This is a genomic window from Nocardiopsis alborubida (genome assembly GCF_012396365.1).
GTDB classification, from domain to species: domain Bacteria; phylum Actinomycetota; class Actinomycetes; order Streptosporangiales; family Streptosporangiaceae; genus Nocardiopsis; species Nocardiopsis alborubida.
The window spans coordinates 1-55923 of sequence record NZ_JAAXPG010000042.1 but is presented as its reverse complement, the minus strand read 5'-3'; the positions used below and the strand labels follow the sequence as shown (position 1 = coordinate 55923).

The 55923-nt window shown below is 72.9% G+C and carries 53 protein-coding genes and 2 tRNA genes (1 of these 55 only partly in view); 22 read left to right on the top strand and 33 right to left on the bottom strand.

What is annotated here, in order from left to right; genetic code table 11:
* The 3 genes from HGB44_RS29365 to HGB44_RS29355 all read right to left on the bottom strand — a co-directional run.
* Positions 1 to 1228 carry the 5' portion of an NAD(P)H-dependent oxidoreductase subunit E gene (locus tag HGB44_RS29365; RefSeq protein WP_061082900.1) on the bottom strand. 743 nt of this gene lie to the left of the window's left edge, so 1228 of the gene's 1971 nt are visible here — the first part of the coding sequence; the start codon lies at positions 1226 to 1228; its stop codon lies off the left edge, out of view.
* A 225-nt stretch (positions 1229 to 1453) separates the two neighbouring features.
* Positions 1454 to 3397 (bottom strand): molybdopterin oxidoreductase family protein, encoded by a 1944-nt coding sequence (locus HGB44_RS29360; RefSeq protein WP_061082901.1) that lies wholly within the window; start codon positions 3395 to 3397, stop codon positions 1454 to 1456.
* Between the two features lie 279 nt (positions 3398 to 3676).
* Entirely contained in the window at positions 3677 to 4693 is a 1017-nt protein-coding gene (locus tag HGB44_RS29355) for a 2-dehydropantoate 2-reductase (protein ID WP_061082902.1), read from the bottom strand.
* 144 nt (positions 4694 to 4837) lie between these two features.
* Here HGB44_RS29355 and HGB44_RS29350 point away from each other — a divergent pair, with 144 nt between their 5' ends.
* The gene (locus tag HGB44_RS29350) at positions 4838 to 5986 is read left to right on the top strand and encodes a molybdopterin-binding protein (protein ID WP_061082903.1); all 1149 of its coding nucleotides are present in this window, start codon (positions 4838 to 4840) and stop codon (positions 5984 to 5986) included.
* A gap of 67 nt (positions 5987 to 6053) precedes the next feature.
* Positions 6054 to 6737: a GntR family transcriptional regulator gene (locus HGB44_RS29345; protein WP_210752326.1), complete on the top strand. Its 684-nt coding sequence runs from the start codon at positions 6054 to 6056 to the stop codon at positions 6735 to 6737.
* Positions 6738 to 6771: 34 nt separating this feature from the next.
* Here HGB44_RS29345 and HGB44_RS29340 read toward each other — a convergent pair whose 3' ends face one another.
* The 11 genes from HGB44_RS29340 to HGB44_RS29290 all read right to left on the bottom strand — a co-directional run bounded on the left by HGB44_RS29340 (position 6772) and on the right by HGB44_RS29290 (position 17456).
* A complete protein-coding gene (locus HGB44_RS29340; protein WP_061082905.1) occupies positions 6772 to 7266 on the bottom strand; it encodes a DUF2087 domain-containing protein in 495 nt (164 codons plus the stop codon).
* A gap of 212 nt (positions 7267 to 7478) precedes the next feature.
* Positions 7479 to 8297 (bottom strand): HAD-IIB family hydrolase, encoded by an 819-nt coding sequence (locus HGB44_RS29335; protein WP_061082906.1) that lies wholly within the window; start codon positions 8295 to 8297, stop codon positions 7479 to 7481.
* A gap of 43 nt (positions 8298 to 8340) precedes the next feature.
* Complete coding sequence (locus HGB44_RS29330) at positions 8341 to 9273, bottom strand: STM4011 family radical SAM protein (protein ID WP_061082907.1); 933 nt, start codon at positions 9271 to 9273, stop codon at positions 8341 to 8343.
* The gene (locus HGB44_RS29325; RefSeq protein WP_061082908.1) at positions 9270 to 10616 is read right to left on the bottom strand and encodes an STM4012 family radical SAM protein; all 1347 of its coding nucleotides are present in this window, start codon (positions 10614 to 10616) and stop codon (positions 9270 to 9272) included. The genes HGB44_RS29330 and HGB44_RS29325 overlap by 4 nt, the downstream gene beginning before the upstream one ends.
* A complete protein-coding gene (locus HGB44_RS29320; RefSeq protein ID WP_082768582.1) occupies positions 10613 to 11473 on the bottom strand; it encodes an STM4013/SEN3800 family hydrolase in 861 nt (286 codons plus the stop codon). The genes HGB44_RS29325 and HGB44_RS29320 overlap by 4 nt, the downstream gene beginning before the upstream one ends.
* On the bottom strand, positions 11470 to 12585 hold the full coding sequence (locus HGB44_RS29315; protein WP_061082909.1) for an STM4014 family protein: 1116 nt from the start codon (positions 12583 to 12585) through the stop codon (positions 11470 to 11472). Before HGB44_RS29315 ends, HGB44_RS29320 begins: the two co-directional genes overlap by 4 nt.
* Positions 12582 to 13667, bottom strand: a complete 1086-nt coding sequence (locus HGB44_RS29310; protein ID WP_061082910.1) for an STM4015 family protein — start codon at positions 13665 to 13667, stop codon at positions 12582 to 12584. Before HGB44_RS29310 ends, HGB44_RS29315 begins: the two co-directional genes overlap by 4 nt.
* A gap of 72 nt (positions 13668 to 13739) precedes the next feature.
* Complete coding sequence (locus HGB44_RS29305) at positions 13740 to 14765, bottom strand: STM4015 family protein (RefSeq protein WP_061082911.1); 1026 nt, start codon at positions 14763 to 14765, stop codon at positions 13740 to 13742.
* Between the two features lie 76 nt (positions 14766 to 14841).
* A complete protein-coding gene (locus HGB44_RS29300; protein ID WP_061082912.1) occupies positions 14842 to 15891 on the bottom strand; it encodes an STM4015 family protein in 1050 nt (349 codons plus the stop codon).
* A 108-nt stretch (positions 15892 to 15999) separates the two neighbouring features.
* The gene (locus HGB44_RS29295; RefSeq protein WP_061082913.1) at positions 16000 to 17004 is read right to left on the bottom strand and encodes an STM4015 family protein; all 1005 of its coding nucleotides are present in this window, start codon (positions 17002 to 17004) and stop codon (positions 16000 to 16002) included.
* On the bottom strand, positions 17001 to 17456 hold the full coding sequence (locus HGB44_RS29290; RefSeq protein WP_061082914.1) for a MerR family transcriptional regulator: 456 nt from the start codon (positions 17454 to 17456) through the stop codon (positions 17001 to 17003). The genes HGB44_RS29295 and HGB44_RS29290 overlap by 4 nt, the downstream gene beginning before the upstream one ends.
* 59 nt (positions 17457 to 17515) lie before the next feature.
* Between HGB44_RS29290 and HGB44_RS29285 the strand changes: the two genes are divergently transcribed.
* The 4 genes from HGB44_RS29285 (at position 17516) to HGB44_RS29270 (ending at position 21281) form a co-directional block, all read left to right on the top strand.
* Positions 17516 to 18106, top strand: a complete 591-nt coding sequence (locus tag HGB44_RS29285) for a class I SAM-dependent methyltransferase (RefSeq protein ID WP_061082915.1) — start codon at positions 17516 to 17518, stop codon at positions 18104 to 18106.
* A 142-nt stretch (positions 18107 to 18248) separates the two neighbouring features.
* Positions 18249 to 19046 (top strand): class I SAM-dependent methyltransferase, encoded by a 798-nt coding sequence (locus HGB44_RS29280; RefSeq protein WP_017563928.1) that lies wholly within the window; start codon positions 18249 to 18251, stop codon positions 19044 to 19046.
* Between the two features lie 142 nt (positions 19047 to 19188).
* Positions 19189 to 20430: a phospholipase D-like domain-containing protein gene (locus HGB44_RS29275; protein ID WP_061082916.1), complete on the top strand. Its 1242-nt coding sequence runs from the start codon at positions 19189 to 19191 to the stop codon at positions 20428 to 20430.
* A gap of 92 nt (positions 20431 to 20522) precedes the next feature.
* Complete coding sequence (locus HGB44_RS29270) at positions 20523 to 21281, top strand: class I SAM-dependent methyltransferase (RefSeq protein WP_061082917.1); 759 nt, start codon at positions 20523 to 20525, stop codon at positions 21279 to 21281.
* Positions 21282 to 21317: 36 nt separating this feature from the next.
* Here HGB44_RS29270 and HGB44_RS29265 read toward each other — a convergent pair whose 3' ends face one another.
* From HGB44_RS29265 to HGB44_RS29255, 3 genes are all read right to left on the bottom strand, one after another.
* Entirely contained in the window at positions 21318 to 21536 is a 219-nt protein-coding gene (locus HGB44_RS29265; protein WP_061082918.1) for a hypothetical protein, read from the bottom strand.
* Between the two features lie 128 nt (positions 21537 to 21664).
* Positions 21665 to 22585, bottom strand: a complete 921-nt coding sequence (locus HGB44_RS29260) for a Clp protease N-terminal domain-containing protein (protein WP_061082919.1) — start codon at positions 22583 to 22585, stop codon at positions 21665 to 21667.
* Between the two features lie 130 nt (positions 22586 to 22715).
* Positions 22716 to 23957 (bottom strand): FAD-dependent oxidoreductase, encoded by a 1242-nt coding sequence (locus HGB44_RS29255; RefSeq protein WP_061082920.1) that lies wholly within the window; start codon positions 23955 to 23957, stop codon positions 22716 to 22718.
* A gap of 136 nt (positions 23958 to 24093) precedes the next feature.
* On the opposite strand from HGB44_RS29255, the gene HGB44_RS29250 reads away from it, so the two are divergent.
* A complete protein-coding gene (locus HGB44_RS29250) occupies positions 24094 to 24696 on the top strand; it encodes a TetR/AcrR family transcriptional regulator (RefSeq protein ID WP_061082921.1) in 603 nt (200 codons plus the stop codon).
* 158 nt (positions 24697 to 24854) lie between these two features.
* Here the strand turns inward: HGB44_RS29250 and HGB44_RS29245 are convergent.
* Positions 24855 to 24927 (bottom strand) — tRNA-Arg (locus HGB44_RS29245).
* A 420-nt stretch (positions 24928 to 25347) separates the two neighbouring features.
* On the opposite strand from HGB44_RS29245, the gene HGB44_RS29240 reads away from it, so the two are divergent.
* Positions 25348 to 26454, top strand: a complete 1107-nt coding sequence (locus HGB44_RS29240; RefSeq protein ID WP_061082922.1) for a M15 family metallopeptidase — start codon at positions 25348 to 25350, stop codon at positions 26452 to 26454.
* 62 nt (positions 26455 to 26516) lie between these two features.
* Here HGB44_RS29240 and HGB44_RS29235 read toward each other — a convergent pair whose 3' ends face one another.
* From HGB44_RS29235 to HGB44_RS29220, 4 genes are all read right to left on the bottom strand, one after another.
* Positions 26517 to 26924, bottom strand: a complete 408-nt coding sequence (locus tag HGB44_RS29235) for an MscL family protein (RefSeq protein WP_061082923.1) — start codon at positions 26922 to 26924, stop codon at positions 26517 to 26519.
* A gap of 106 nt (positions 26925 to 27030) precedes the next feature.
* The gene (locus tag HGB44_RS29230) at positions 27031 to 27687 is read right to left on the bottom strand and encodes an SAF domain-containing protein (protein ID WP_061082924.1); all 657 of its coding nucleotides are present in this window, start codon (positions 27685 to 27687) and stop codon (positions 27031 to 27033) included.
* Between the two features lie 258 nt (positions 27688 to 27945).
* The gene (locus HGB44_RS29225; protein ID WP_061082925.1) at positions 27946 to 28323 is read right to left on the bottom strand and encodes an FmdB family zinc ribbon protein; all 378 of its coding nucleotides are present in this window, start codon (positions 28321 to 28323) and stop codon (positions 27946 to 27948) included.
* 205 nt (positions 28324 to 28528) lie between these two features.
* Positions 28529 to 29227, bottom strand: coding sequence for a 5-formyltetrahydrofolate cyclo-ligase (locus HGB44_RS29220; protein ID WP_233458955.1), 699 nt, complete (start codon positions 29225 to 29227; stop codon positions 28529 to 28531).
* A 158-nt stretch (positions 29228 to 29385) separates the two neighbouring features.
* Here HGB44_RS29220 and galU point away from each other — a divergent pair, with 158 nt between their 5' ends.
* The 8 genes from galU (at position 29386) to HGB44_RS29180 (ending at position 35933) form a co-directional block, all read left to right on the top strand.
* Positions 29386 to 30324, top strand: coding sequence for a UTP--glucose-1-phosphate uridylyltransferase GalU (gene galU, locus HGB44_RS29215; RefSeq protein WP_061079972.1), 939 nt, complete (start codon positions 29386 to 29388; stop codon positions 30322 to 30324).
* A gap of 138 nt (positions 30325 to 30462) precedes the next feature.
* Positions 30463 to 31695 carry a molybdotransferase-like divisome protein Glp gene (glp, locus tag HGB44_RS29210; protein ID WP_061079971.1) on the top strand — a complete coding sequence of 411 codons (1233 nt, stop codon included), beginning with the start codon at positions 30463 to 30465 and terminating at the stop codon, positions 31693 to 31695.
* A gap of 139 nt (positions 31696 to 31834) precedes the next feature.
* On the top strand, positions 31835 to 32344 hold the full coding sequence (moaC, locus tag HGB44_RS29205; RefSeq protein ID WP_061079970.1) for a cyclic pyranopterin monophosphate synthase MoaC: 510 nt from the start codon (positions 31835 to 31837) through the stop codon (positions 32342 to 32344).
* Complete coding sequence (locus HGB44_RS29200; protein WP_082768298.1) at positions 32337 to 32855, top strand: MogA/MoaB family molybdenum cofactor biosynthesis protein; 519 nt, start codon at positions 32337 to 32339, stop codon at positions 32853 to 32855. Before moaC ends, HGB44_RS29200 begins: the two co-directional genes overlap by 8 nt.
* Before the next feature lie 250 nt (positions 32856 to 33105).
* Positions 33106 to 33825: a GNAT family N-acetyltransferase gene (locus HGB44_RS29195; RefSeq protein ID WP_061079968.1), complete on the top strand. Its 720-nt coding sequence runs from the start codon at positions 33106 to 33108 to the stop codon at positions 33823 to 33825.
* 395 nt (positions 33826 to 34220) lie between these two features.
* Positions 34221 to 34868 carry a divisome protein SepX/GlpR gene (sepX, locus tag HGB44_RS29190; protein WP_061079967.1) on the top strand — a complete coding sequence of 216 codons (648 nt, stop codon included), beginning with the start codon at positions 34221 to 34223 and terminating at the stop codon, positions 34866 to 34868.
* A gap of 109 nt (positions 34869 to 34977) precedes the next feature.
* Positions 34978 to 35051, top strand: a tRNA-Ala gene (locus HGB44_RS29185).
* A gap of 264 nt (positions 35052 to 35315) precedes the next feature.
* Entirely contained in the window at positions 35316 to 35933 is a 618-nt protein-coding gene (locus HGB44_RS29180) for a TetR/AcrR family transcriptional regulator (RefSeq protein ID WP_061079966.1), read from the top strand.
* A gap of 237 nt (positions 35934 to 36170) precedes the next feature.
* On the opposite strand, the gene HGB44_RS29175 is transcribed toward HGB44_RS29180, so the two are convergent.
* Positions 36171 to 36896, bottom strand: coding sequence for a response regulator (locus HGB44_RS29175; RefSeq protein WP_061079965.1), 726 nt, complete (start codon positions 36894 to 36896; stop codon positions 36171 to 36173).
* Between the two features lie 1152 nt (positions 36897 to 38048).
* On the opposite strand from HGB44_RS29175, the gene HGB44_RS29170 reads away from it, so the two are divergent.
* A complete protein-coding gene (locus tag HGB44_RS29170; protein ID WP_082768297.1) occupies positions 38049 to 38651 on the top strand; it encodes a hypothetical protein in 603 nt (200 codons plus the stop codon).
* Positions 38652 to 38702: 51 nt separating this feature from the next.
* Here the strand turns inward: HGB44_RS29170 and HGB44_RS29165 are convergent, their stop codons facing one another.
* The 4 genes from HGB44_RS29165 to HGB44_RS29150 all read right to left on the bottom strand — a co-directional run bounded on the left by HGB44_RS29165 (position 38703) and on the right by HGB44_RS29150 (position 41699).
* The gene (locus tag HGB44_RS29165; RefSeq protein WP_013155081.1) at positions 38703 to 39011 is read right to left on the bottom strand and encodes a sec-independent translocase; all 309 of its coding nucleotides are present in this window, start codon (positions 39009 to 39011) and stop codon (positions 38703 to 38705) included.
* 346 nt (positions 39012 to 39357) lie between these two features.
* Positions 39358 to 39561 (bottom strand): cold-shock protein, encoded by a 204-nt coding sequence (locus HGB44_RS29160; protein ID WP_061079964.1) that lies wholly within the window; start codon positions 39559 to 39561, stop codon positions 39358 to 39360.
* Between the two features lie 310 nt (positions 39562 to 39871).
* Positions 39872 to 41506, bottom strand: a complete 1635-nt coding sequence (locus HGB44_RS29155) for a dolichyl-phosphate-mannose--protein mannosyltransferase (protein ID WP_061079963.1) — start codon at positions 41504 to 41506, stop codon at positions 39872 to 39874.
* Between the two features lie 28 nt (positions 41507 to 41534).
* On the bottom strand, positions 41535 to 41699 hold the full coding sequence (locus HGB44_RS29150) for a hypothetical protein (RefSeq protein ID WP_210752324.1): 165 nt from the start codon (positions 41697 to 41699) through the stop codon (positions 41535 to 41537).
* 475 nt (positions 41700 to 42174) lie between these two features.
* On the opposite strand from HGB44_RS29150, the gene rsmI reads away from it, so the two are divergent.
* Together rsmI and HGB44_RS29140 are read left to right on the top strand one after the other, a co-directional pair.
* On the top strand, positions 42175 to 43053 hold the full coding sequence (rsmI, locus tag HGB44_RS29145) for a 16S rRNA (cytidine(1402)-2'-O)-methyltransferase (protein ID WP_061079960.1): 879 nt from the start codon (positions 42175 to 42177) through the stop codon (positions 43051 to 43053).
* An 88-nt stretch (positions 43054 to 43141) separates the two neighbouring features.
* Positions 43142 to 43804 (top strand): AIM24 family protein, encoded by a 663-nt coding sequence (locus tag HGB44_RS29140; protein ID WP_061079959.1) that lies wholly within the window; start codon positions 43142 to 43144, stop codon positions 43802 to 43804.
* Positions 43805 to 43949: 145 nt separating this feature from the next.
* Here HGB44_RS29140 and secD read toward each other — a convergent pair whose 3' ends face one another.
* Both secD and HGB44_RS29130 read right to left on the bottom strand, forming a co-directional pair.
* A complete protein-coding gene (gene secD / locus HGB44_RS29135) occupies positions 43950 to 46616 on the bottom strand; it encodes a protein translocase subunit SecD (protein WP_061079958.1) in 2667 nt (888 codons plus the stop codon).
* A 76-nt stretch (positions 46617 to 46692) separates the two neighbouring features.
* Positions 46693 to 47139 (bottom strand): hypothetical protein, encoded by a 447-nt coding sequence (locus tag HGB44_RS29130; protein WP_061079978.1) that lies wholly within the window; start codon positions 47137 to 47139, stop codon positions 46693 to 46695.
* Positions 47140 to 47412: 273 nt separating this feature from the next.
* On the opposite strand from HGB44_RS29130, the gene metG reads away from it, so the two are divergent.
* On the top strand, positions 47413 to 49230 hold the full coding sequence (metG, locus tag HGB44_RS29125) for a methionine--tRNA ligase (protein WP_061079957.1): 1818 nt from the start codon (positions 47413 to 47415) through the stop codon (positions 49228 to 49230).
* A gap of 79 nt (positions 49231 to 49309) precedes the next feature.
* The gene (locus HGB44_RS29120; RefSeq protein ID WP_061079956.1) at positions 49310 to 50233 is read left to right on the top strand and encodes a TatD family hydrolase; all 924 of its coding nucleotides are present in this window, start codon (positions 49310 to 49312) and stop codon (positions 50231 to 50233) included.
* A 252-nt stretch (positions 50234 to 50485) separates the two neighbouring features.
* Here HGB44_RS29120 and rsgA read toward each other — a convergent pair whose 3' ends face one another.
* The 4 genes from rsgA to HGB44_RS29100 all read right to left on the bottom strand — a co-directional run bounded on the left by rsgA (position 50486) and on the right by HGB44_RS29100 (position 54512).
* Positions 50486 to 51598, bottom strand: coding sequence for a ribosome small subunit-dependent GTPase A (gene rsgA, locus HGB44_RS29115; protein WP_061079955.1), 1113 nt, complete (start codon positions 51596 to 51598; stop codon positions 50486 to 50488).
* Positions 51599 to 51827: 229 nt separating this feature from the next.
* A complete protein-coding gene (locus tag HGB44_RS29110; RefSeq protein WP_061079954.1) occupies positions 51828 to 52694 on the bottom strand; it encodes an MHYT domain-containing protein in 867 nt (288 codons plus the stop codon).
* A gap of 146 nt (positions 52695 to 52840) precedes the next feature.
* Positions 52841 to 53680, bottom strand: coding sequence for an MHYT domain-containing protein (locus HGB44_RS29105; protein ID WP_061079953.1), 840 nt, complete (start codon positions 53678 to 53680; stop codon positions 52841 to 52843).
* A 298-nt stretch (positions 53681 to 53978) separates the two neighbouring features.
* Entirely contained in the window at positions 53979 to 54512 is a 534-nt protein-coding gene (locus tag HGB44_RS29100) for a TetR/AcrR family transcriptional regulator (protein ID WP_017563961.1), read from the bottom strand.
* A gap of 521 nt (positions 54513 to 55033) precedes the next feature.
* On the opposite strand from HGB44_RS29100, the gene HGB44_RS29095 reads away from it, so the two are divergent.
* Positions 55034 to 55732, top strand: coding sequence for a carbonic anhydrase (locus HGB44_RS29095; protein ID WP_061079952.1), 699 nt, complete (start codon positions 55034 to 55036; stop codon positions 55730 to 55732).
* Positions 55733 to 55923: the final 191 nt, after the last annotated feature.

Below are 55923 nucleotides of genomic sequence, written 5' to 3'. Positions count from 1 at the left end.
CCTCGATGGAGCCGAAGATCGCGGTCTCCTCGCCGCAGATGTAGGCGCCCGCGCCGCGCCGGATCTCGATGTCGAAGGCGAACCCCGAACCCAGGATGTCGGGGCCGAGCAGGCCGCGCCCGCGGGCCAGGGCGATGGCGTTCTCCAGGTGGCGCAGCGCCCGGGGGTACTCGCCCCGGATGTAGAGGTAGCCGGTCCGCGCGCCCACGGCGTACCCGGCGATGGTCATCGCCTCGACGACGGAGAACGGGTCGCCCTCCATCAGGACCCGGTCCTTGAAGGTGCCGGGCTCGCTCTCGTCGGCGTTGCACACCAGGTAGTGCGGGCCGTCCGGCTGCTGGGCGGTGGCCTGCCACTTGCGCCCGGTGGGGAAGGCGGCCCCGCCCCGGCCGACGAGGCCGGAGTCGGAGACCTCCCGGATGACACCGGCGGGGCCCAGCCGCAGCGCCTGGCGCAGCGCGGCGTACCCGCCCGCGGCGCGGTAGTCGTCCAGGCTGAGGGGGTCGACGGTGCCGATCCGGCGCAGCAGCACGTGGTCGGGCGAGCCCGCGTCGGGCACGGCCGCCGCGGGGTCGGGCTCGGGCGCGCTCCCGGGCAGGGGGTCCGCGCCGAAGGTGGTGGCGGGACGGTGGCCGTTGGCCCCCGGCGCCCCGGTGTCGGGCAGGGCCTCCGAGGCCATCGCGTCCAGCGCCTCGGACGTGGCGGGGGCGGCGACGGCGTACCGGGCCGGGGCGCCCGCCTCCACGGCCAGGGCGGCGGGCGCGCGCTCGCACATGCCCAGGCACGGGCTCTCGTGCCAGGCCGCCTCCCCGTCGTGGCCGCCGGGCTGGCCGAGGCGCTCGGCCAGCCGGGCGCGCAACCCGTCCGAGCCCGCCGCCGCGCACGCGATGTCGGTGCACAGGTGCACGACCCGGCGGGGCCTGCGGTGCAGGGCGAACATCGCGTAGAAGGAGGCGACGGCGTAGGCCTCCGCCGGGGGGACGGTCAGTCTGCGGCAGATGTGGTCGAGCGCGGGGCGGCTGATCCAGCCCACGCGGTCGTTCACCGCGTGCAGGGCCGGGAGGAGCAGGTCGCGCCGGTCGCGTGCGGAGTGGCCGCCCCGCGCGTAGCGCAGGTCGGCGTCCTGGCGGGCGCCGCCGTCCCAGCCGGACTCGGGCGGCCCGAGCACGCTCTCGACGGCCTCGCGTTCGGCGGTGGTGGGCGTCTCGTCCAGGAATCGCAGGTCCACGCCGTGGTCACCTCATATCGAGTGTAATCCAGATCACAGGATTCTGTATACAGAGAACAGTATGATGGCGGTGTTCGGGTTGACAACCCCTGTAAGCGGTAAGATCGCGTAAGGATGCTCCCGGGCGTCCGATCCGCTCTCGCAGGGCGTTGACCTGGCACGACGGGCCGTGCCGCCGCCGCAGGGGGCTGGGGCGGCGGCACGGCCCTCCTTCTTTCCCCTTCCTCAGCTCGCGGCGGCGGCCGGGCGCGCGGGCTGCTCCACCCGTTCGATCCGCACGGCGGCGGCCTTGTACTCCGCCGTTCCCGCGATGGGGTCGGTGGCGTCGATGGTCAGCAGCTGGGTGTCCACCTGTTCGGGGAAGTGGAAGGTCATGAACACCAGGCCCGGCCGCATGGCCTCGGTGACCGAGACCGGGACCAGGACCGAGCCCCGCCGGGAGGTCACCCGGACCGTCTCCCCGTCGCCGACGCCGAGCTTGGCCGCGTCCTCGGGGGACAGGTCCAGCAGCTCGCCGCGGCGCAGCGGCGAGGAGAACCCGCTGGTCTGCACCCCCGTGTTGTAGTCGTCCAGCCGTCGGCCGGTGGTCAGGCGGAAGGGGAAGTCCTCGTCCAGCAGGTCCACCGGCGGCGAGTGGCCCACGATCCCGAACGGCGCGGGTTCGCCGCGCTCGGCGGGGTCCTCCGACCACAGCCGCGCGTGCAGGTAGCTCGGCCCCACGGTGTCCCCGGAGTAGCACGGCCACTGGATGCCGTGCAGCTCGGCCAGGCGCGCGTAGCTCATGCCCCGGTGCATGGGGGAGAGCGCGCGGACCTCGTCCCAGATCTCCTCGGCGGAGGGCCGCGCCCAGTCGTGGCCCAGCCGGGTGGCCAGGTCGCACATGATCTCGATGTCGTCGCGGGCGCCCTCCGGCGGGTCCAGCGCCCTGCGCACCAGCTGCACGCGGCGCTCGCTGTTGGTGAAGGTGCCGTCGGACTCGCACCAGGAGGCGCTGGCCGGGAGCACCACGTCGGCCAGTTCGGCGGTGCGGGTCAGGAAGATGTCCTGCACGACCAGGTGGTCCAGGCCGCGCAGGCGGCGGGTGGTCTTGTGCGTCTCGGGCTCGGACTGGACGGGGTTCTCCCCGATCACGTAGAGCGTCTTGAGCTCGTGCTCGTCCATCGCCTCGAACATCTGGGTCAGGTTCAGGCCCTTGGCGGGCTGGATCTCCCGTCCCCAGGCGGCCTCGAAGGGCGCGCGCACCCGGGGGTCCAGGATGTCCTGGAACCCGACCAGCCGGTCGGGGATGGCGCCCATGTCGCCGCCGCCCTGCACGTTGTTCTGGCCGCGCAGCGGGTTGAGTCCGGACCCGTACCGCCCCACGTGCCCGGTGAGCAGCGACAGGTTGATCAGGGAACGGACGTTGTCGGTGGCGTTGTGGTGCTCGGTGATGCCCAGCGTCCAGCACATCTGGGCGCGCTCGGCGCGGGCGTAGGCGTGCGCCAGCTCGCGGATGGCCTCGGCGGGCACGCCGGTCTCGGCCTCGGCGGCGGCCAGCGTCCACGGCTCCACCAGCGCACGGTACTCGTCCAGGCCGCTGGTGGCGCGCTGGACGAAGGTGTCGTTGGCCAGTCCCGCGTGCAGGATCTCGCGGCCGATGGCGTGCGCCAGCGGGATGTCGGTGCCCACGTTCAGGCCCAGCCAGCGGTCGGCCCACTCGGCGGTGGACGTGCGCCGGGGGTCCACGACGAACAGGCGCGCCCCGCGCCGCACGGCCTTGAGCACGTGCTGGAAGAAGATCGGGTGGGCGAAGCGCGGGTTGCCGCCCCAGATCACGATGAGGTCGGTGTCCTCGATCTCGGTGTAGGAGGAGGTGCCCCCGCCCGAGCCGAAGGCCGCGGCCAGTCCGGCGACGCTGGGCGCGTGGCAGGTGCGGTTGCACGAGTCGACGTTGTTGGTGCCGACGACGACGCGGGTGAACTTCTGCGCCATGAAGTTCATCTCGTTGGTGGCCCGGGCGCAGGAGAGCATGCCGAAGGAGTTGGGGCCGTGTTCGGCCACCCCGCGCCGGAACCCGGCGGCCGCGCGGTCCAGCGCCTCCTCCCAGGAGGCCGGGCGCAGCTCGCCGCCGTCACGGACGAGGGGCTGGGTGAGTCGGTTGTGGGGTGCGGAGAAATCGTCGGATCGCATGTGGCCTCGCATGGTGTTCGTGGCCGGATTCGTCCGGGCCGCCGGGCGGCGACATTGTTCGGATACTGCATACAGTATTGAGTTGGTGGGGACAAGGGTCAAGAGTGAGGGGTGCGGGGTCGGGCCAGCGGGCTGGTCGGAGACGTCGCTGGTGCGGCACGCGGGTTCTGGCCCGCGGTGGTCTTGCGCCTGTGGCGCGTCTGGACCGTCCGGCCTCGCCGCAGGTACAAGGTCACGACGGAGGAGGCGGGCCCCGGCGAGCCTTCGCGGTCAGTGCGTCTAGGCCGCGACGGAGGGCGCCGCGGGCGTGGGGGCGGGGGCGGGCGCGTCGAGCATCCGGGCGTTGAGCAGGCCCGCGACGGCGTCCACCGCCCGGAGGGCGGGAGCGGGGGCGCCGGTCAGGTCGGCCAGCTCCACCACGGCGGACAGGATGACGTCCAGCTCCATGGGGCGTCCGCGCTCCAGGTCGTGCAGGGTCGAGGTGCGGTGGTCGCCGGTGCGCTCGGCTCCGGCCAGGCGCCGGTCGATGGAGACGGCGGGGCGCACGCCCAGCCGTGCGGCCACGTCCAGGGTCTCGGCCATCATGGTGCGGGCCAGCTCCCTGGTCGGGCGGTTGCGGCAGATCTGCACCATGGTGGAGCGGCTCAGCGCGCTCAGCGGGTTGAAGACGATGTTGCCCATCAGCTTCACCCAGATGTCCTCGCGCAGGTCCTGCTCGACCGGACACTTGAGCCCGCCCGCCTCCATCGCGGCCTGGAGGTCGCGGCAGCGCCGGGAGGAGGAGCGGTCCGGCTCGCCGATGGAGAACCGGGTCCCCTCGATGTGCCGGATCACGCCGGGCCCGGCGATCTCGGTGGCCGCGTAGACCACGCAGCCCACGGCGCGCTCGACCGGGATCGTCCGGCTGACCGCGCCGCCGGGGTCCACGCTCTCGATCCGGTGCCCGGCCAGGGGCCCCTCGATCCCGTGGAAGTACCACCAGGGGATGCCGTTCTGGGCGGCGACGACCATGGTGGAGGGGCCCATCAGGGGGCGCAGCAGCGGGCCGCAGGCCGCGTAGTGCTGGGCCTTCAGGCCGAGGATGACGGCGTCCACGGGCCCGACCTCGGTGGGGTCGTCGGTGGCGTGGGGGTGCGCGTCGAAGTCCCCGCGCGGGCTGAGGACCCGGACCCCCCGCTCGCGCAGGGCCCGCAGGTGCTCACCGCGCGCGATGAGGTGCACGTCGGCCCCGCCCCTGTGCAGCGCGGCTCCCGCGTAGGCGCCGATCGCTCCGGCGCCGAGTACGGCGATTCGCATGAGGACTCCTTTCCATAAAATACTGTATACAGTATGCTTCAGGGCAGCGTTCTTCACCCGACGACAGGGAGAGAAGGAATGCCCGACCCGGTTGCCCCGGAAACTTCTCCGCTTCTTCACGGAAAAAGCCGCCCGCGCGCACCGATGCCCTGGACCAAGGCACGGGAGCTGGCGTGGGTGACCGGCGCCGAGGGTGGACAGCCCATGGCCGAGGAGCCGCTCGACGGCGCCCTCGGTGCCACCCTCGGCGCCGACCTCGTCTCTGCGGTCGACGTCCCGGTACTGGACAGTGCGGCCATGGACGGGTACGCGGTGGCCGGTGAGGGTCCCTGGACCGTCCTCGGCCGCTCGCTCGCCGGGCGCCGGGGACCCGTCGTCCGCCTGAACCCGGGGGAAGCGGTGGAGGTCGCCACGGGCGCCGTCGTACCGGAGGGCACCACCGCCGTCCTCCCCTGGGAGCGGGCGACGGTGTCCTCCGGGCGCGTGCGCGGCGGGGCCGAGGCCGGCAGGCACATCCGCCGCAGGGGCGAGACCACCCCCGCCGGGGCGCTGGCCGCGCGCCGCGGCAGCCCCGTCACCCCCGCCCTCCTCGGCCTGGCCGCGAGCCTGGGCCTGGACACGCTGCCCGTGGTCCGCCCCTCGGTGCGCGTCCTGGTCACCGGGGACGAGGTCGTGCGCGAGGGGGCGCCGCGCCCGGGCACCGTGCGGGACGCGATCGGCCCGTTGCTCCCCGGACTGGTCACCTGGGCCGGAGGGCGCTGCCTGCCCGCGCTGGCGGTCGCCGACCGCGGCCGGGACACGGCCCGGGCCCTGGAAGCGTCCCGGCCCTCCGAGGTCGTCGCGGTCTGCGGGTCCTCCTCGGCCGGGCCCGCAGACCACCTGCGCCCGGTGCTCGCCGGACTCGGCGCGCGGATGGTCGTCGACGGCGTGGCCTGCCGCCCGGGGCACCCGCAGGTGCTGGCCGTGCTGCCCTCGGGAACGGTGGTCGTGGGCCTGCCGGGCAACCCCGGCGCCGCGCTGGCCGCCGCGCTCACACTGCTCGTCCCGGTGCTCACCGGCCGCGCGGACCGGCGCGACCCCGCCCACCTCGGCCGCCGGGTCCGGCTCATCGGGCCGACCCCGCCGCACCCGGCGGACACCCGCCTGGTGCCGGTGCGCGTCAGCCGCGACCTGGCGGTGGAACTGCCCGCCGCCGGCTCGGCCGACCTGCGCGCCGCCGCCGTCGCGGACGCCCTCGCGGTCGTACCGCCCGGCCGCCGGGCCGGCCGCGTCGAACTCGTGGAGCTGCCGTGACGGCACACCCGCCCGCCGCCTTTTGTACACTGTCTACAAAGCCCACGCATCCGGATGGAGCCGCCCTATGTCCCCACAGGGGTTGAACGCCGTCGCGGGACGGGTCCAGCGCCCCGTGCCGCTGCGTGAAGCCGTGTACGAGGCCATTCTCGACCTGATCACCAACCGGTCGCTCTCGCCCGGCCAGCACCTGGTCGAGACCGAGCTGGCCCAGACCCTCGGCGTCTCGCGCCAGCCGGTCCGCGAGGCGATGCAGCGGCTCAGCAACGAGGGGTGGGTGGACCTGCGGCCCGGGTACGGCGCTTTCGTGCACACGCCCACCGAGAGCGAGGCCGACCAGCTCCTGGCCGTGCGCGCCCTGCTGGAGACGGAGTCGGCCCGCCTGGCCGCGCAGAACGCCTCGTCCGAGCAGATCGGGTTCCTGCGCGACCTGGTCGCCGCCGGGCGCGCCGCCACCGACCGCGCCGACACCGACGCGGTCGTCCAGGCCAACGCCGACTTCCACCGCACCGTCACCGAGGCCTCGGGCAACCGGGTGCTCGCCGAGCTGGCCGCGCAGGTCGACCGGCGGGTGCGCTGGTACTACGCCCCGGTCGCCCGCGTCCGCGGCGCCGCCTCCTGGGACGAGCACTCCGCCCTCGTCGACGTCATCGAGGACCGTGACGCGGACGCGGCGCTGAGGCTGATGAGCGAGCACACCGAGCGCACCCGGCGCACCTACCACGAGCAGGTGGACGGCGTGGAGGCCTGAGCCGCCGTGCGCCCGTCCTCTCGCCCGCGGCGGCTCAGGCCTCCACGACCCGGTACTCGCTGCCGTCGTCGTCGCGGGTCAGGTAGCCCCCGTCCACGAGATGGCGGCGCATGGCCGAGTGGTCGTCGCAGCAGGACCGCAGAGCGGTGTTCACCTGCTTCTCGGTGTAGGTCACTCCGGGGGCGAAGAACCGGTCGGTGATCCGCGCGAACACCCGCGCGCGCAGCTCGCGCTTGGCGGGCAGCGCGCTCAGCCGCCCGTCGTGGAACAGCGCGTCCACCGGATCCCGGCGCGCGGGCCGGTGCTCCTCCAGGGCGGCGGAGAACGCCTCCGGCACGCACACCACGCGGCCGTCGTCCTCGCGCACCAGTCCCGCGTCCGAGAGCCGGGTCAGGTTCCTGCGTCCCCGCCCGTCCGCGCGGACCTCCCCGGCGGGCAGCCCTCCGGCTCCCGCGCCGACCACGCGGGCGTAGAGCGCCAGGCGGTCGGGGTCGGCCAGGGAGGAGACGATCTGGGTGGGGTGCGGCAACGGTGAGCCCTTCTCCGGGTACGTGTGGGGCGACCCTAGGAGGCGGCCCCGGGCTGGGGCCAGGCGTTTTCCGGCCCGGCGCCCGGAACCCCTTCCCTCCACCGTGATCTTGTACCTATAGCGAGGTTCGAGCGCCGACATCGGCTACAAGTACAAGATCATCGCAGTTCAGAGCCCACGCCTCACGCCAGTAACATTTCCGGTTGACGTGGTCAGCGCTCTGCGAGCAGCCGCTCGACCACCCGGCCCACACCGTCCTCGTTGCTGGGCGGGGCCACCCGCAGTCCCAGCGCGGGATCGAGCAGGTCGGGGTGTCCGCTGGACATGGCGTACCCCGCGCCCGCCCAGGACAGGGCGGCCAGGTCGTTGGGCATGTCGCCGAAGGCCACCACCTCCTCGGCGGACACCCCCCACCGCTCGCAGACCATCGCGAGCGTGCTGCCCTTGTTCACGCCCGGCGCGCTCAGCTCCAGCAGGCTGTAGCTGCCCGAGTAGGTCACCTCCGCCAGCGACCCGACCGCCGCCGCGGCCGTCTCGTGCAGCTCCTCCACCGGCATGTCGCGGGCGCGCACGAGCAGCTTGGTGATCGGGGTGGCCCGCTTCAGCAGGGTCTCGGTGTCCTCCAGCACCTCGCGCACCCACTCACCGGACAGCCACGGCTCCAGGTGGTAGTCGGCGTCGTGGAAGAAGTCGGTGCCGGTCTCGATGCCGTAGCCGATCCCGGTCAGCTCCGCGTTGAGCTTCTCGACCACCGAACGGGCGGTGTCCGGGGAGATGGCGCGCACCAGCGGGTCGTCGCCGGGCACGTGGGCCAGCGAGCCGTTGCCGCAGAGCACGGCGGAGCAGGGGAGCTGCTCGGCGATGTGCTGCGTGGTCCGCGGCGGGCGCGCGGTGGAGACCACCACCCTGACGCCCGCCTCCGCGGCGGCGGCCAGCGCCCGCCGGTTGCGTTCGGAGACCAGGCCTCCCGCGTCCAGGAGTGTGCCGTCGAGGTCGGTCGCGATAACCCGGGGAAAGACCATGGTGGGCATTATGTCGGTTCCCGGTGACGTTGCGAAGCGGTTTTGACCCGTCTCACACGAGCGGGAGCGGGGAGCCGAAGGCCGAGGGGACCCGTTCCACCACCCCGCCCCGGAACACGTCGTACAGGTCCAGGGACTCCAGGTGAACGTAGCCGATGTGGCAGTCACAGCTGGTCAGCGGGCACGCGCGGGGGCCGAGCCGGGCGGCGAACGAGCCGTCGTAGAGGTTGCCCATCGGGGTGTCCACGAAGTGGCACCGGCGCACGTCGCCGTCCCCGTCCACGGACAGCACAGTGTCACCGGTACGGCAGGGCAGGCCCCGGCTGGGGTGGGGGCTGCGGCTGTAGTGGAAGTGGGGGTCCAGGGCCTGCCACCGCGCGGCCTCCGCGTCGGTGTAGGTCCGGCCCTCGGCGGCGTTCACCCACAGGTACACCTGCTCGGGCAGGTCGGCGCGCATCCGCCGGGCCGCCGCGAGGTGCTCCGGTTCGCCGACCACGCCGACGCTGAACCGCACCCCCATCCCGACCAGCTCGCGCGCCTTGGCCAGGAAGCGCTCATGGGTCACCTGCCCGGGGTGGTAGGTGGTCCACAGCGCGGCGGTGCCGGGGTCGCAGTCGGCCAGCCAGCCCAGGCGGCCGCTCAGGTTGGTCTGGATGGCCACCCGTTCCACGTGCGGCAGGTGGCTGAGCCGGGTGATCGCGGTCCGGTACCAGGACCGCACCAGTCCCTCGCCCCACGGGGTGAACAGCACCGAGACACGGGTGCCGGGGTGCTCCGCCTCCAGCGCGGCCACCCAGCCGGTGAAGCGCTCCAGCGCGGCGCGGTCGGCGCGCAGTGTCTCGGGGTTGTCGCGCCGCTTGGCGAAGGGGCAGTACGGGCAGTCGTAGTCGCAGCTGGCCAGCGGACCGCGGTAGAGCAGGGTCAGGTGCGGCGGGAGCGCGGGGCCCGGGGCCCGGGCCGGGGAGGAGGGGGTCACCGTGCTCACCGGGCCTCGTAGTCGGCCATCAGGGCCGCCACCCCGGCGGAGAAGAACATCGGCCCCACCGCGTCGGAGTGCGCGAGCCCCTCCGGGGTCAGCCGCAGCAGGTCCGGCGCGCCGTCCCGCTCCAGCCAGCCGCGCCCGTCGAGCACCGCCAGGGTCGCGGCGAAGTCCTCCTCGGGGCGGGAACCGAACCGGTCGGCGTAGGCGGCGGTGTCCATCCCCTCCGCGAGCAGCAGCGACTGGAGCAGGTGGCGGCGGCGCCGCTCGTCCCCATCCATGTCGAACCCCACCTCGGCCCGGGTGAAGTCGGCCCGGTCGCGGCCCGTGTAGTCGGCGATGATCGACCGCACCTGCCCCACGCCCACGGCGTAGTCGAAGGAGTAATGCGCGGCGGAGGTGTAGGAGCGGGCCCCGCAGCCCAGCCCCACCATGCCGTCGGTCTGGCAGGAGTGGTCCGGCCCCTGCGTCGCCGGGGCGTCCGCCCGCCGGAACATGCGCATGGACACCTGCTCGTAGCCGCGTTCGCGCAGGTGGTCGCGGCCCTGGCGGTACAGGCCCAGCCGGTGGTCGTCCCACGCGCGTGCGCGGCGGCCCAGCCCGGTGAGCGGGCGCACGTACAGCGGGTACAGGTAGATTTCCTCCGGCTCCCACTCCAGCGCCGTGTCCAGGGAGTAGGCCCAGGTGCGGGCGTCCTGGCGGTCGATGCCGTAGATGAGGTCGAGGTTGAGGTCGGCCGAGGCGTGCTCGCGGATCGCGGCCAGCGCCCGGTCCACCTCGGCGCGCTTCTGCGGACGCCCGGCCGCGTGCGCCTCGGAGTCCAGGAAGCTCTGCACGCCCATGCTGATCCGGGTGGCGCCGCGCGCGTCGAGCACCGCCAGCCGGTCGGGCGTGGCCGTGGCCGGGGAGGTCTCCACCGACACCGGGACCGCCGACAGGTCCACCCCGAACGCCCGCTCGGTGAGGTCGTAGACCCGGGTGAGCTCCTCGGCGGTCAGATAGGTGGGGGTGCCGCCGCCCAGGGCCGCCCGGGCGAAGGCGGCGCCCTCCGGCAGCGCCCCGGCCACCGCCTCCGCCTGCCGCTCCAGAGCGTCCAGGTAGGCGGTGACCTGCTCGGCCGGGGGAGTGGAGCGGGTGAACAGGTTGCAGAACCCGCAGCGCATCTCGCAGAACGGGATGTGCGCGTACAGCGACAGCGCGCCGACGTCCTCGCCGCGCCACAGGTCGGCGAGCGCGGGGCGTTCGGTGAAGGGCCGGTAGGCGCTCTTGTGCGGGTAGGCGTAGACGTAGGACTGGTAGGGGGAGTCGGCGCGCACCGGTTCGGGGCGCGGGGTCAGGGCGGTGGTCACGTGGTCGCCTCCTGGGCGTCGGCGGGAGCGGTACGCCCCCGGGGCAGGAACGCGTGGGCGTAGGGGACCGTCCACACGGTCTCGTGGCCGATCCGGTGGCCGGTGTAGCCGTCCTCCCCGTAGGCGGTGCCGTGGTCGGAGCACACGATCGCGAAGCAGGGGCGGCGGGCCGACATCGCGGCCAGCAGCGGCGGCAGGTGCCGGTCCACGTACTCCAGGGCCGCGGCGTGGCTGCGCCTGGTGTCGCCGTCCTCCCGGACGGCCCCGGGCAGGTGGAACCAGTTGGGCTGGTGCAGCGCCGACACGTTGAGCAGCAGGAACAGCGGCTGGTCCGCGGGGCGCTCCCCGGCGATCCGGGCGGCGCACGCCACCTGGTGCTCGAAGGAGCGGGGATCGGTCACGCCGAAGGACTCCTCCCAGTGGCTCTCGGCGAACATGTCCGGGATGACCGAGCCCACCGCCGACCTCCGGTTGAAGAAGCCCGTGCCCCCCACGCAGGCCGTGTGGTACCCGGCCCGGGCCAGCCCGGAGGCCAGGTCCGGCGCGTCGAAGGTCCAGGTGCCGGGCGCGGTGGACACGCTGCCGGGGAACGCGGCGGCGAACAGGCGCGGATGCGGCCCCGGTGAGGCGGGGGTGGGCAGGAACCCGGCGAGCATCGCCAGGTGGGAGGCGTAGGTGAAGCTCGCGGGCGCGTGCCTGCGCTCCCACCGCCCGCCCGGCAGCAGCCGGGCCAGGTTCGGGGTGCGGCCCGCCTCGGCCAGCTCGGCGGCCACGTCGTGGCGGAGGGTGTCCAGGGTGAGCAGCAGGATGTCGTGCGTGCCCACCACGGTGTTCATGTCGGGTGCGGTGCTGTTCATGCTCTCTCGGGTTCGGGGACGGGGAAACGGCCGGTGGCCAGGGCGTGCAGCTGCTCGGCGTAGGTGTCGCGGCCCTCGTGCAGGACGCCGGGGAGCAGGTCGCCGAAGGCGTTGACCTCACACACGGCGAACTCCCGCCACCCCGGGGAGGCCAGCAGGTCCACCCCGGCGTGCAGGGTGCGGGGGAAGCACGCGGCGGCGGCCTCGGCGGTGGCCATGGCCCGCGCCCAGGCGTGCGGGCCGACCGACTCCCGCAGGGCCGCCAGGTCGCCCCGGGCGTTGCCCAGGTGCAGGTTGGTCATGGGTGAGGACGAGGAGCGCACCACGACGTGGGCGGCCCGGCCCGCGACCACCACCACGCGCAGGTCCACGGCCCTGCCCGCGAACCCCGCCTTGGGCACCCACCGCTCCACGTGCAGGTGGTCGGGGGCCAGGGCGTCCACCACCGCCGCGACGTCCTCCTCGCTGGTGTAGGTGCGCAGCCGCAGGCTGTTGTACAGCTCCACGGACCCGTCGGCGCCCCGGACCAGGTCGGCCGAGGTGACCGCGCGGATCCGCCCGCCGGAGGCGGTGGCCAGCGCCATCACGCCGGAGGCCGAGGAGCCGTGGGCGGGCTTGACGAACACCCGCGGCCAGCGGTGGGCGTCCATCGCCGCGCGCAGCGACGCGTAGCCGGTGACCGGCCCGGGCAGGGCGGGCGGCACCGGCACCCCGGCCGCCGCCAGACGGGCGTGGCAGCGCCGTTTGTCGCACATGTCCACCAGGTCCGCGGGCTCCTGGAGCAGGGCCGCGCCCGGCGTGGCGCGCACCGCCCCGGCGAGCCGGTCCAGGGCGGCACGGAACCCGGCGTGCTGGTCGCCGGTGCCCTCGGCCCGATACAGGTCGGGGGTGTGCTCCCAGCCCCGCAGCAGGCGCTCGGTCTCCGCGTCGCCGCCCGGCGAGTCCACCCGGACCACGGCGTCCTCCGGCAGCTCCACCGGACCGGAGGCCAGCGCGCGCCACGGCACGACCACCGGTTCGGGCAGACCGAGGGCCCCGGCCGCGGCGCCGAACAGCTCCAGGCGCCGGTGGCCGGGGACCCCCACCACGACCAGGGGGCGTCGGGGGATCATTCGGAGACCGCGGTGTAGTAGTGGATCTCGGGCTCCTCGCCGTCCTCGTCCTCATGGACCTCGGGTTCCCCGCGCCCGGACAGGTCGACCTCCACGCCGGGCAGGGCGGCGCGGATCCGTTCGCACACGTCCTCGGAGACGTAGTGGTGGTGCAGGTCGAGCCGCTTCAGGTGCGCGAAGGCGGGAGCGGCCTCGACCAGGGCCTGTCCGCCCTCGTCGGTGAGGTCGCCCAGAGACAGGTCCAGGACCTCCAGGGAGGAGACGACGGGGGCTCCGGCGATGACCGGGATCCAGGAGCCCAGGTTCCCGGCGTTGCGCAGCCCCAGCGAGCGCAGCCGGGGGAACGCCCCGCCCGACAGCACCGGTGCGAGGTCCCGCGCGGTGCTCCTGCCGCCGTACTCCTCCACGCCCAGCCACAGCTCCAGGTGCTCCAGCGCGGGCAGGCCGGAGGCGCACACGTCCCGGACCACGTCGGGGCGCAGCCCCCCGCTCTGGACGGTGAGCCTGCGCAGGGAGGGGTGCTCCTCCAGCCGCAGGTCCAGGGAGCCGCTGCCGCCGCGCACCACCAGTTCCTCCAGGTGCGGCAGCGCGGCCGCCAGCGGAGCGAGGTCGCACAGCTGGATCCAGGAGATCTCGTTCTCCTCCTGGAGGATCTCGCCGAAGAACAGCGCGCGCAGCCCGGTCAGCTTCGGGGCGAGTCCGAGCAGCGCGTCGACGACCTCGGCGGCCCGCATCTGGAAGTCCTGGTCGGGGACGTTTCCGACGACCAGGGCGCGGACCTGCTCCTGTCCTACCAGGACGGAGAACCTGTACATGTACTCCTGGAGGTTCTCGAACGCCTTCGTCCGGCCGCCGCTGCCGTAGGAGCTCGACGGCTCCGTGCGCAGCCGCCAGGCCACCGAGCCCGGGTCGGCGATGGCCTCGAGGAGCCGCCGGTGCGACCGGGGGCGCTCCTCATGGAGTTCGCTCCGGTTGCGCGCCCAGTACATGGCGGTTTCGAGATCGTCGCGGATGGTGTCCCACGAGTGGAACTCGACCACGGGCAGGCCCGCGAACTCGGTGACGTGGTGGTTGTTGGGCATCAGGGGGCTTTCCGGCTCGGGGTTTCGGGCAGGCGACGTCCAGCAGCCCGGAGTGACGAGTGTGATGTGGGGTTACTCCGAGACCGCGGTGTAGTAGTACGACTCGCCTCCGTGGTGGACGTACGGCTCCCGGTGCTCGGACAGGTCGACCTCCACACCCGGCAGGGCCTCGCGGACGCGCGCCTGCGTCTCCTCGGACAGGTAGTGGTGGTGCAGGTCCAGGCGGCGCAGCCCCGCGAACGCGGACGCGGCCTCCACCAGGGCCTGTCCGCCCTTGTCGGTGAGGACGCCCAGGGACAGGTCCAGCGTGTCCAGGGAGGCCAGGACGGGGGCCTGGGCCAGGACCGGGATCCAGCCGTCGACGTCCTCGGCGTTGCGCAGGCCCAGGTGGCGCAGCCCGGGGAAGGCCTCGCCGGAGAGCACCCGCGCCAGGTCGTCCGGGGTGGTGTCGCCCCGGTAGTTCTCCACGCCCAGCCACAGTTCGAGGTTCTCCAGCGCGGGCAGCGGCGAGGCGGCGACCTCGCGCGAGACCCGGCCGGGCAGGCCGCCGCTCTGGAGGACCAGGGTCCGCAGGCCGGTGTGCTCGGCCAGGGCCATCTCCAGCTTGCCGTCGCCCAGGTAGGGGTCGCCGGTGCCGCGCACGGTCAGTTCCTCCAGCAGGGGGAACGCCGCCACCAGGGGCGCCAGGTCGGTCTGGTGGATCCAGGAGATCTCGTACTCCTCCTGGAGGATCTCGCCGAAGAACAGGGCCCGCAGCTCGGGGAACGCGTCGGCGCCGCCGATGAGCGCGTCGCGCGGGACGGTCGAGGGCGGCTCCTCCTCGAAGTCGCCCCAACCGCCGATGATCAGGGCCCGGACCCGGCCGGTGTCCACGGCCGCGAGGAAGCGGGCGAAGTAGTCCCCGAAGTCCTCGGCCGGGTAGACCGACGAGACGCGCAGCCGCCACGCCACCGAGCCGGGGTCGGCGACCGCCGCGGCCAGCTCCTCGGGGGACTGGGCGGGCTCCTCGGAGTAGGTGCCCGCCTCCTCTGCCTCGACGGCGGGGAACTCGACCACGGGCAGGCCCGCGAACTCGGTGACGTGGCGGTTGTTCAGCATCGGGGGGCTCCTACCTCGGGGTTTCGGGCAGGAACATATCTAGCAGCCCAGGGTGACACGACGGACGGTGCGGGCCCTACTCGGTGACGGCCGTGTAGTAGCCGGCCGCGTCGTAGTCGAAGTTCTCGTCCTCCCAGTCGCTGCCGACCTCGCGGTCGGACAGGTCCACGTCCACACCGGTCCCGGCGAAGGCGGCCTGGACGTGCCCGCTCATCTCCTCGGACAGGTAGTGGCGGTGCAGATCGAGCCGCTTCAGGTGCCCGAACGCGGGAGCGGCCTCGACCAGGGCCCGAGCGCCCCTGTCGGTGAGGGTGCCCAGGGACAGGTCCAGGGTGTGCAGGCGGGAGGTGACGGGTGCCTCGGCGAGGACCGGGACCCAGTCGTCGGTGTGCTCGGCGTTGCGCAGGCCCAGCGACCCCAGCCCGGGGAACACCTCGCCGGACAGGACCGGGGCGAGGTCCTCCGGGGTGGTGTCGCCCCCGTAGTTCTCCACGCCCAGCCACAGCTCCAGGTGCTCCAGGTGCGGCAGCCCGGACGAGACGATCTCGCGGGTGAGCTTCGCGGGCAGCCCTCCGCCCTGGAGGGTGAGGCGGCGCAGCGAGTCGTGCCGGGGCACGTGCAGGCTCATGTCACCCGTGCCGCGCACCGCGAACTCGGTCAGCAGGGGGAAGGCGGCCAGGACCGGGGCCATGTCGCCCAGCTCGATCCACGAGACCTCGATCTCCTCGAAGGTCACGTCGCAGTAGAAGAGGGAGCGCAGCCCGGTCAGGTCCGGCGCCACCTCCAGGAGGGCGCGCTTGAGGGGGTCGGGACACTGCACGGAGAAGGTCTCCCGCATGTCCCCGAGCACGACGGCTGCGACCCGGTCCTGGTCCACCTGCGCGGTGAACCGCCGGTAGTCGTCCAGGGGCTCCTCGTCGTCGCTGAGGCGCCAGGCCACCGACCCGGGGTCGGCCAGGGCCGCGGTCAGTGCGGGGGGCGGGTACGAACCGGGGCCGGCGAAGTCCCGGCCCAGCCGCTCCGCTCTCTCGCGCGCCTTCTCCGCCTCCCGCGCCCACCCCTCCGGGGAGCGGTACTCCACGACGGGCAGTCCGGCGAACTCGGTCAGGTGGGCGTCGAAGGCCACGGGGTCTCCCTGAGGTTCGGAGGGTGTGCGTCCATACCTATCAGCGCGCTCCGACACACCGGGCCGCCCGTGCCCGGGCGGGCGGCGCCGGGGCGGCGGTCGCCGGGACTACTCCGAGACCGCCGGGTAGTACTCGGCCTCGCCGTCCCAGTCGTCGGGCTCCTCGCGTTCGGACAGGTCGACCTCCACCCCGGCTCCGGCGAACGCCGCGCGCACCTCCTTCTCCGCCTCCTCGGACAGGTAGTGGTGGTGCAGGTCCAGCTTCCCGAGCCCGCGGAACACGGGCGACTCCAGCAGGACCGGGACGTCCTCGTCGCGCAGGGTCCCCAGGGACAGGTCCAGGGTGTGCAGGCGGGAGGTGACGGGGGCCTCGGCGAGGACCCGCACCCAGGCGCCCGTGTGCTCGGCGTTGCGCAGGCCCAGCGTCCTCAGCCCGGGGAAGGCCTCGCCGGACAGTACCGGCGCGAGGTCCTGCACCGTGGTGTCGCCGCCGTAGGCCTCCACGCCCAGCCACAGCTCCAGGTGCTCCAGGGCGGGGAGCCGGGCGGCGACGACCTCGCGGGCGAGCCGTCCGGGCAGTCCCCCGCCCTGGAGGGTGAGACGGCGCAGCCCGTCGTGCTCCAGCGCCTTCAGGCTCAGGCGGGTGGTGCCGCGCACCGCGAACCGGGTCAGCCCGGGGAGGGCGGTCACCAGCGGGGACAGGTCCCCGTGCCTGATCCACGACGCCTCGCACTCGTCGCAGATCAGGTCCGCGTAGAAGAGGGAGCGCAGGCCGGGCAGGCGCGGTGCCGCCTCCGCGAGGGCGTCGCGGACGGCGTCGGAGGACTCCACCTCGAAGCCGTCCACCAGGTTGCCGACCACGAGGGCGCGGACCGAGGCCGGGGCGCCGGCGAACTCCAGGAAACCCTCCAGGTACTCCCGGGGGTCCCCCGGGAGGTCGTCCCCGTACCGGGTCAGCTGCCAGGCCACCGACCCGGGGTCGGCGAGGCCGTCCCGTTCCGGGGACCGGGCGCCGGGCGGGACGGTCTCCCCGTGCCGTTCCAGAAGGCGGGCCTCCTGGTAGCTCGCGACGGGCAGTCCGGCGAACTCGCTCAGGTGTTCGTGGAGGGTCAAGGGGTCTCCCGGAGGTTCGGAGGGTGTGTGCGGCCATGCATAGCAGCACACTCCGACACCGAGGTCTCCACCAGCACCGCCCTCATGCTCGGGCACTCCAGGATGTCCGGCGACTCGCAGGAGAGCGTGTGCGCCACCATGTCGCGGACCGCCCGCAGCCGGGCCACGCGCTCGTCCAACCGCGCCAGGTGCTCGGCCAGGCGGTCGCGCCGCGCCGCCCCGTCCTCGGCGCCGAACAGCTCCCGGATCTGCTCCAGGCTGAACCCGGCCTCCTGGGCGCGCAGCACCAGCCCGACCCGGAGGCGCTGCTCCGGCGTGTACCGGCGCTGGCCCCCCACACGGCGGGACGGTTCCAGGACGCCGACCGACTCCCAGTGCCGCAGCACGTGGGTGGCCAGCCCGAAGGGTTCGGCCAGTTCGCCGATGGACAGCTCCGACTCGCTTGACTTCATGTGGACATTAACTTCCACACTGGGACTCCGGTCAAGGAACCGGGTCGAGGGAGGACACCGTGGACGAGCGGACCGAGCGGGTGCGTAGCGAGTGGGACCGGATGGCGCGGGGCTACGACCGCGCCGCGGGAGTGCAGCGGGCCGTGCTCGGCCGCACCCGCGCCCGGCTGTGCGCCAGGGCGCGCGGCCGGGTTCTGGAGGTCGCCGTGGGCACCGGCCAGAACCTGCCGTACTACCGGGACGGGGTGGAGGTCACCGGCGTGGACCTGAGCCCCGGCATGCTGGCCAGGGCCCGGGAACGGGCCGCCGGACTGGACGGACGCCTCACCCTGTGCGAGGGCGACGCGCAGGACCTGCCCTTCGGCGACGGGGAGTTCGACACCGTCCTGTGCGCGCTCGCCCTGTGCACCATCCCCGACCAGTACCGCGCCCTGTCCGAGATGCACCGCGTCCTGCGGCCGGGCGGGCTCCTGCTGCTGGTCGACCACGTCGAGTACACCCGGTGGCCCCTGCGCGTGCGGGAGGCCCGCAAGGACCGGCCCCGGCGGCTGCCCCGGCACGTGGCCGTCGACGCGGGGTTCGCGGTCGACCACCACGACCGGACCGCGCTGGGGTTCGTGGAGCGCGTGGTCGCCCACCGCGTCCCCTGAGCCGCGGACGGGCGGGGTCCGCGAGATCCGGCCCTTCGCCTTGAGGGCACCGGGATGTCCGAAAACCGGGCGCACGCGGCTCTCCGGGGCCGTTGCGGCGCTGCGGCGGGACTTCCCGCGGGCGCGGTGTGACAGTGGTCCCATGGCTACGCACAGCGAACTGCGAGACTTCTGGGAACGCCGCCTCGAAGGCGACTGGACCGAGAGCGGCGTCGGCTACCGGGCCCTGGGCCGCCCCTTCAACACGTGGATGTACAAGGTGCGCGAGGAGGTGTTCCTGCGCGAGGCCGCCCGGCTGACCCCCGGCCGGTCCGGCGCCAGCGTCCTCGACGTGGGCAGCGGCACCGGATTCTACGTGCGCCTGTGGGGGCGCATGGGCGTCGGTGACGTCACCGGGTGCGACATGACCGACGCGGCCGTCCAGCGCCTGCGCGGCAGGTTCCCCGACCACCGGTTCGTCCGCCAGGACGCCGCCGACCTCGACGCCTTCGACGACGACTCCTTCGACGCGCTGTCCTGTATGGACGTGCTCTTCCACATCACCGACGACGAGCGCTACACCCGGGCCGTCGGCGAGTTCGCCCGGGTGCTGCGCCCCGGCGGCCTCCTCGTGGTCTCCGAGAACTGCCTCCGCCGTCCCGAGCAGCGCGGCGAACACCAGGTCAACCGCACCCTGGAGTGGATCACGGACACCGCGGACCGGGCCGGGTTCGACCTGGTCCGCCGGGTGCCCATGCTCATGCTCATGAACGCCCAGGTGGACGCCCCCGCGCCTTGGCGCAAGGCGTGGGGCGGGGCCCTGCGCGCGGCCACCCTCACCGCGCCGACCGGGTGGCTCGCGGGCGCGGCGCTGTACCCGCTGGAGCGGCGCCTGGTCCGGGGCCGCAGTGAGAGCCCGACCACGGAGCTGGTGGCGTTCCGACGCCGGGAACGGGGGTAGGGGGAGAATCCTGTGTCACGGGGGCACGGGGCGGACGCGCCGCCGTCCGCCGGTGCCCCGGGATACGGTTGACGTCCACTTTGTACCAGGGGCGTCCGCGGCCGGGCCCGGCACCGCGGAGGTCCCTGCCCGGGAGGCGACTGTGCGACGCTCCACCATCACCTCGGTGGCCAAGTGGGGGCTCGTCGGACTGGTGACCACCCAGGTCGCCGTGGCCGCGACCCTCATGGGGGTCAACCACTGGCGCAGGAAGGTGCGGCCGCGCCGGGCCTTCTTCCCCCGCACGGCGCCCGCCGAGCTGCCGGTGGGCGACACCGGGACCACGGCCACCGTGTACACCTACGGCGAGGACCTGTTCGAGGACATGATCGCGGCGATCCGGGGGGCCCGGCGCCGCGTCCTGTTCGAGTCCTACATCATCAAGGACGACCGGGTGGGCCAGCGGTTCAAGCGCGCGCTCATCGAGGCGGCCGACCGGGGCGTCGAGGTGTACGTCGTCTACGACGGCTTCGCGAACCTGGTGGTGCCCCGCTCCTTCTTCCGCTTCCCGCCCAACGTCCGCGTGCTGGAGTACCCGCTCCTGCGCCCCGGCGTGCTGCTGCTGAACATCCGCAAGTCCGGCCGCGACCACCGCAAGATCCTCACCGTCGACGGCGAGGTGGGCTTCGTCGGCGGGTACAACGTGGGCTCGCTCTACGCCACCGACTGGCGCGACACCCACATGCGCGTGACCGGCCCGGCGGTGTGGGAGCTGGAGAACGCCTTCAGCGACTTCTGGAACATGAACCGCAGGCCCCGCCAGCCCGAGCTGGAGAACTTCGGCGACCCCGACTGGGACGCGCACTTCCGCGTGCACCGCAACGTGCCCGAGATGCTCATCTACCCCATCCGGGCGATGTTCCTGGAGGCCATCGACCGGGCCAAGGAGCGGGTGCTGTTCACCCAGGCCTACTTCATGCCCGACCGGGAGTTCCAGAACGCCCTGGTCGACGCGGTCGAGCGCGGCGTGGACGTCAACATCCTCGTGCCGGAGGAGTCCAACCACGTCGTCGCGGACTGGATCTCCCGCAGCCAGTACTCGGTGCTGCTGCGCGGCGGCGTGCGCCTGTGGCTGTACCGCAACGCCATGGTGCACGCCAAGACGGCGACGGTGGACGGACGCTGGTCCACGATCGGCACCGCCAACGTGGACCGGCTGAGCCTGACGGGCAACTACGAGATCAACGTGGAGATCTTCGACGAGGGCGTGGCCGGGCACCTGGAGGAGGTCTTCGCCAACGACCTCACCAACGCCCGCGAGCTGACCGAGTGCGAGTGGCGGGACCGCCCCTGGTACGCCAAGTTCGGCGAGGCCGTGCTGGCCCCCTGGCGGCCCTTCCTGTGAGGGGTGGGGGGAGGGAGCCGCCTCCCCCGGGAGGCCCGCGCCGAACTGGTACGTTCGCCGGTGCAACCGTCCTCCAGCGCACCGGAGCGAGCATGGCACCCGACTTCGACGACCCGTCCCTGAAGGCCGCACTGGCCCTGCACGAGGGGCAGGAGCGGCAGGGGCCCGGGTCGCGCGCCACCACCCGCCTCCTGCTCTCCCTGGCGTCCCCCCTGCCGCGGGGCCCGCGGGTGCTGGACCTGGGCAGCGGCACCGGAGCGGCCTCGCTGGTCCTGGTGAGGGAACTGGAGGGGGCGCGGATCACCGCGGTGGACCTGTACCCGCCGTTCCTGGCCGACCTCGCGGCCGCCGCCGAGGCCGCGGGCGCCGCGGACCGCGTCACCACGCGGACGGGCTCCATGGACGACCTGGACGACCTCGCCGACGGGTCCTTCGACCTGCTGTGGAGCGAGGGCGCCGCCTACAACGTCGGGTTCGCGCACGCGCTCGCCTCGTGGCGCCGCCTGCTCTCCCCCGAGGGGGCGCTGGTGGTCACCGAGTGCGGGTGGACCACGGACGAGCCGTCGGCCGGGGCCCGGGCCTACTGGGACGCCCTGTACCCGCTGAGCACCACGGCCGAGAACGTGGCGGCGGCGACGGCCGCCGGATACACCGTCACGGCCACGTACCTGCTCCCGGCGAGCGACTGGGAGGCGTACTACGCCCCGCTGGAGGCGCGGGCCGCGCTGACCGACCCGGCCGACCCGCACGCCGCGGCGGCCGCCGCCGAGCTGCGCCGCGAGGTCGCGGTGTACCGGGAGCACGGCCACGAGTACGGCTACGTCGGCTACGTGCTCCGGCCGCGGCGCTAGGCGCCCCCACGGTCGGCACCGCCGCCGGACACCCGCTCAGGAGCGGCGGCGTGTGGGCGGCGGCCCCAGCCGGTTGGGGAAGAACGGGTCCGGGTCCGTCTTGCGGGGCCGGGGCCCGCCCCAGTGCTGGGGGCCGGGGTGCGGGGTGCGGTGGAGCGCCCCGGCGATGGCGGCGGGTGAGCCGCCCCGCTGCCGGACGGGCGCCCTGTCCGGTTCCTCCGACCGCTCGTCCCGGAAGTGCTCCGTGTGCGCCATCCGTGTGACCTCCCCCGTCAGGTACCTGCTCCCGCTCCATGATCGGACGAGCCGCCCTCCGGTGTCATGGCGACACGTGGGGGGACCGGCACCGTTGACCGGGGAAGACGCGGACGCACGGGGTCCGGTCACGGGCCGGTCGGCTCCGGAGCGGCGCCGAACAACCGCTGGCGCGCCGTGTCGGCGTCCAGCCCGGCCTCCGCCAGGATCCGTGCGCCCGTGCTCCCGGGCACGCGGAGGACCCCGGTCAGGACGTGTGCGGCGGTGACCTCGTGCTGGGCCCGTGTGAGGCGCTCCCGCTGGCTCAGCTCCATGGCGTGCCCGGCGTACGGGGTGAAGGGCAGGCCCCCGCCGTCCGCGGGCGCCTCCGCCCGTCCGCGGCCGACGAGTTCGTCGACGCGGCGCAGGACCAGGGGCAGGGTGACGCCGTGTTCGAGCATGAGCCGGACGGCGTCGTCGCGGTCCTGCCCGGTGTGGAGGAGGCCGAGCAGGAGGTGTTCGGTGCCGATCTCGGCGTGCCGGTGCGCCACGGCCTCCGAACGCGCCAGGCCGACGGCGGTGCGCACCGTGTCGCCGAGGTGGTCGAGCACGCCCTCGATGTTCCTGGAGGGGGTGTTCGTCTCCGACGCGTCGAGTGTGGTCCGGCGCAGCGCGTCGGGGTCGGTGCCCAGGGCGGCCAGGATCCGGACGGCGGTGCACTCGCGGTCGTGGATCAGCCCGAGCAGCAGGTGCTCGGTCCCGATGTAGTTGCGCTTCAGGGCGAGGGCCTCGCGCAGCGAGTTCTCCAGGGCCTTCTTCGCGCTGCCGGTGAAGGGGACGTGTCCCTCCGGCTCGGCGGCGCCCGAGGGGCGCAGCGCCAGCGAGACGCGTTCGATCGCCTCGGCGTCGAGGCCGTGTCCGGCCAGGCAGCGGCCTCCGGTGCTCTGGACCTCCAGCGCCAGGCCCATCAGGACGTGGTCGGTGTCGATGGTGTCGTGGCGCAGGCGTTTGGCCTGGGCCTGGGCCCGCACGACGATCCGGCGCGCGTTGGTGGTGAACCTCTCGAACACGGGTCCCTGCTTCCGGAGGAGGGGGCCGGGGCGGGCGCCGTCGGGGGCGGGCCGCCGCGGAACGGACGGCGCCAGTCTCCCAGACGCCGGGGGGCGCGTCCCGCCGCCAGCCGCCTGCCCCGGCCCTCCGTCACCCGTCCGCCGCGGCGTGCTGCCTGCTGGCGCGCCGGATGCCGCGCTGGACGAGTCCGCGGACGCCCGGGAGCAGGACGGCCCGGATCACCAGGTCGTTCATCCACACGTGCGCGCGGCTGGAGGGGGCGTACTGACGCGTCCCCCGGCGGGCGAGCGCCTGCCGCTTGCGGGTCTCGGGGCGCAGTCCCGCCTCCCAGCGCGCCAGGGCCCCGGTGACGTCGTCGCCGTGCCGCTCCAGGGCGTCGCCGAGCCGGTCCGCGCCGCTGAGCGCGAGGGCCGCGCCGTACCCGGCGAACAGGGAGGGGCACCAGGCCGCGTCGCCCAGCAGCACGACCCGGCCGCGGCTCCACCCGTCCATGGAGATCTGGCTGACGGAGTCGAAGTAGGCGCCGGACGGGTCGGCGTGGAGCTGGCGGAGCACGTCGGGCACGCCCCCGCCGAGGTCGCCGAACGCGGCGGTGAGCGCCTGGGCGGGGCCCCGCGCCAGTTCGGCGTCCGGGTCCGCGCAGCGGTAGGTGAAGAAGGCCGAGGACCGGCCCGGCCCGAGGTTGACGACCGCCGCCGTGCGCCCCGGACCGATGAACGTGGTGCCGGTCCCCTCCGGCACGTCCGGGGGGAGCCGGTCGAGCGGGAGCGCGCCCACGACGTGGTTCAGGTCGACGCGGAAGTCCGCCTCGGGGCCGAACACGGCCGTGCGGACGCCCGAGTGCAGCCCGTCGGCGCCGACGAGCAGGTCGGCGCGCTCGGTGGTGCCGTCGCTGAGCTCGACCCGGACGCCGCCGGAGTCCTGGGCCACGTCCAGGGCGGTGGTGCCGAAACGGAGAACCGCGGTCTCGCGAACGGACTCGTACAGCGCCGACTCCAGGCTTTCCCGGAACACGGTGAGCGCCCGGTCGCCGAGGGCGGCCCTGGCGATCTCGGGAGGGACGGCGAACTTGTGCCGGCCGTCGGCTCTCACCAGGACCGTGGAGAACAGGCCGAGGTCGCTCTCGGACAGCGCGGGGACGAGGCCGAGGCGCTCGGCGGCGTCGTAGCCCCACCCGACCAGGTTCACCATGTAGCCGCCGCTGCGGCGGGCCGGGGCGCGCTCGACCACGAGCGTCTCCCAACCGGCCCGGTGGAGCCGCAGCGCGGCGGCGAGACCGGCGATGCCCGCGCCGACGATCACCGCCCGCCTCGGCGGCGGGCCGCCGTACCCGCCACCGACACGCTGGGAAGCGTCCTCGACGTTCGTCACCGCGACCTCCGGACCACATTGGTATGAGCAGGCGTTCACTCAAGTATGAGCACGTGTTCATACCGAACGCAAGCCGGTGGCCCGGTGTGCGGCGGACGACCGCGCCGGGGCCGGTCGAGGGCCTAGAATTCCTGGCATGCCACGTGGTGTCGCCATCCCCGAACTCAGGCAGCGGCTCTTCTCCGCGGTCGAGCGGGTGATCGTCAGGGAGGGGCCCGTCGGGCTCAGCGGCCGGGCCGTCACACGCGAGGCCGGTGTCGCCACCGGGCTGCTGTACGCCCACTTCGCGGACACCGACGACTTCCTGGCCGCCTACGCCGTCGACCGGGGATTCCAGGTCTGCGCCAGGGCCGCGGCCCTGCCGGGGCGCGCCGGTACGGGCACGGTCGCGGACAACCTGGCCGAGGCCGTGCTGGCGACTCCGCCGACGGTCCTCCTGGCACTGGCCAGGCTCATGGTCTCCCGGCCGGAGCTGGCCGGACGCGTCCGCGCGGTCCTCGGCGACCGCACGGCCGGCCTGGAGGCGGTCGAGACCGCGGCCGCGGCCTACCTCGGCGCCGAGCGGGGCCTGGGGCGCCTCCACCGGACCGCCGACCCGGAGGCCCTGGCGCTGGCGGTGGTCGGCGCGGTCCACCACCTCGTGCTCACCGGCGCGGAGGAGCCTGTGGTCCGCGACAGGATCCGGCGGACGGTGGCCGCGCTGGTCGCGGGTTCCGCGGCGGAGGCCGACCGCCGGTAGCCGCCGGCGGATGGCCGGACCGCCCCCAAGGGCCCTCACGGGTGCGCGGGCCGCTGTGTGACCGAAGCCGTGTGCTCACGGCGGTGGAACGCGACCCGAACGGGCCCCGGAAAGCGTTCTGGGGCCCCTCCCGGAGGAGGAACCCCAGTTCACGGACGCGGCCCCGGCAGGATTCGAACCTGCGGCACCCGCTTTAGGAGAGCGGTGCTCTATCCCCTGAGCTACGGAGCCATGGGTCTGACGCAGGTATGTCCTACCCCGTCACCGGACCAAGCCTAACCCAGGATGGACGTGGATGGGGTGTCGGTCCGCCTCCGGAGGGGGCGGTTGGGGGACTCTGCGTGCATGGCGGAGTACGCTGACCTACGATTGGTTGTCCTGGTGCGGTGTGACGTTGTTCATGACGCACGTCGTGTTATGGCCGCATATGTACCCTCGATAGCGATGGGGGACCGGGCTCGGCGTCGACCAGCCCGGCGGTGACCAGGTGTTTCACCGAAGCCCGGAGCAGAGGGCGGCGGGGCGGGGAGGGACCCGCCCGCGACCCGCTCCGCCCGGTGGACCGATCTCGCGTGGCCGCATGTGGACATGTAGTACGTTGCCTTGCGGCCACGGGTAGGTGTTCGAGGAAAAGCAGCCGGAGGATCATTCGTGCCGTTCACTTCTGATGCGGCGCGGCGCAGGTCCCGCGTACCGGGTGGCGGCGGGGCGCTCACCGCCTTCGCCCTGTCCTACCGGGTCCGCTTCGCACAGGCGCTGACGCTCACGCTCGTCACCGCGCTCCTCGTGGCGCCGGTGCACACCGGCGCGCTGGAACCCGCCGAGGCGAGCCTGGAGGAGTTCCGGGAGAGGGCCGAGACCGCATCCCAGGAGCTGGAGGAGGCCAACCAGGACCTCGTCGACCGCCAGGACGCGCTGGAGGACGCCCAGTCGGAGCTCGTCCAGACCATCTACGACCTCCAGCAGACCGAACTCGAACTCAACGAGATGCGCGAACCGCTGGCCCAGCTGGCCAGCACGCTGTACAAGCAGCCCGACGGCGGCATGCTCGCCGTCCTGGCGGCGGGATCCCTCAGCGAGGACCTGCAGATCCAGTCCTACGCGGCGAAGATCTCCGAGGACAACCAGGCACTCATCCAGGACGCCACCGACCTGCGCGAGGAGCAGGTCGAGCTGGCGAGCCAGGCGCAGGAGCTGCAGACCACCACCCAGCTGGAGCAGGTCGAGCTGGCCGCGGACATCGAGGCCCTGCGAGAGCGGTCCGAGCAGACCACGAACGAGCTCGTGCAGGAGCTGGAGGACCGCGGCATCGACCCGGAGGCCTACATGGCCGCCGGGGACTGCGACCCGGACGCGGCCGTGAACGCCCAGGGGGCGGCCAACGGCCTGCTTCCGGCCAACTCCCTGTGCGACCTCTACGACGACAAGAAGCTGCGCGCCGACGCGGCCGTGGACTTCCTCCAGCTCAACGCCAGGTACGTGGACGAGTACGGCGAGAACATGTGCATCACCAGCGCCTACCGCGACCTGCCCAACCAGCACCGCGTCTACGGCCAGGTGGCGCCGGGCTTCGCGGCCGTCCCCGGCACGAGCAACCACGGCCTGGGACAGGCGATCGACCTCGGCTGCGGCATCCAGAACTACCGGTCCGACCGCTGGCTCTGGATGGAGGCCAACGGCGCCGACTTCGGCTGGCACCACCCGGCCTGGGCCAAGTCCAGTCCCTTCGAACCCTGGCACTGGGAGTACACCGGCTGATCCTCGCCCCGCCCTCCCGGGGGCGGCCCCGCACGGGGCCGCCCCCGACGCGTTCGGCCGCCTCAGGCGGCGGTCTCGGGCACCACCTCGCTGGTGCAGTGGGCGCAGCGGGACGCCTTCCTGCTGATCTCGGTGCAGCAGTGCGGGCACTCGCGCGTGGTGGCCTCCTCGGCCTTGACGAAGCGCTCCACCACCTTGGCGACGGGCAGTACCACGAAGAAGTACAGGATCGCCGCGGTGATCAGGAACGAGATCAGCGCGTCGACGAACGCCCCGTACAGGAACCGGCTCCCGTTGATCTCGAAGTAGAGGTCCCCGAAGGTGGGAACCCCGCCGAAGATGCCGATCAGCGGGGTGATGAACCCCTCGGTGAACGCGGTGATGAGGTTGGCGAAGACCGCGCCGATCACGACCGCGACCGCCAGCTGCACCAGGTTGCCCTGGAGCAGGAACTTCTTGAAGCCTTGCATGGATACAAGCCCTACATACTCGTGGTGTCCGTACGGGAGCCGCAGCGGGGTTCCCCTGGCGGGAGCCCGCGGCGCCCGGACAGCTTTGCCCACCGGAGGTCGCCGGTCAACCGCGGATGGTGATGGACAGCCGGGAACCGGCCGCGTGGCCCGCCAGGCTCCTGGCCTCGACGGGCGTGGCCGCGATGACGATCAGCGCGCCGCCCTCCCCGCCGCCCGAGGACCCCTCCTCCGGAAGGGACAGGACGGGGCGGTCGCTGGCCACCTCCACGGCGGGGCCCGCGCGGGCGGGCGCGAGGTCGTCGCGCCCGCCGGCGGCGAGGACGTCCACCCGGCTGCCGGGGGAGAGCAGGCCCACCGCGCCGGGGTCGGCCACCCGCACCGGGACGGCGACCAGGCCGGGACCGTAGGGCCGCGCGGGAGGGTCGGCGAGCCGGGCGTCGGTGATCACCTCCCCCCGGCGCACCGGGGCGTTGAGGCGGAGCCCGGCGGCCGCGGTGTCGGCCGCGAGCGCGCCGCCCGGCACGGAGTCGGCGGGCAGGTCCCGGGCGGTGAGGTCGCCGTCGGCGAGGGGGTCCGTCGCGCCGAGGTCGCGGGAGGCGACCAGGACACGGGAGGTGGGCACGGGCGGAGGGCGTACGGCCAGGACGGCGCTGAGGAGCGCGGCGGCGGCCAGGAGGGCGGCGACGACGCGCCGGTGCCGGTCCAGGAGCCGGGTGAGCGCGCGGCGGTGCCGGTAGGGGAGGGGCGCGGCGTTGGTCATACCCTCAACGCTAGGTCGCGGAGGGGCCGTTCGGAGGTTTTCCACAGGCCCGATCGCGCGGAACGCGTCCCGGGTCCGAGCGTTCCCGGACGGGGAGGCGGAGGGCCGTCAGCGCGCCGACGCGCCCGCCGGGTCCGAGCGCTGACGCTCCCGGGAGGGGACGCCGCGGGCGTCCGCCCGGCGACCCCGCCCCGGGGCCGGACATGCCGCGCGCCGCCGAGGGGTCGGCGGCGCGGTGACGGTCAACGGCCCGGCGGGTCAGCCCGTCGCGGCGGTGGCGCTGGCGCTGCCGGCCTTGCTCGCGGCGCTGGCGCTGGTGCTGCTGGTGTCCGAGGAGGAGCTCTTGGAGTCCGAGGAGGTGGACGAGGAGTCGGTGGAGCCCGAGTCGCCGGAGCCCGAGTTCCCGCCGTCCTTGCTCTCACCGGAGCCCGAACCGGTCAGCACGGAGCTGTTGGAGGACTTGCCGCTGTCGGTGCGGTAGAAGCCGGAGCCCTTGAAGACGATGCCCACGGCGGAGTACACCTTGCGCAGGCGGCCCTCGCACTCGGGGCAGACGGTCAGCGCGTCGTCGCTGAAGCTCTGCACGACCTCCATCTGGGCGCCGCACTCGGTGCACGCGTACTGGTACGTAGGCACTGTTCGGGTCCTCCTTGCTGGCACTCTCGCCCGTTGACTGCTAAATAGTACGCGCTCGCCGACCGGAGCCGTGACAGGGCCTCTCCCAAGGACACCGGTGCGGGGGTGCGCGCGGCCGGGCGCCGGGCGCCGCCGAAGCGCGACCGCCAGCGACAACGCCCCCGGTGTTCGGGTTAATCCCGCCTCGGTGTCCAGCCGGTCCCGCTCAGCTCCGCCCGCCCAGCCGGTCCCGCTCAGCCGGTCCGCCCAGCCGGTCCCGCTCAGCCGGTCCGCCCAGCCGGTCCCGCTCAGCCGGTCCGCCCGGCCACACGCCCGTGCCGAGGACCCGCACCCCGCCGGACGGGGTGACCACGGCGTCCACGGGCCGGTCGTGGGACTCGGCGGGCAGCGACTCCACGAACTCCTCGTCGTGGACCAGGGCGATCGCCGGGGTGTGCGGGCCCTTGCGGGCCAGCGCGCGGTCGTAGCACCCGGCGCCGCGTCCCAGGCGCGTTCCCCGGCGGTCCACGGCCAGGGCCGGGCAGACCACCGCGTCGGCCCGGGCCGGCGCGTCGGGCCCGTAGCGGTGGCCCACGGGCTCCAGCAGCCCGTGCCCGGCCGGGGCCAGGGAGTCCGGCCCGTCGAAGGCCGCCCAGTCCAGCTCGCCGCCGGGCAGGAACACGGGCAGCAGCACGTAGGCGCCGCGCTTCCACAGCGCCGCCACCAGCTTGCGGGTGTCGGGCTCGCCGCCCACGGAGTAGTAGCAGGCGACCGTTCCGCCCATGGCCAGCCACGGGACGTCCAGCAGCGCGTCGCGGACCGCCGACCCGGCCCGGGAGCGCTCCTCGGGGCCCCGTGCGCGCCGCCGCTCCAGGAAACCCCTCCGCAGCACGGCCTTGGCCTCACGCAGCTCGCTCTCACCCATGGCCCCAGTGTGGCACCGCCCCGGCCCCGGCCGGATGCCCCGTGCGGTGAACACGCGGTGGCGGTCCGCCCTCCGCAGCCCGAAACCGTCGGGACTTCTTGGCGCCCTCCCGGGTGTGGAGACGCGGAGACGGCCGACCGCTGTCCTAAAGTGCCGACATGAACGACTCCACCGACCAGAAGCGTCCCTCCGGTTCCGTGTCCGTCACGAAGGCGGTCGTACCCGCCGCGGGCCTGGGCACGCGTTTCCTGCCCGCGACCAAGGCCACGCCCAAGGAGATGCTGCCGATCGTGGACAAGCCCGCGATCCAGTACGTCGTGGAGGAGGCGGTGGCCGCCTCCCTCCAGGACGTCCTGATGATCACGGGTCGCAGCAAGCGCTCCATCGAGGACCACTTCGACCGGGCCTACGAGCTGGAGGAGGCGCTGGAGGCCAAGGGCGACGACGCACGGCTGCGCTCGGTGCGCGAGTCCAGCGACCTCGCCCAGGTGCACTACGTCCGCCAGGGCGAGCCGCGCGGCCTGGGCCACGCGGTGCTGTGCGCGGAGGCGCACGTGGGCGACAACCCCTTCGCGGTCCTGCTGGGCGACGACCTCATCGAGTCCGCCGACCTGCTGCGCCGCATGATCGAGGTGCGCGAGCGCCACGGCGGCAGCGTCGTGGCCCTCATGGAGGTGGAGCCCGAGCAGGTGTCCCTGTACGGGTGCGCGGGCATCGAGCCCACCGACGAGGACGACGTCGTCACCGTCACCGACCTGGTCGAGAAGCCCGCCCCCGAGCAGGCGCCGAGCCGCTGGGCGATCATCGGCCGCTACGTCTGCGACCCGGCGGTCTTCCCCGTCCTGCACGAGACCCCGCCCGGCCGGGGCGGTGAGATCCAGCTGACCGACGCCCTGCGTGAGCTGGCCCGGCGCAAGCCCGAGGACGGCGGCACGGTGCACGGCGTCCTCTTCCGCGGCCGCCGCTACGACACCGGCAACAAGGCCGACTACATCCGCACGGTCGTGGACTTCGCCTGCCGCCGCCCCGACCTCGCCGACGAACTGCTGCCCTGGCTGCGCGACTTCGTCGACCGTGCGCAGGCCCAGCGCCCCTGATCGGGGACGCCCGAGCGCCCCGACCGGGGCCCGGCGCACCGCACATGGGGCCCGGCGCGGCGAGAATGGGGTGTGAGCCGTCTCCTGAGGGAGGGGAGGCGGGGCCGCCAAAGGAACCGCGAACCGGGAGGAACCCCCGTGAAGAGCGTCGAACAGCACGTCGCCGATGTCCTGGCACTGATCCCCGATCCCGTGCCGACCGAGCTGGACCTGCTCCAGGCACACGGCGCCGTGCTGGCCGAGGCCGTCACCTCGCCCGTGTCGCTGCCGGGCTTCGACAACTCGTCCATGGACGGGTACGCGGTGCGCGCCGCGGACCTGGAGTCGGCCTCGCCGGACAACCCCGTGCGGCTGCCGGTCGTCGCCGACATCCCGGCGGGCGACCCCTCCCCGACCGCGGTCCTGCCGGGCAGGTCGGCCCGGATCATGACCGGCGCGCCCATGCCCTCGGGAGCCGACGCGGTGGTCCCGGTCGAGTGGACCGACGGCGGCACGGCCAGGGTGACCTTCGACCGGCCGGTGAAGGCGGGCAACGCCGTGCGCCGCGCCGGGGACGACGTCATCGCGGGCGCCACCGTGCTGCGGCCCGGCGTGCGCGTCGGTCCGGGGGAGATGGGCGTCCTGGCGGCCGTCGGGCGCCGCTCGGTGCCCGTCTACGCCCGCCCCCGTGTGATGGTGCTCTCCACCGGCGAGGAGCTGGTCGAGCCCGGGCGCCCGCTCGGCCCCGGCCAGATCTGGGAGTCCAACAGCTTCATGATCGCCGCCGCGGCGCGCGACGCCGGGTGCGAGGTGCACCGCCACGGGTTCGTGGGCGACCACCCGCAGACGGTGCGCGACACGCTGGAGGACCTGCTGGTGCGCGCCGACATCGTGGTGACCACGGGCGGGGTGAGCATGGGCGCCCACGACGTGGTCAAGGAGGTGCTCACCCGCGAGGGCACCGTGGAGTTCACCCAGGTGGCGATGCAGCCGGGCAAGCCCCAGGGCTTCGGTGTGATCGGCCCGGACCGGACCCCCATCGTCACGCTGCCCGGCAACCCCGTGAGCGCGTTCGTGTCCTTCCAGGTCTTCGTCCGGCCCGCGCTGCGCCGCCTGCGCGGACTCGACCCCCGGCCGCTGCCGAGCATGCGCGCCCTGCTCACCTCGCCGGTCACCTCCCCGCCCGGACGCCGCTCCTTCCTGCGGGCGGTGCTGGAGGAGTCCCCCTACGGACGCGACGCCGAGTCCACGGTGTCCCCGGCGCTGCACCAGGGCTCGCACCAGCTGTCCGCCCTGGCCGGGGCCAACGCGCTCGTGGTGGTGCCCGAGGAGGTGACCGAGCTGGCCGCGGGCAGCCGCGTCGAGGTGGTGCGCCTGCCCGAACCGGCCTGAGCCGCGCCCGCCCGAACCCGCGGACCTGTGGACGGGGAGCGTCCGAAAGTGCCGTACCGTCGTGGTGGCGCGCTCCGGCGCGCCCGGACGCGGCCGCCCGGCCGCGTCCCGCGTTCCGAGCGGAGGAGTTGGCGGACCCATGACCGACACCCCACGGCGTGAGGGGGCCGACCACCCCTCCGGGTTCACCCACCTGGACGGATCCGGCGCCGCGCGCATGGTCGACGTCTCGCAGAAGGCGGTGAGCGCGCGTAGCGCCACCGCGTCGGGCCGGGTGCTGCTCGGCTCCGAGGCCGTCGCCGCCCTGCGCGGGGGAGAGGTCCCCAAGGGCGACGCCCTGGCCGTGGCCCGGATCGCCGGGATCCAGGCGGCCAAGCGCACCCCCGACCTGGTGCCCCTGTGCCACCCCATCGCCGTGCACGGCGTGGACGTGGACCTCACCGTCGTGGACGAGGGCGTGGACATCCGCGCCACGGTCCGCACCGCCGACCGCACCGGCGTGGAGATGGAGGCGCTCACCTGCGTCATGGCCGCCGCCCTCGGGCTGGTGGACATGGTCAAGGCGATCGATCCCCGAGCCGAGGTCACCGGGGTGCGCGTCGAGGAGAAGACCGGCGGCAGGAAGGGCCACTGGAGGCGTGGTGACTGAGGCCGGGCCCCCCGTCATCCGCGTCGCGGTCGTCACGGCGTCCAACCGCGCGGCGGCGGGCGTCTACCCGGACCGCTCCGGACCGGTCGTCGCCGAGGGACTGCGCGGAATCGGCTGCGCGGTCGTGGGGCCGTGGGTGGTCCCCGACGGCGAACCGGTGGCACAGGCCATCGGCCGCGCCCTGGACGAGCGGCTCGACGCCGTCGTCACCACCGGGGGCACCGGGCTGACCCCGCACGACCACACGCCCGAGGCGACGCGCGCGCTGCTGTCCTACGAGATCCCCGGGATCGCCGAGGCGCTGCGTGCGGCGGGCCGGGACAAGGGCGTGCCCACGGCGATCCTGTCGCGCGGCCTGGCCGGGGTCGCCGAGCGCGCGGGGCACCGGATGCTCGTGGTCAACCTGCCCGGCTCCCGGGGCGGTGCCGCCGACGGGATGGAGGTGCTGGCGCCGGTGCTGCGGCACGCGGTGGACCAGCTGCGCGGAGGAGACCACGCCCGCTCCGAATGACACCGAAGAATGACCGGAATCACATCCCGGGCATTCCGGCCGTTGAGAATTCCTTGGGGCAGGGTCGGTTTTCGGTACGGAAGTATTGGAGTTAGGAATCATCCGATTCTTGCCCGCTGGGGCGACGACAGCCGTGCCGCGTCCCAGGGAGTGGAATACTGGGGCCCGTCACCGGCGACGGCAACCCGACGCCCCGGCGTCCGGTGTCGCACCGCTGGGCTACGGTGCCGAGGGCATCGAAGGGACGGTCGTGAATCGCAGACATGGGTGGCCCGTCACCCTCCAGGAGGGACCGGTCGTACTCCGGCCACTGCGGCTCCGCGACGCCGCGGCGATCAGGGACACGCGTTCGCGCAACGAGGAGTGGCTGCGCCCCTGGGAGCCCACCTATCCGGAGATGCCGCTGCGTACCACCGGGCTCGCCCCCTACGTCTCGATGCTCCAGTCCATCCGCCACGAGGCCAGGCAGGGCCTGTCCATGCCCTGGGCGGTCCTCTACGACGGCAGGTTCGTCGGTCAGATCACGGTGGGGGCCATCGTGTGGGGTTCGGCCAGGTCGGCGCAGGTCGGGTACTGGATCGACAGCGCCCACGCCGGGCTCGGCATCACCCCGACGGCGGTCGCGCTGGCCGTGGACCACTCCTTCTTCCGCGTCGGGCTGCACCGGATCGAGGCCAACGTCCGGCCCGAGAACCGGGCGAGCAGACGCGTGGTCGCCAAGCTGGGCTTTCGCGACGAGGGCGTGCGCATAAGACAGCTGCACATCGACGGGGCCTGGCGCGACCACATCTGCTACGCGATCACCGCGGAGGAGGTCCCCCGGGGGCTGCTGTACCGGTGGCGCCACGGATCGTCTTCCGGACCGTCCGAGGAGCCCGGTTCCGGCCCCGGTTCCGCTTTGGGGCCACAGGGCCCGAACGGCGGCCGGGATCCGCACGATCCGGCGAGTCCACCACCGGGGCCGAACTGAACGTGCCAACATCACAGAAGCATCCGGAACTTAAACCTGACTTTAGTGACATTGATTCATTACTTTGCGTTGAATTGGGACTGCGCTCCGCAGTCGTTGGCTGACCTGCACTTTCACCCCCGGGGTCAGGGCGTCCGAAACTGAGAGTCCACAATCTTGCGACACTCCGGTCAGAATGTGGCGCATTTATGGACACGGGGTCGTACCGTGCGGAACATAGACGCATTGACGATGCGGGCAACGCGTGGATATGGCGCACCGGAAACTCCCCGGACCCGGGGAGGGGCGGGGGCGGCGTTCCCCGGCGGGACGTCTCCGTCCCCGGGAGCACCACGCGGCGCGGTGTCGACGAGGTGTCGATCAACGTCCAGTGGCCGTCATCGTGAGGAGGGGTGATGAGCAGCTCTCCTCTGTACCTGGCCATCGTGGTGGTGTGGCTCATAGTCCTGGTGCCGATGCTGCTGCGGAAGGACCCCGTGGACACCTTCCACGAGGACCAGCGGGAGGACGGGGAACCCGCGGGGACCGAGGGCGGGGAGGCCGGGGATGACGCCGAGGGGCGTGCGGAGGACCCGGACGCCACCGAGACCCGGGTCCTGAGCCGCGACGACTACGCCACCGCCCCGACGGGCGCCCCCGGGCTCCGCGGGGACGCGCCGCGCCCGGGGCGGTACCGCGCCGAGTCCGGGCCGCGCGCCCGCGTCATCGCCCGACGCCGCCGTCGCACCACGACGCTGATCCTGGTGAACGCCGCCACCCTCGTGGCCGTGGCCTTCGGACTGGGGCCCTGGTGGGTGGCCGCTCCGCCGGTGCTGCTGTTCGCCGGACACCTGGTCCTGCTCAGGGAGGCCGCCAAGGCCGACGCCGAGCGCAGGGAGGCGGTCCTGCGGGCCCGCCGCCGAGAGGTCCAGCGCGCCCGCAGGGACGAGGCCGAGCGACGCCGCGAGGCCGAGCGCGAGGCCGAGGTGATCGCCCTCAAGGAGCGGCGCAGCCAGGTGTACGACCAGTACGCGGACGCCCGGCTGCGTGCCGCCGGGGACTGACCCGGGTCCGGACCGCGAGCGGGGCGGGGGGCGGGTCGGGTCTGGAGCCGGCCCGGGAAGACACGGTTCGGACCACTCCGGGTTTCCTGCTAGTCTGGATCTCGTCTTCGGGGCTATGGCGCAGTCCGGTAGCGCACCTCGTTCGCATCGAGGGGGTCTGGGGTTCAAATCCCCATAGCTCCACCGCAGACAGCAAGGCCCCGTCCCACTCGTGGGACGGGGCCTTCGCCGTGTGTCCGGGAGGTCTGCGGGCTCCGGGCCGGAGGCGGTGCTGCTGTTCCCTGCGGCGGGCGGTCGTTTCCGGACCGGAGCCCCGAGTGTCACCGGCGAAGCGGCTATCCCCTGTGGCGGGGTGCCGGTACCCGTCCAGCGTACTCCGCGTCTTCGCCGCGGGGCCGGCCAGCAAAATCTTTACAGTGGAAACTTGTCGTCGTAGGGTGCGGGGTCATGGCAGACGGATACCACCACGGAAACCTCAGGGCCGCCGTCCTGGAGAAGGCGGCGGAGGTCATCGCCAGGGAGGGGCCCCACTCCTTCAGCCTGCGCTCGTTGGCGCTCGAACTCGGGGTGAGCCACACCGCCCCCCGGCACCACTTCGGCAGCCGCGAGGGCGTGCTCAACGCCCTGGCCGCCGAGGGCTTCCGCGAGCTGGCCGCACGGCTGCGGGCCAACCGCGAGTCCGGCGGGGGCTTCCTGGAGGCGGGCGTGGAGTACGTGCGCTTCGCGACCGGCCATCCGGCGCACTTCGACGTGATGTTCACTCCCAGCCTGCTGAGCGGGGACGACGCCGAGCTGAACGCCGCGCGCACGGCGGCCTTCGACGAGCTCCGCGCCGGTGTGGAGTCCCTGGCCGAGGAGGGCCGGGAGGTCGGGGACGCGGCCGCCGCCATGGTCGCGGGCTGGTCGGTCGTGCACGGCATCGCCACGCTCTCCCTCACCGGCAACCTTGAGGGTTCGGGGTTCGGGGACCTGTTCCGCGGCGCCGACCTGCTCACTGTCACCCGCCGCAGCGCCGGACTGCTCTTCGGCCCCTCCGCCGCCCGGGGCCCCTCCGAGGGGGAGTAGGCCCGTCCCGTTCGGCTCCGACCGAGCGCGGAACGCGCCTGGCGGTGTCGTGCCTCCCCGCCGTCCGCGCGGGACCCTCCGCGCGCAGGACGCGTCCACGCGGACGCTCCTGGTGCTTGTGGGGCTCGTGGTGCTTCTGGGACTCCCGCATGGTGCGCCCGCCGCCCAACGGGCTCCAGCGCCCGCCTGGCGGCCGCCGCGGGCCGTTCCCGGCGCGGCTCCTGCGGGACGCGGGCCTCAGCGCCCGGAGACGTACTCGGCTCGGACGGCGTAGATGGCGGCCTCGGTGCGCGAGTGCACCTGGAGCTTCTCCAGGATCTTGCGGACGTGGTTCTTGACGGTGTTCTCGGTGATGAACAGCCGTTCCCCGATCTCCCGGTTGTTCAGGGAGCGGGCCAGCAGCTTGAGCACCTCGGTCTCGCGCCGGGTCAGCTCGGGGATGGACGCGCGGCTGGGCGGGGCGCTCTCCTGCTTGGCCAGCTCGGCGAACTCCCCGATGAGCTTGGTCGCCATCGCCGGGTTGATGAACGAGTCGCCCTTGACGATGGCGCGCACCGCCTCCGCGAGTTCTGTCACGGAGATGGCCTTGAGCAGGTAACCCGTCGCCCCGGCCTTGAGCGCGTCGAAGAGGTCGCTCTCGTCGTCGCTCATGGTCAGCATGACGAACCTGGTGTGCGGTGCCGCCTCACGGATGCGCGAGCAGGCGTCGATGCCGCTGGTGTGCGGCATCATCACGTCCATGATGACGACGTCCGGACGCAGTTCGGCGGCCAGGCGGACGGCTTCCTCCCCGTCACTCGCCTCGCTGACCACGTCGATGTCGGGCTCTTCGTCCAGGACGGACACCAGACCCCGGCGGAACAGCGCGTGGTCGTCCACGACCATGGCGCGGATCGGGGCGGCCGGAGCGGCGGGCTCCCCGGGGTAGGGGGCCTGGGCGGGAAAGAGGGGGTGTGCGCTCATGGGTTCCCGGCCCGTCCCGTCCCTCGCCGCGGAAGCGGGCTCTCGTGCACCGACACCCCGGATCTGTCCAGGCGGTCGCGGTACGGGCATGTCCAACCGCTGGCCGGGAGGAGAAGGGCCGACCGGGGGAAAGAGATGCGCATGGAGACCTCCTGCTGGGGTTGCCCATTGTCTCATGTGCGCTCGGTGAGCGGGGTGGTAACGAAGGAACCCACCGCCCGCTACCCGGGACACACCCGCGGGAAACGGTGCGAACGACACCGCGATGAGGACCGCGGAAGGGGGCCACCGGCATGTGTGTCCGTGAAGGGGTAAGTAAGATATTCGGTTTTGTTCATGTCCGAAACGGGCGCCCTGGGGGCTCCCTCCCCGGAGGCGAGTCCGGGGGCGGCCGGACCGAGGGCGCCATGGCGCAGAGCCAGGCATGACACAGAGTCACGATCAGACAGAACGGGTGTCATGGTGCAAAGCTGGGCATAGCTCTGCTTTCCGACATTCTGTTCGATGAGTTCTCCCTGGTAACAGCCCGTGTTGTTCCATGGGAACGCTCCCAGGTTCACCGCCGGATATCCCGATTTCTCGTTCCCCGAAAATGGGAACGCCGTAGCTCTCCGTTATATTCATGGTGTGGATTTGACCTGGTCGATGTCCTGTTTTGGCAGGCCGCCAAGCCGGGGGTGTTCTGCCAAAGGTAATGGGATCCCTTCTGAACTGCGGAAACGGGTCAGGATTCGGTTATTTGGGCGCTGTCCCGGCAGGCTTTGGTGGTGTCCGTGTCATAAAATGATGAACGTTCGCCTGCGGGTCTTGCGGACGGAGAGCGCTCTACGCCATCGTGGTTCTGGGATGGGCTGGAAGCCATACGAAAGGTAGATGCCATGACCACGCGCGTTATTACTGCCCGTGACAACGGGTGGGCCTGGCTGTAACCAGCCCGCCGAAAGGGTTCCGCCGAACCCCGGCACAGGGACCCGACCGGACCCCCGAGGACCGGTCGGGTCCTTTCTTCGTCCCCGCTGTCCCCGCGCGGCCCGCACCGCCGCCGGAAGGCCCCCGGAACGGTGATTTGACCGGGCCCGGCAACGGGTAGGGATCCGGACACCGATACCGGCCCCGAAAGGGGGCCACCGCGCGACCGTGAAGGGGCGGACCGTGTCCGACTCCCCGAAGTACCCCGGCGGATACCACCCCGAGGAGTTTCCGCCGCAGGACCCCCCGACCCCGCCGCAGGACTCCGTGCCCCTGGCGGAGGCCCCCCGGCCCCCGCAGGAACCAGCACCCGTCGGGGGGTACGAGCCCCCGCCCCCGGAGCCCCCGCCTCCCGGGCCGCGTGAGACCACGGTCGAACCGGTGGAGGAGGAGCCCGCGGTCGCGGCGGAGCGCTTCCGGCGCACCACTCCGGCCCGGCGCAAGGTCATCCCCGCCCGCAGGGGCGGCGGGCACTGGCGGCTGCTCGCGGGAACGGCGACCTACGTGATGGTGGTCGGCGGGATGGCCGACTACGTCGATCCGCAGACCCGCGCGCTCGCCCACCTGGTGTTCTGGCTGCTCATCGGGGCCGCGTTCCTGATCACACTCAACCGCGAGCGCCGTCACGACTGGGAGCCGGGCGTGCGCTGGCCCTGGCTGGCCGGGGCCTTCGGCGGAGCGCTGGCGGTGGAGGTCCTGGTCCTGGCCTTCGGATCCCCGGCGATCATCGTCGGCTCGGTGATCCTGCTGGGCCTGGCACTGTTCGTGCTCATGCTCGTGGGGTGAGGCCGCGGGACCGGAGCGGAGGGCGGGGGAGGGGCACTGCCGGGGCCGGCGTCAGGTGGCCTCGTCGTCGAAGGGAGGGCGCTTGCCGTTCAGCCGGGCCACCGGCTTGCTCTCCTGCTCCTCTTCCTCCCAGAAGTGCTTCTGCACGAAGCGCCGGGGGTTGAGGTCCTGCACGTCGAAGTCCTTGAACTCCGGGCCGAGGCCCTCCCGGATGTCGTTGGAGGCGGAGTTGGCCATCGTCCGCAGTTGGCGCAGCACCCTGCCCACCTGCTGGGCCGCCTTGGGAAGCTGGTCCGGGCCGAAGATCAGCAGCGCGAGCAGGAGGAGGACGACGAACTCTCCTCCGCTGATGTTGAACATGCGCGACCTCAGTCCTTCGGTGTACCGACCGGCTTCAAGCAGGTTAACCGGTATCGGTGGGCTTGGGTAACCCTGCCCCGGCCGTCCGGAGGGGTGGACGCGGACCAGCCCCCCGCTCGACGAGCGGAGGGCTGGACGCAGGCGTTCCCGGTGTCATCCGGGGTCGGGCCCGGCTCCGGGGCCCGGTACCGGGCCGTCGGGCGGAGCGCCCCGGTTCGGGGCCGGGAAGGTCGTTGGACGACACCCGGTCCCGGCTGCTCGGGTGTGCCGGTAAGTAAGGGAACGCGGACGCGGACGGTGCCGTCGGGCGACCGTGGATTCCGCCGACCGCGTGGAAAGGACGACTCTAGACCGCTCTGACGTCAGCGGCCTGCGGGCCCTTGGGGCCCTGGATGATGTCGAAGGTGACCTTCTGGTCCTCTTCCAGGTTCCGGAAGCCGGTGCCCGTGATCGCCGAGTAGTGGACGAACACGTCGGGCTGGCCGCCCTCGACGGCGATGAACCCGAAACCCTTCTCAGAGTTGAACCACTTCACGGTGCCCTGAGCCATGTGCTCTCCCTTGGGGACTACTGCGGGGCCGCACCCTGCTGGCCCCGGGCCGCCGGGCGCCTGACCGGCGGGTGAATCCCGCATCGACGAGCGCCCACGTGAAGTTCCGCGAGGCGCCCCGGGCATCCATGGAAACTACAACAGCAACCAGTCGCTGACATTACCAGGGAGGGTGCCGCCCTGCCGAGGCTTTCCACGCGGGAATCGCGCTCTTTCCCTGTCCTGTTTCGGCTACTCGAAACTGTTGATTTCCGTCCGCCGGGCCACTAATGGAGCGCGTCCGAACACGGATACGCCGGGGCGCCGTTCGCTAACCGCCGTTGCCGTAGATCCACACGTCGAACCACAGGCGTTCGCGCCACATCCCCTCGTCGATCGGATACGCCGACAACACCGGGTAGAAGTAGGCGAAATTGGCCACGATCAACAGCAGGACCACGCCGTAGACGATGCCGCCCACCGCACGTGTGTAGGGGGCGAAGCGCGGACTGTCCTCCCCGGCCCCCATCGCCAGGCCCAGCGCCAGCACGATCGCCAGGACCAGGAAGGGCAGCAGCGGAGCGGCGTAGAACAGGAACATGGGCCGGTCCGGGTAGGCGAACCACGGCAGCCACCCCGCGGCCGCGGCCAGCAGCACCGCCCCGGCGCGCCAGTCGCGGAAGGTCACCCACCAGCCGAGCATCACCGCCAGCGCGAGCAGGCTGGACCACCAGATGACCGGAGTGCCGATGGAGACCACCGAGGTGACGCAGTCGCCCGTGTCGCACGAGGCGACCTCGCCGTTGTAGTGGAACATCACCGGGGTGCGCATGACCAGCCATTCCCACGGCGCGGAGATGTAGGCGTGGTCGCTGGTCAGGTCGGTGTGGAAGGTCATCATCCGCCGGTGGTAGTCCGCCAGGCTCCACAGCGCCTCCACCGGCCCCCGCAGGAGGCCGGGCACCCATTCGGGCACGAAGCCGTCAGCGAAGTCGCGGTTGTAGCCGCCGCGGGTGAACAGCCACCCCGACCACGAGACCAGGTAGACGACCCCCGCGACCACCACGGTCTGCACGAACGCCGGGATGGCATCGATGCCCAGCCACCGCCAGAAGAAGCGGCGCTGGCCGACGCTGCTGCGGGCCCCGTAGTCCCACGCCACCGTGAGCAGGCCGAACGCCGCGACGAAGAACAGGGCCGACCACTTGGTGCCCACCGCCAGGCCGAAGCACAGCCCGGCCGCCAGCCGCCACCAGCGCATACCCAGCCAGCCCACCGACGCCAGGTCCACTCCCGCCTCCGCCAGGCGGGCCAGCCGCTCCCGGGTGCTGTCCCGGTCGATCACCAGGCACGCGAACCCGGCCAGGATCCACAGGGTGAGGAAGATGTCCACCATGGCGATGCGGCTCAGCGTGAAGTGCAGGCCGTCCAGCGCCATGATCAGCCCAGCCGTGCAGCCCAGCAGCACCGAGCGCGTCAGCCGGGTGGCCAGCCGCACCAGGATGAGGACCGAGAGCACCCCGGCCACGGCGGAGGCGAACCGCCAGGCCTCGGGGGTCATGGTCGTGCCGAACGGCAGGAGCGACCACAGCCAGTCACCCAGGGCGATCATCCACTTGCCCACCGGCGGGTGCACGATGAAGTCGCCCGCGCCGGTGAAGATGTCCTGGTACCCCTGGGCGAGCAGGTCGTCGGCCTCGACGGGCTCCTCGACGGTCTCGTGCTCGTAGCCGAAGTTCCAGAGCCCGTAGGCGTCCTTGGCGTAGTAGGTCTCGTCGAAGTAGATCCGGTCGGGCTGGCCGAGGTTGACGAACCTCAGCGCTCCGGCGAACAGCGCGACGGCGAAGGCGCCCAGCCAGCCCAGCCAGCGGGGCGCGGGGTTGACGGGCAGGAAGCGGGCGCGGATCCGCGCCGACCGCGGCGGGGGCGAGGGCTCTGCCTCGGAGAAGGGTGCGGTGGTGGTCATCGGATGTGTGGGGTGGATACTCCCGCCCTCAGGCGGTGGAGGGAGCCCCTGCCTCCTTCTGGGTGGTGTAGCCGTAACCGTCCGCCCGCTGGAGCAGACGCAGGTTCTTCCATGAGGTCTTGGCCGGCCCGTGCGGGATTCGCGGGGTGTGGCCGCCGCTCCCGCCGCCGGTGCCGCTGCTGCGCACCGCCACACGACCGGTGTGTGTCCCCACGTGCGCGCCCGGCGGCACGGCCGCTCGGGCCGGGCCCCCGGCCCTGACGGGAAGGGGGGTGACGTACCCGGCACCGGGTGGGACACCGGGCGTCCCCCCTCGTGCGTGTTCCACACCGGCTGCCACGAGAACGCGGTCTCCGTGCTCCGTTCCGTCCCCGTCCCCGGAGGTGACCACTGACCCGTGTCCCGGAGCAGGCCGCCGAGGAGGCACGGCCTGGTGGGTCTTCTCACCCGCGTGGAACGTAGCCAACTGGTCACCTCCCTGGTGTTGGCTGGTGCTGGTAACGCCAGGCCCTCGACCCGGGGGTCGAAGGACCCGCCTTCAGGCGGGGAACGCGTTGCCTCGGCTCGTAGGTTGGGGTCGGAGATGGTCGTCCTTTGCGGACGGACCACGAAACCAGGTTTCGGATGGCGTGATGAGCCAACCGTAGCGCGACAGGACGGGGATCACAGTGGTTGAGGGTGGAGCTGGGACGAGTGGGGGGACGGGAACCCTGACGCTCGCCGGTGTGCCCATCGGGAACGTGGAGGACGCGCCGCCCAGGCTGCTGCGCGCCCTGGAGGGCGCCCGCGTCATCGCGGCCGAGGACACCCGAAGGCTACGCCAGTTCGCCTCCCGTGCGGACGTGCGTCTGGGCGGGGACGCGGGCGCCCGCGTCGTGTCCTACTACGACGCCAACGAGAGCCGCCGCACCGACGAGCTGCTCGGCGACCTGCGCGCGGGGAGCGACGTCCTCGTCGTCACCGACGCCGGGATGCCGGGGGTCTCCGACCCCGGCTACCGGCTGGCCGCCGCCTGCGCGGGGGAGGGCATCCCGGTGACCGCCATCCCGGGGCCGTCCGCCGTCACCACGGCGCTCGTGGTCTCGGGCCTGCCCACCGACCGCTTCTGCTTCGAGGGCTTCCCGCCGCGCAAGGGCCTGTCGGGGTACCTGGCCGACCTGGCGGCCGAGCGCCGCACGATGGTGTTCTTCGAGAGCCCCCACCGCGTCGCCGCCACCCTGGAGGCGATGGCCGCGGCCTTCGGCGCCGACCGGCGCGCCGCCGTGTGCAGGGAGCTGACCAAGACCTACGAGGAGGTGCGCCGGGGCGGTCTCGGGGAGCTGGCGGCCTGGGCCGCCGAGGGCGTGCGGGGCGAGATCTCCCTCGTGGTGGAGGGCGCCCGCCGCGGCCCCGGGACGGTCGGGGACGCCGACCTGGTCGCCGCGGTCTCGGACCTGGAGGAGGAGGGCGTGCGCCGCAAGGAGGCGATCACCCGTGCGGCCAGGGAGTTCGGGGTCCCCAAACGCCGGGTCTACGACCTGGTGCACGGGATCGTGTCCGCCGACTGACCGAGAACGTCGGGTCCGCGGCGGAACCTTTCCGGTTCTGGAGCGTCTGACCAGGTGAACCAGCCAGACCGTCGATGGGGAACCGTTCATGAGAAGCCACCTCTTCCAGCAGGCCCAGGAGACCAGTCAGCCGGGTATGCACCTCCAGAACCACAAGATGCTCCGGGTGGGCCTCAACGGTGAGTTCTTCGCCAGGCAGGGCGCCATGGTCGCCTACCAGGGCCAGGTCGGCTTCTCCTACGAGGGGGCCGGCAGCGTCAGCAAGTTCTTCAAGAAGGCCTTCACCGGCGAGGGGCTGCCGCTGATGAAGGTGTCCGGGCGCGGCGACGTGTTCCTGGCCCGCGACGCCTGGGACGTGCACCTGGTGGACCTGGAGGACGACCACCTCACGGTCAACGGCGACAACGTGCTCGCCTTCGAGGCCGGGCTGAACTGGGACATCCGCCGGGTCGAGGGCGCCGGCATGGCCGCCGGGGGGCTCTTCAACACGGTCTTCAGCGGCCGCGGCAGGGTGGCCATCGCCTGCCACGGCGCCCCGGTGCTGATCAACGTCGACCAGCCGACCTTCGTGGACACCGACTCCGCGGTCGCCTGGTCCAGCTCGCTGAGCACGGGCGTGCGCCGCACGGTCAAGGCGGGCGCGCTCATCGGCCGGGGCAGCGGCGAGGCGCTCCAGCTCTCCTTCGAGGGCCAGGGGTTCGTCCTGGTGCAGGCTTCCGAGGGCGCGCCGGTCGCGGCCCAGACGGCCTGACCCGTAACGGGGGAAGGGCCCCGGGGACGCACGTCCCCGGGGCCCTTCCCCCGTCCGGTCCGCCGCACCGCCCGGGGGCGGCGCGGCGGACCGTGTGAGGTGCGGCGGATTTCCCGGCCCCGCGGCCGGGAACCCGTGCGCGGCGCTAGACGACGGCGCCGTCGTCGGCCTCGCGGGCGGCCTTGGCGGCCACCTTCTGCTTGGCCTTGCGCTCCTTGACCACGTGGGGCGGGTCGGTCCTGTCCCACTTCTGGAGCCAGATGGCCAGCGGGACGGCGACGAAGATCGTCGAGAGGACGCCCGTCGTCAGACCCACCAGCATGGCGATCGAGAAGTCCTGGAGCGAGGACCCGCCGAAGAAGGTCAGGAAGCCCAGGATGATCAGCGCGCCGATCGAGGTGTTGACGGTACGCGGCAGGGTGTTGAGCACCGCGCGGTTGGCGATCTCGGAGAACTTCGACCTGTCGTCGCGGGCCCACTCGTCGCGCACCCGGTCGAACACCACCACCGTGTCGTTGACGGAAAAGCCGATGACGCTCAGGAGCGCGGCGAGGAACACGCCGTCGATCGGCTTGCCCAACCAGATGAACAGCCCGATCACCAGGACCAGGTTGAAGGCCAGCGACAGCATGGTGGACACGCCGAACGACCAGCGGAAGCGCCAGGCCAGGTAGACCATCTGGAGCGCGAGGGCCGCGCCCAGGGCGATCAGCGCGCGGTTGCGCAGCTCGTCGCCCATGCTCGGGCCGATCAGCTCGTCGCTGACCAGTTCCACGCCGCCGGTCTGCTCGCCCAGGGCGTCGGCGATCCTGGCCGCGTCGTCGTCGGAGATGCTGCCGGTGCGCACCGAGATGTCGCCGTCACCGGACTCCTGCACCACGGCCGTGTCCGAGCCGGGGAAGTTCAGCGCGGAGATGACCGAGCGGGCCTCGTCGACGGAGACACCCTCCCCGCTGCTGACCTCGTACTCCAGCACGCGGCCGCCGGTGAACTCCACACCGAGGTTGGTGTCGCGGATCAGCGGCGCGGCGACCGCGGCCGCCACGATCAGACCCGCCACGATCAGACCCTTGGTGCGGTGGCCCATGAGGTCGGGGTTCCTGTCGACCAGCCAGGTGCGGACGCCGCCGATGCGGTTCAGGCCGCTGACGGCCGGGTGCTTGCGCACGACCGCGCGGCGCACCGCCCACTCGACGAACACGCGCGCGATGACCAGCGCGGAGAACATCGAGACGAGGGTACCGATGCTCAGGGTCACACCGAAGCCCTGCACGGTGCCCGAGGCGAAGAAGAACAGCAGGGCGGCGGCGATGAGCGTGGTGATGTTGGTGTCGAGGACGGCGCTCCACGCCTTTCGGGAGCCCACGACGAACGCCTTCTCCAGGCTCGGCGGCACCGCCCGGCGCCGCCTGCGGGTGAGCACCCCGGACTCGGCCTTGGCGGCCTCGTCCTCGGTGGCGTCCCGCAGCCCCGCGGACTTGTTGGCCTCGTAGAGCTTGGCCTGGCGTTGGTGTTCCTCGCGCGTGCGTTCGAAGATCAGCACGTTGGCGTCGATGGCCATACCGATCGCCAGCACGAAGCCCGCCAGGCCCGGCAGTGTCAGTGTGGCGTTGATGGCGACCAGGGCGCCGTAGGCGATGAGCGTGTAGAAGCCCAGGGCCAGGGCGGACAGGAAGCCGACCAGCCGGTAGACCAGCGTGATGTAGAGCGTGGTGAAGGCCAGGCCCAGGAGAGCGGCGACGGCGCTGGCCTGGATGGCCTCGGCGCCCAGGGTCGGGCCGACCGTCTGGCGCTGGACCTCGGTGACCGGCAGCGGCAGCGAGCCGCCCTCGATCAGCACGGCCAGGTCGTTGGCGGTCTCACTGGTGAAGTCGGGGCTGGTGATGGTGGTGGTGTTGCCGGGCATGCCCACGTCGCAGGCGAACTCCGGGTTCACCTCCGGGGCGGAGATGATCTGCCCGTCCAGGACGATGGCCACGCGGCGGCGCGGGTCGCCCTGGTCGTAGCAGGCGGCGTCGGCGGTCAGCGCGGTCCACTGGTCGGCGCCCTCGCCGCGGAAGTTGACGTTGACCGTCCACTGCGCGCGGTTGACGCTGTCCAGCGCGGCCTCGGCACTGGCCACCTGGTCGCCCTTGATGGCGGTCTCGCCGAGCTGGAGCTGGGTGCCGTCGGAGTCGGGGAGCGTCATCACGACGTCCTCGGGGTTCTCCGCGCTGGGCCCGGCGGGGGGCTGCTGGCCGCCCATGCCGCCCATGCCGCCCTGCTGCGCCATGAGCTCTTCGAGCTGCTCCTGCGTCATCTCCTGGCCGCCGCCCTCGGCGGCCTCGTCACCGCCCTCGGCCGCGGCGTCGGACGGGGCGCGCGCCTCGTCCGCGGTGGCCTGCGGGGCGTTGGCGGAGTCGCCCGGGGCGGGCGCCTGCACGCCCTGGCCGCCGGCCTGGCCCACGCCCAGCACCGGGTGGAAGGACAGCTGGGCGGTCTGGCCGATGATCTGCGCGGCCTCCGCCGGGTCCTGCACACCGGGCAGCTCGACGATGATCCGGTTCTCGCCCGAGCGCGACATGGTCGCCTCGGACACGCCCAGGCGGTCGATGCGCTGTCGCAGCACCTCGACGACCTGGTCGGTGTTCTCGGAGTTGGCGGGCGTGCCCTCGGGGCCGTCCTGGGTCTCCAGGACGATCTGTGTGCCGCCGCTGAGGTCGAGCCCCAGGCGCGGCGGGATGAACCACGCCGCGCCGAACGCGACGAGGATGACGAGAAGGGAGATGAGGGCGCGTATCCAACGCGCGCCCGCTCCCGTTTGACTGGACAAGGACCTGGTACCTCTTCACTGCGAATACGGGTGATCCCGACGCACGCCGGAGACAGGGGGGTGCGCGCGGGGATGGTCAGATGGCGGTGTTCGCGGTGGGAGGGGGAGCCCGTGTCGGCGGCAGCTCCCCGGGGGCGTCCAGGTCCGGGACGGGAACGGGCGCGGGGGGCGAGAGCGGCCACCAGGGCTGGTCCCACACCGCCAGGCGCAGTGCGCTGCTGGGCACGGTGTCGGGCAGGTCGCGCAGTACCGACCGGTGGTCGCAGGTGGAGGCGGGCGGCCCGACGGTGACCATCGGGTTCTCGGCCAGGTCCGCGCGTTCGCGCGGGGTCACCCGTTCCTGGTCCGCCGACGGGACCGCGGCGCCCTCGGGGGCGCTGAGCAGGCCGTGCGGCGGCAGGGGCGGCCCGGCCGGCTGCCCGCCGCCGGAGGCGACGGGGAAGGACAGGATGACGAGCAGGACCACGCTGGTCAGCAGCGCGGTCGTGTGCCGGGCAGGGCGGGGTAGGGCACCGGTAACCATGGTGACCACCGCCTTGGGGAGGGACCGGGAGGGAAGTGCTGCCCGACCATGTGTCCCGGCGGCACACGGCTCGTCCAGCAGAGCATACGGGTAGCGGCAAGCCCCGGGGAATGTCCCTTCGGCCCCTGGTGCACCGCGGGGCCGCCGTGCCCCGGACCGCGCGCGGGGAATCCGGGCTCGGCGCGGTGCGGGCGGCGCCGTGCGCGCGGTCCGGGGGCCGCGCGCGTGAAAAAGGAGGACAGCGTGGCCCGGCAGTACCTTTAGGCTTGGGTCATGTCGTCGAATCGTCACATCCTGACCGCGGTCGCCTGGCCCTATGCCAACGGACCGCGCCACATCGGTCACGTGTCCGGCTTCGGGGTCCCCTCCGACGTCTTCTCCCGCTTCCAGCGAATGTCGGGCAACCACGTGCTGATGGTCAGCGGGACCGACGAGCACGGCACTCCGGTCCAGGTCCTGGCCGACCAGGAGGGTGTGACCCCCCGCGAGCTGGCCGACCGCTACAACCGGATCATCGCCGAGGACCTGGTGGGCCTGGGCCTGTCCTACGACCTGTTCACCCGCACCACCACCGGCAACCACTACGCCGTCGCGCAGCAGTTGTTCACCGCGCTGTACGAGAACGGGTACGTGTTCGCCCACACCACCAAGGGCGCGGTCTCCCCGTCCACCGGCCGCACGCTGCCCGACCGCTACATCGAGGGCATCTGCCCCATCTGCGGTTACGACGGCGCGCGCGGCGACCAGTGCGACAACTGCGGCAACCAGCTCGACCCGATCGACCTCATCTCGCCGCGTTCGCGGATCAACGGCGAGAAGCCGGAGTTCGTGGACACCGAGCACTTCATGCTCGACCTTCCCGCCTTCGCCGAAGCCCTCACCACCTGGCTCAAGGGCAAGGAGGGGCAGTGGCGTCCCAACGTCCTCAAGTTCTCCCTGAACCTGGTGGAGGACCTCCAGCCGCGCGCGGTCACCCGCGACCTCAACTGGGGCGTGCCCGTCCCGCTGGAGGGTTGGAGCGACAACGCCAACAAGCGCCTGTACGTGTGGTTCGACGCGGTCATCGGCTACCTGTCGGCGTCGGTGGAGTGGGCCCGGCGCATCGGTGAGCCCGAGGCCTGGCGCCGCTGGTGGCAGGGCGACGGGGCCCGGTCCTACTACTTCATGGGCAAGGACAACATCGTCTTCCACTCGGTGGTCTGGCCCGCGATCCTGCTGGGCCACAACGGCGAGGGCGACCGGGACGGCGAGCCCGGCCCGCTGGGCGGGCTGAACGTGCCCACCGAGGTGGTCTCCAGCGAGTTCCTCACCATGGAGGGGCGCAAGTTCTCCTCCTCGCGGCGCGTGGTGATCTACGTGCGCGACTTCCTGGAGCGCTACTCCGCCGACGCGCTGCGCTACTACATCATGGCCGCCGGCCCGGAGACGCAGGACACCGACTTCACCTGGGCCGAGTTCGTGCGCCGCAACAACGACGAGCTGGTGGCGGCCTGGGGCAACCTGGTCAACCGCTCCATCTCGATGGCGGCCAAGAACCTGGGCGAGATCCCCGCGGCCGGTGAGCTGACCGACGAGGACCGCCGGGTGCTGGAGGACTCGCGGGCCGCGTTCGCCAGGGTGGGCGAGCGGCTGGAGCGGTCCCAGTTCAAGGCGGGCCTCCAGGAGGCCATGCGCACCGTGGCCGAGGCCAACAAGTACATCTCCGACCAGGCCCCGTGGGCGCTGAAGAAGACCGATCCCGACCGGATGGCCACCGTGCTGCACGTGGCCCTCCAGCTGGTCCAGGACGCCAACACGCTGCTCACCCCGTACCTGCCCGAGTCGGCGAACAAGGTGTACGCGATGCTCGGCGGCACCGGCACCTGGACGGGCATGCCCCGCATCGACTCCGGGCGCGACACGATCGGCGGCTCGGAGGAGGAGGTGGAGTACCCGGTCATCACCGGGGACTACGCCGACAACGAGGCGCGCTGGGAGTCGCGGCCGATCGTGCCGGGCACCCCGCTCGGGCGCCCGGAGCCGCTGTTCGCCAAGCTCGACCAGTCGGTCGTGGACGAGGAGCTGGCCCGCCTGGAGGGCGCCGCCGACTAGGCTCCGGCCACGGCGGCGAGAGGGACGACCGCGCCGGCGGGCACGGCCCGTCGGCGCTTCTTCGTGGAGGAACGTGAGCATGGGAAAGCGCAGCGGTAAAGCGGTCAGGGCGCGCAACGACCAGACGCCCCCTCCGGTACCCGAGCCCCTGCGCGTACCGGTGGCCGACAGCCACACCCACATGGACATGCAGACCCCGGAGGTCGGGGAGATCATCGCCGCCGCCGAGGGCGTCGGGGTCACCCCGCTCGTCCAGGTGGGCGTGGACCTGGCCTCCTCGCGCTGGGCGGCCGAGGTCGCCGCCGCGCATCCGGGCCGCGTGTGGGCGGCCGTGGCCCTGCACCCCAACGAGGCGCCGCGCATCGTGCACGGTGACGGCGCCCCGGGCGTGGAGGTGGACGACACCGACTGGGCGGGCAAGCTCCGCGAGCCCGGCGGGACGGCGGCGCTGGAGGCGCAGTTGGCCGCCATCGACGAGCTGGCCGCGCTGCCCCAGGTGGTGGCGGTCGGCGAGACCGGCATGGACACCTTCCGCACCGGCCCCGAGGGCGCGCGCGCCCAGGAGGAGTCCTTCCGCCGCCACATCGCCATCGCCAGGCGCCACGGCAAGGCCGTGATGATCCACGACCGCGACGCCCACGAGGACGTGCTGCGGGTCCTGGAGGAGGAGGGCGCTCCGGACAGGGTGGTCTTCCACTGCTTCTCCGGCGACGCGGCCATGGCCAAGGTGTGCGCCGAGCACGGGTACTTCATGAGCTTCGCGGGCAACGTCACCTTCGCCAGCGCGGAGTCCCTGCGCGAGGCCGCCGCGGCGGCGCCGCCGGAGCTGATGCTGGTGGAGACCGACGCGCCCTTCCTCACCCCCAAGCCCTACCGGGGCCGCCCCAACGCCCCCTACCTGATCCCGCACACGCTGCGGACGCTGGCGCGGGTCAAGGGAATGGACGAGGACGAGCTCGCCGGGATCATCGCGGGCAACGCGGGGCGCGCCTTCGGGTTCTGACCCGGGGTCTTTGTCCCCGGGTCTTCGCCGCCGGGCCGCGGGGCCCCGAACGGCGGCGGGTCCCCGCGCCCCACCGGGAACGCGGGGAGCCCGCCGGGCCGTGCGATGTGCGTCCCGATCCGCTCGTAGGCGCAGCCCTGCGACCACAGGGTCTGGATCTGGACTCGCTCGTCTCGACACAACCGTTTGCCTGGCACAACCACCCCCTCGTGACTCTGGGTCCGTTGCGACAGACACTGGGAACCACCGCCGTTAGCCGCCCCGTTTGCGCCAGGCGTTCTCCCGGCCCTGCCGGTCCGCGGTCTTCCACTGCCTGCGGCGCTCGGCGCGCAGGCGCGCGTCGCCCCGGGAGCGGTTCCACTCGGACTCGCGCCGGAGCCGGTTCCAGCGCTCCAGCCGCCTGGCGTCCAGCTCGCCCTCGTCCACGGCGGCGTTGACCGCGCAACCGGGCTCGCTGCCGTGCCGGCAGTCCCGGAAGCGGCACTGTTCGGCGAGGTCGGAGACGTCGGCGAAGGTCCGGTCCACGCCCTCCGCGTCGCCGGGCACGTCGATGCGCCGCACCCCGGGGATGTCCAGGACCAGCGCGCCGCCCGGCAGCTGGAGGAGCTGGCGGCGGGTGGTGGTGTGCCGTCCCCGCCTGTCGTGGCGGATCTCGCCGGTGTCCATCAGGTCCCGTCCGGCCACCGCGTTGACCAGGCTGGACTTGCCCGCTCCGGAGGTGCCGAGCAGGACCCAGGTGGTACCGGGCAGGAACCGCGCGGCCAGTTCCTCCACGCCGAGGCCGGTGTGCGCGCTGACGGTGTGCACGTCGGCGCCCGCGGTCACCGAGCGGACGAGTTCGACCACCTCGGGGAGGCGGTCCCCGGCCAGTTCGGCCTTGGTGACCGCCACGACCGGGGCCGCGCCGCTGGCCCAGGCCAGGCTGAGGAAGCGTTCCAGGCGGCCCACGTTGGGCCCCTGGTCGGCGGCCTCGCAGATCAGGACGCCGTCGATGTTGGCGGCGAGGACCTGGTCGTGGGAGTCGCGGGCCACGCCCTGGCGGACGAGGCTGCCGGAGCGTTCGAGGACGGCCTCGACGACCCAGGTGTCGCCGGAGCGGCGCACCGCGACCCAGTCGCCGCTGCACGGAGCGGAGGACGGGTCGGCCTGGGCGGCCTTGGTGACGGCGGGGGAGTAGTCGGCGACCGCCTCCCCGGGGAGGCGGACCACCGCCCCGCCGCGGCGCGAGGAGGAGACGCGCGCGGGGACCACCGGGTGGGGACTCGCCGCGGCGGCGGCGTCGAAGGCCCGCTCGACGCGGCGGTTCCATCCCAGCGCGGTCAGCGGGGAGGAGAGGGGTGTGTCTGTGCTGTTGTGCGTGTTCACGACGGACTCTCTGGAGTGGCGAGCCGTCAGGAGGGGAAACGCCCCTCAGGGCTCGCGAACGGTCGGGAAGGTCGGGTTCGAACCATGCGCAGGAACAGTCATCACTGCTTCCTCTCCGTCGTCGGCGCCGAGGACACGGCGCGCTCCGCTCCGGCGAGTGTAGGGCCGCCGGGTCGGAGCGCACCACGGGTTTTCCCGGCGGGGGCTCGGGTCCGGGGAACGGGACGGCTCAGCGGCGCCGGGTCCACACGTCGTCGGACAGCGCGGTCTGGGGGCCGGTGGCGTGGCGTGGCACGTACCCCGCGGCGGACTCCTCCGGCTCGCCCCCGGAGGCGGGAGGGGCGGGGGCGGCCATGCGCCGCGAGTAGTCCGGGCGCTCCTCCTCCACTCCCAGCAGGAGGAAGAGGCTGCAGATCAGCATGAAGACGAACAGGCCCGCGAGCAGGGGCAGCACCAGGTCCGGCGCGCTGGAACCGGGCGGGGGGCTGTGCCGGGAGAAGCGCGGCTCCGTGAAGTGGACGCCCATCATGCCGGTGTAGTGCATGGTGGTCACCGCGACGGCCATGGCCACGGAGGCGGCGGTGATGGCCGGGAGGCCGCGCAGCCGGGAGGCGAACCACAGGGAGGCGGTGGCGGCCACCAGCGCGACCACGCAGGCCAGGGCGACGTAGAGCGGGTCGTGGTGGATCTCCCCGTGCACGTTCATCGAGTACATGCCGAGGTAGTGCATGGCGATGACGCCGGTCCCGGCGATGAACCCGCCCAGCAGGAGCCAGGCGGACGTCCTCTTGACGATGGTCAGGGCGAGCGCCACGGCCATCACCACGATGGCGATGACGCCGCTGACCACGGTGAGCGTGGCGTCGTAGCGGATGGCCGTGCCGGGCGGGGAGAAGCCCATCATGGCGATGAAGTGCATCGACCACACGGCCATCCCGCCCAGGGAGAGGGAGGCCAGGATCAGCCACTGCCACCGGACGGGTCCCGTCGTCCGGCGCGCGCGTGAGGCGAAGGACAGTCCGAGGAACGATCCGATCATCGAGACCGCGAAGGCGATGGAGGGGGTCAGCCAGTCCTGGGCGAGGTGGTCGAGCACGGCTCACTACTTTCCATGACCTTGGTCCCATTTCGGTCGGGTTCCATGGATAGTAGGGAGGCCGAAGACTGATGCGCCAGAGGTGTTCTCAAACGCGTGTGGCCTGATGTGGCCAGCGGCAACGCAGGGGAATACGTGCGCGACCCTCAGTTCCGCCGGGTCCACACGCCGTCGGAACGGTGGCGGGCGGCGTAGGCCTCGGCGCTCTCCGCCGAGAGCGCGGAGGGGTCCTGCTCGGACCGTGCCGCGCGGTTCCGGTCCGCGCCGGTGTCGTCCACACCCAGCATCAGCAGCAGGCTGCACGCCAGGAGGAAGACGAACTGCCCGATGACGAGCGGCAGCAGCAGATCCGCGCCGGTCGACCCGGGCACGGGCCCCGCGCCCGCGGCCTCGTCCATCGTGACGTGCACGCCGAACATGCCGGTGTAGTGCATGCAGCAGACCGCGACCGCCATGACCGCGGAGGCGGCGGTGATGGCGAGCACCCCCCGCAGGCGCAGCGCGAACCAGAGGGCGACCGTCGCCGCGACCAGGGCGATGACGGCGGCCAGCACCACGTACAGCGGGTCGTGCCCCATGTGACCGCGCATGTTGATGGAGGCCATCCCCATGTAGTGCATGGCCACGATGCCCGTCCCCGCGATGGCGCCTCCCGCCAGCAGTGACCAGGTGGTGCGCAGGTTGACGGTCAGGTGCAGGGCGACGCCCATGACCAGGACGGCGAGCAGACCGCTGGCCACGGTGAGCACGGGGTCGTAGCGGATGGCCGTCCCCGACACCTCGAAGCCCATCATGGCGATGAAGTGCATCGACCACACGGCCGTCCCGCCCAGGCAGACCGCGCTGAGCGACAGCCACGTCCAGTGGGAGGCGCCGGTGGTCCGGCGGGCCCGGGCGGCGAACATCAGCCCCACGAAGGAGCCGATCACGGAGACCGCGTAGGCGATCGCGGGCGTCAGCGGCCCCTGGGTGAAGTGGTCGATCATGGGACGCCGCTCCGGATGACGAGGGGGAGGAGGATGAGGACATCCTAAGGAGCGCTGATCAGAGCCGGGCCGCACGCCGGTGAGGCCGCGGCGGCGGATCCCCGAACAGCGCTCGGTATGGCCCCGTCCTCCGGGGATGCGGCGCACGGTGACCGCGCCGTCCGTGACGCTTGTCATGCGGGGGAGCCCCTGTGCGGGCCGCGGGGAGGAGCCGCGGAACGCGGTCGGGCGCCCGGGCCCGCAACCCCTCGGGTCCGCGGATCCGCGAGGGCGATCCTCTGTGCAGGCCCTCAGGCCCTCAGGCCCTCAGGCCCGCGAAGGCGATCCTCGCCAGGGTGTCGGCGACCTCGTCGGAGTCCAGCCCGCGGTCCGGCTTGTACCACTCCGAGATCGAGTTGACCATGCCGAACAGCAGGCGTGCCGCGACCGCGGGGTCCACGTCCGGGCGGATGTCGCCGTCGGCGGCGCCCTCGCGCACCAGGTCGGCGACCAGGTGGTCGAACTCCCGGCGCCGCTCCAGCGCGCGCTTCTCCACCTCGGTGTTGCCGCGCACCCGCAGCAGCAGGGTCACGTGGGGCAGTTCGTCCACCAGCACCCGGACGCTGCCGCGCAGCACGTGCTCCAGGCGGTCGATGGCCGGGCCGGTGGTCGAGGCCTCCTCGCGTGTGACCGCGAACAGGGCGTCCATGGCCAGGTCCAGGGAGCGGCGCAGCAGTTCGGTCTTGCCGGTGACGTGGTGGTAGATGGCCGACTTGGTCACGCCCAGGGCGCGCGCCAGGTCCTCCATGCTCGTGCCGTCGTACCCGCGTTCGTTGAACACGCGCGCGGCCACGCGCAGGACGGAGTCGGCGTCGTGGCCGGGGCGGCCGGAGCGTCGCCGCCCCGCTGCCCCGCGGCGGGAGGGCGCTGGTTCGACAGGGGAAGATCTGGACACGGTTGTCGAATCTACCTGGTGGGAGCGGCCCTGTGGGCGGGGACGGCCGCAGGCGCGTCCTCAGCCACCGGGCCCCACGAGGATTTCTTAACGAACGGTCGGTTGGTAATGCATTCTATCCCGGGGCCGCGGCGTCCCCGGATGGCCCCTCCGTCCGGTCGCGCACCGTGTTCGGGGGAGCACGTTTCGTCGGACCCGGAGAAGGCTGGGCAAAGCCGAAGGAAAGCCCCCGCGTCCGGCATTGTTCGAGTTCAGCGGCACGGAAACGGCGATTTCGCATCCGTTCCGGAGTGTGCGCCGCGGTGAAGGGCGTTAGGGGCGCGTTAAAAACCCTTGAACTGGTTCGTGGTGCAAGAGTAATTTGGCCCTCGTTTGGCGGCAAAAGTCCACATTTGTCGACGTCAAGAATGAGACCTCATATGGCCATCACCCGTCGTAACGCCCTGCGTGCCTCACTCACCGGAGGGGTCGGGGCCGTGGTCGCCACCGCCGTCTCCGCCCCCGCCTGGTCCGCCCCCATGCCCGCGCCCCAGCCGGGGGACGCCGCGGAGGCGCTGCGCCTCCTCAAACAGGGCAACAGGCGCTGGCGCCGGTACGACTCCCGCCACCCCAACGAGGGCCGCGCACGCAGGGAGGAGATGACGCGCGGGCAGGCCCCCTTCGCCGTGGTCCTGGCCTGCGGGGACTCCCGTGTGCCGCCCGAGCTGGTCTTCGACCGCGGGCTCGGCGACCTGTTCACCATCCGCTCCGCGGGCCAGGTCCTGGACGAGTCCGTCCTGGGCAGCATCAGCTACGCCGCCGTGCACCTGGCTGTTCCGCTCATCGTCGTCCTGGGGCACTCCTCGTGCGGCGCGGTCACCGCTGCCGTGGAGGCCCACGAGACCGGAGAGGTCCCGCACGGCCACGTCGGCTACCTGGTGGAGGGAATCCTGCCGGTGGTCGAGGCCACCCCCGACGACGGCGGCGACTTCGTGGACGCCTGCGTCCGGGCCAACGCCGAGTACATCGCCGACCTGCTCCGCGTGGACGACGACCTGCGCGGGCTGGTCGAGTCCGGGCGCCTGGACGTCGTCCCCGCCCGCTACGACCTGGAGACCTCCGAGGTCGTCTGGCTCTGACCCCCGACCCGCTCCGCGTTCGCTCCGCCACGGACCCGTGCCCCCGGTCAGTCCCGCTCCCTCCCCGCTCGTCCCCCTCGCCTTCCTCCCCGGGCGGCCGGTCGCGACGGTCGCGCTGGCCTCCAGGGAGAAGCTGGCCTGGCCGGCCTCGGCGTCGGCCGGGACGGAGAAGCCGACGGTGTCACCGTTGT

Coding starts and splice junctions, on each gene's coding strand:
- HGB44_RS29180 (WP_061079966.1), top strand. CDS start 35,316: ATGGCAGACGGATACCACCACGGAAACCTCAGGGCCGCCGTCCTGGAG.
- HGB44_RS29265 (WP_061082918.1), bottom strand. CDS start 21,536: ATGGCGCACACGGAGCACTTCCGGGACGAGCGGTCGGAGGAACCGGAC.
- metG (WP_061079957.1), top strand. CDS start 47,413: ATGTCGTCGAATCGTCACATCCTGACCGCGGTCGCCTGGCCCTATGCC.
- HGB44_RS29120 (WP_061079956.1), top strand. CDS start 49,310: ATGGGAAAGCGCAGCGGTAAAGCGGTCAGGGCGCGCAACGACCAGACG.
- HGB44_RS29165 (WP_013155081.1), bottom strand. CDS start 39,011: ATGTTCAACATCAGCGGAGGAGAGTTCGTCGTCCTCCTCCTGCTCGCG.
- HGB44_RS29320 (WP_082768582.1), bottom strand. CDS start 11,473: ATGAACAGCACCGCACCCGACATGAACACCGTGGTGGGCACGCACGAC.
- HGB44_RS29130 (WP_061079978.1), bottom strand. CDS start 47,139: ATGGTTACCGGTGCCCTACCCCGCCCTGCCCGGCACACGACCGCGCTG.
- HGB44_RS29175 (WP_061079965.1), bottom strand. CDS start 36,896: ATGAGCGCACACCCCCTCTTTCCCGCCCAGGCCCCCTACCCCGGGGAG.
- HGB44_RS29350 (WP_061082903.1), top strand. CDS start 4,838: ATGCCCTGGACCAAGGCACGGGAGCTGGCGTGGGTGACCGGCGCCGAG.
- HGB44_RS29250 (WP_061082921.1), top strand. CDS start 24,094: ATGCCACGTGGTGTCGCCATCCCCGAACTCAGGCAGCGGCTCTTCTCC.
- HGB44_RS29345 (WP_210752326.1), top strand. CDS start 6,054: ATGTCCCCACAGGGGTTGAACGCCGTCGCGGGACGGGTCCAGCGCCCC.
- moaC (WP_061079970.1), top strand. CDS start 31,835: ATGACCGACACCCCACGGCGTGAGGGGGCCGACCACCCCTCCGGGTTC.
- HGB44_RS29220 (WP_233458955.1), bottom strand. CDS start 29,227: ATGGGTGAGAGCGAGCTGCGTGAGGCCAAGGCCGTGCTGCGGAGGGGT.
- sepX (WP_061079967.1), top strand. CDS start 34,221: ATGAGCAGCTCTCCTCTGTACCTGGCCATCGTGGTGGTGTGGCTCATA.
- HGB44_RS29105 (WP_061079953.1), bottom strand. CDS start 53,680: ATGATCGACCACTTCACCCAGGGGCCGCTGACGCCCGCGATCGCCTAC.
- HGB44_RS29155 (WP_061079963.1), bottom strand. CDS start 41,506: ATGACCACCACCGCACCCTTCTCCGAGGCAGAGCCCTCGCCCCCGCCG.
- HGB44_RS29095 (WP_061079952.1), top strand. CDS start 55,034: ATGGCCATCACCCGTCGTAACGCCCTGCGTGCCTCACTCACCGGAGGG.
- HGB44_RS29270 (WP_061082917.1), top strand. CDS start 20,523: ATGGCACCCGACTTCGACGACCCGTCCCTGAAGGCCGCACTGGCCCTG.
- HGB44_RS29310 (WP_061082910.1), bottom strand. CDS start 13,667: ATGCCCAACAACCACCACGTCACCGAGTTCGCGGGCCTGCCCGTGGTC.
- HGB44_RS29315 (WP_061082909.1), bottom strand. CDS start 12,585: ATGATCCCCCGACGCCCCCTGGTCGTGGTGGGGGTCCCCGGCCACCGG.
- HGB44_RS29160 (WP_061079964.1), bottom strand. CDS start 39,561: ATGGCTCAGGGCACCGTGAAGTGGTTCAACTCTGAGAAGGGTTTCGGG.
- galU (WP_061079972.1), top strand. CDS start 29,386: ATGAACGACTCCACCGACCAGAAGCGTCCCTCCGGTTCCGTGTCCGTC.
- HGB44_RS29360 (WP_061082901.1), bottom strand. CDS start 3,397: ATGCGATCCGACGATTTCTCCGCACCCCACAACCGACTCACCCAGCCC.
- HGB44_RS29235 (WP_061082923.1), bottom strand. CDS start 26,924: ATGCAAGGCTTCAAGAAGTTCCTGCTCCAGGGCAACCTGGTGCAGCTG.
- HGB44_RS29290 (WP_061082914.1), bottom strand. CDS start 17,456: ATGAAGTCAAGCGAGTCGGAGCTGTCCATCGGCGAACTGGCCGAACCC.
- HGB44_RS29335 (WP_061082906.1), bottom strand. CDS start 8,297: ATGCCCACCATGGTCTTTCCCCGGGTTATCGCGACCGACCTCGACGGC.
- HGB44_RS29355 (WP_061082902.1), bottom strand. CDS start 4,693: ATGCGAATCGCCGTACTCGGCGCCGGAGCGATCGGCGCCTACGCGGGA.
- HGB44_RS29140 (WP_061079959.1), top strand. CDS start 43,142: ATGAGAAGCCACCTCTTCCAGCAGGCCCAGGAGACCAGTCAGCCGGGT.
- HGB44_RS29305 (WP_061082911.1), bottom strand. CDS start 14,765: ATGCTGAACAACCGCCACGTCACCGAGTTCGCGGGCCTGCCCGTGGTC.
- HGB44_RS29230 (WP_061082924.1), bottom strand. CDS start 27,687: ATGACCAACGCCGCGCCCCTCCCCTACCGGCACCGCCGCGCGCTCACC.
- HGB44_RS29280 (WP_017563928.1), top strand. CDS start 18,249: ATGGCTACGCACAGCGAACTGCGAGACTTCTGGGAACGCCGCCTCGAA.